Annotated in this window: 57 protein-coding genes (2 of these 57 running past the window's edge); 36 read left to right on the top strand and 21 right to left on the bottom strand. The window is 71.0% G+C overall.

The window, feature by feature from the left end; all coding sequences use genetic code 11:
- On the bottom strand, positions 1-143 hold the 5' end (the start) of the coding sequence (locus tag ACIHFD_RS31420) for a helix-turn-helix transcriptional regulator (protein WP_185073509.1). The gene continues 1,297 nt to the left of window position 1, outside the view; the window shows 143 of its 1,440 coding nt (coding positions 1-143); its start codon is at positions 141-143; the stop codon falls past the left edge of the window.
- Positions 144-422: 279 nt separating this feature from the next.
- Between ACIHFD_RS31420 and aceA the strand changes: the two genes are divergently transcribed.
- From aceA to ACIHFD_RS31395, 5 genes are all read left to right on the top strand, one after another.
- Positions 423-1,709: an isocitrate lyase gene (aceA, locus tag ACIHFD_RS31415; RefSeq protein ID WP_397369941.1), complete on the top strand. Its 1,287-nt coding sequence runs from the start codon at positions 423-425 to the stop codon at positions 1,707-1,709.
- 171 nt (positions 1,710-1,880) lie between these two features.
- Positions 1,881-2,390, top strand: a complete 510-nt coding sequence (locus ACIHFD_RS31410; protein ID WP_397369940.1) for a hypothetical protein — start codon at positions 1,881-1,883, stop codon at positions 2,388-2,390.
- Positions 2,391-2,454: 64 nt separating this feature from the next.
- Complete coding sequence (locus ACIHFD_RS31405) at positions 2,455-3,288, top strand: hypothetical protein (RefSeq protein ID WP_350740812.1); 834 nt, start codon at positions 2,455-2,457, stop codon at positions 3,286-3,288.
- A 224-nt stretch (positions 3,289-3,512) separates the two neighbouring features.
- Positions 3,513-3,746, top strand: coding sequence for an ATP synthase F0 subunit C (gene atpE, locus ACIHFD_RS31400; protein ID WP_350740810.1), 234 nt, complete (start codon positions 3,513-3,515; stop codon positions 3,744-3,746).
- Between the two features lie 34 nt (positions 3,747-3,780).
- Positions 3,781-4,275 carry a hypothetical protein gene (locus ACIHFD_RS31395; RefSeq protein WP_397369939.1) on the top strand — a complete coding sequence of 165 codons (495 nt, stop codon included), beginning with the start codon at positions 3,781-3,783 and terminating at the stop codon, positions 4,273-4,275.
- Here the strand turns inward: ACIHFD_RS31395 and ACIHFD_RS31390 are convergent.
- Positions 4,239-4,442: a hypothetical protein gene (locus ACIHFD_RS31390; protein ID WP_397369938.1), complete on the bottom strand. Its 204-nt coding sequence runs from the start codon at positions 4,440-4,442 to the stop codon at positions 4,239-4,241. The genes ACIHFD_RS31395 and ACIHFD_RS31390 overlap by 37 nt on opposite strands.
- Positions 4,443-4,577: 135 nt before the next feature.
- On the opposite strand from ACIHFD_RS31390, the gene ACIHFD_RS31385 reads away from it, so the two are divergent.
- Together ACIHFD_RS31385 and ACIHFD_RS31380 are read left to right on the top strand one after the other, a co-directional pair.
- A complete protein-coding gene (locus ACIHFD_RS31385) occupies positions 4,578-5,078 on the top strand; it encodes a SigE family RNA polymerase sigma factor (RefSeq protein ID WP_355192425.1) in 501 nt (166 codons plus the stop codon).
- A complete protein-coding gene (locus ACIHFD_RS31380; protein WP_397369937.1) occupies positions 5,075-6,271 on the top strand; it encodes a hypothetical protein in 1,197 nt (398 codons plus the stop codon). The genes ACIHFD_RS31385 and ACIHFD_RS31380 overlap by 4 nt, the downstream gene beginning before the upstream one ends.
- On the opposite strand, the gene ACIHFD_RS31375 is transcribed toward ACIHFD_RS31380, so the two are convergent.
- From ACIHFD_RS31375 to ACIHFD_RS31365, 3 genes are all read right to left on the bottom strand, one after another.
- A complete protein-coding gene (locus ACIHFD_RS31375) occupies positions 6,258-7,757 on the bottom strand; it encodes a protein kinase (protein WP_397369936.1) in 1,500 nt (499 codons plus the stop codon). The genes ACIHFD_RS31380 and ACIHFD_RS31375 overlap by 14 nt on opposite strands.
- A gap of 212 nt (positions 7,758-7,969) precedes the next feature.
- Positions 7,970-8,806, bottom strand: coding sequence for a siderophore-interacting protein (locus ACIHFD_RS31370; protein ID WP_397369935.1), 837 nt, complete (start codon positions 8,804-8,806; stop codon positions 7,970-7,972).
- A 112-nt stretch (positions 8,807-8,918) separates the two neighbouring features.
- Positions 8,919-9,896 carry an alpha/beta hydrolase gene (locus ACIHFD_RS31365; RefSeq protein WP_397369934.1) on the bottom strand — a complete coding sequence of 326 codons (978 nt, stop codon included), beginning with the start codon at positions 9,894-9,896 and terminating at the stop codon, positions 8,919-8,921.
- Between the two features lie 106 nt (positions 9,897-10,002).
- Here ACIHFD_RS31365 and ACIHFD_RS31360 point away from each other — a divergent pair, with 106 nt between their 5' ends.
- From ACIHFD_RS31360 to ACIHFD_RS31345, 4 genes are all read left to right on the top strand, one after another.
- Positions 10,003-10,398, top strand: a complete 396-nt coding sequence (locus ACIHFD_RS31360; protein ID WP_350740795.1) for a hypothetical protein — start codon at positions 10,003-10,005, stop codon at positions 10,396-10,398.
- 125 nt (positions 10,399-10,523) lie between these two features.
- Positions 10,524-11,309, top strand: a complete 786-nt coding sequence (locus ACIHFD_RS31355; RefSeq protein ID WP_397370002.1) for an ABC transporter permease — start codon at positions 10,524-10,526, stop codon at positions 11,307-11,309.
- Complete coding sequence (locus ACIHFD_RS31350; RefSeq protein WP_397369933.1) at positions 11,302-12,090, top strand: ABC transporter permease; 789 nt, start codon at positions 11,302-11,304, stop codon at positions 12,088-12,090. The genes ACIHFD_RS31355 and ACIHFD_RS31350 overlap by 8 nt, the downstream gene beginning before the upstream one ends.
- A gap of 2 nt (positions 12,091-12,092) precedes the next feature.
- The gene (locus tag ACIHFD_RS31345) at positions 12,093-12,839 is read left to right on the top strand and encodes an ATP-binding cassette domain-containing protein (RefSeq protein ID WP_397369932.1); all 747 of its coding nucleotides are present in this window, start codon (positions 12,093-12,095) and stop codon (positions 12,837-12,839) included.
- A 7-nt stretch (positions 12,840-12,846) separates the two neighbouring features.
- Here ACIHFD_RS31345 and ACIHFD_RS31340 read toward each other — a convergent pair whose 3' ends face one another.
- Complete coding sequence (locus tag ACIHFD_RS31340) at positions 12,847-13,329, bottom strand: hypothetical protein (protein WP_397369931.1); 483 nt, start codon at positions 13,327-13,329, stop codon at positions 12,847-12,849.
- 120 nt (positions 13,330-13,449) lie between these two features.
- Here ACIHFD_RS31340 and ACIHFD_RS31335 point away from each other — a divergent pair, with 120 nt between their 5' ends.
- A complete protein-coding gene (locus tag ACIHFD_RS31335) occupies positions 13,450-14,019 on the top strand; it encodes an MFS transporter (RefSeq protein ID WP_397369930.1) in 570 nt (189 codons plus the stop codon).
- A gap of 48 nt (positions 14,020-14,067) precedes the next feature.
- Positions 14,068-14,793 (top strand): YcnI family protein, encoded by a 726-nt coding sequence (locus ACIHFD_RS31330; RefSeq protein WP_350740783.1) that lies wholly within the window; start codon positions 14,068-14,070, stop codon positions 14,791-14,793.
- Between the two features lie 51 nt (positions 14,794-14,844).
- Here the strand turns inward: ACIHFD_RS31330 and ACIHFD_RS31325 are convergent, their stop codons facing one another.
- The 3 genes from ACIHFD_RS31325 to ACIHFD_RS31315 are packed head-to-tail and all read right to left on the bottom strand — an operon-like array spanning position 14,845 to position 18,018.
- Complete coding sequence (locus tag ACIHFD_RS31325; RefSeq protein WP_397369929.1) at positions 14,845-15,858, bottom strand: ABC transporter permease; 1,014 nt, start codon at positions 15,856-15,858, stop codon at positions 14,845-14,847.
- Positions 15,845-16,843, bottom strand: coding sequence for an ATP-binding cassette domain-containing protein (locus ACIHFD_RS31320; protein ID WP_397369928.1), 999 nt, complete (start codon positions 16,841-16,843; stop codon positions 15,845-15,847). Before ACIHFD_RS31320 ends, ACIHFD_RS31325 begins: the two co-directional genes overlap by 14 nt.
- Positions 16,840-18,018, bottom strand: coding sequence for an outer membrane lipoprotein carrier protein LolA (locus ACIHFD_RS31315; RefSeq protein ID WP_397369927.1), 1,179 nt, complete (start codon positions 18,016-18,018; stop codon positions 16,840-16,842). Before ACIHFD_RS31315 ends, ACIHFD_RS31320 begins: the two co-directional genes overlap by 4 nt.
- A 127-nt stretch (positions 18,019-18,145) precedes the next feature.
- Between ACIHFD_RS31315 and ACIHFD_RS31310 the strand changes: the two genes are divergently transcribed.
- Positions 18,146-18,820 (top strand): response regulator transcription factor, encoded by a 675-nt coding sequence (locus ACIHFD_RS31310; protein ID WP_397369926.1) that lies wholly within the window; start codon positions 18,146-18,148, stop codon positions 18,818-18,820.
- The gene (locus ACIHFD_RS31305; protein WP_350740773.1) at positions 18,813-20,159 is read left to right on the top strand and encodes an ATP-binding protein; all 1,347 of its coding nucleotides are present in this window, start codon (positions 18,813-18,815) and stop codon (positions 20,157-20,159) included. The genes ACIHFD_RS31310 and ACIHFD_RS31305 overlap by 8 nt, the downstream gene beginning before the upstream one ends.
- A 34-nt stretch (positions 20,160-20,193) precedes the next feature.
- On the opposite strand, the gene ACIHFD_RS31300 is transcribed toward ACIHFD_RS31305, so the two are convergent.
- The gene (locus tag ACIHFD_RS31300; protein WP_397369924.1) at positions 20,194-21,063 is read right to left on the bottom strand and encodes a LysR substrate-binding domain-containing protein; all 870 of its coding nucleotides are present in this window, start codon (positions 21,061-21,063) and stop codon (positions 20,194-20,196) included.
- A gap of 592 nt (positions 21,064-21,655) precedes the next feature.
- Here ACIHFD_RS31300 and ACIHFD_RS31295 point away from each other — a divergent pair.
- Positions 21,656-22,672, top strand: coding sequence for a neutral zinc metallopeptidase (locus ACIHFD_RS31295; protein ID WP_397369923.1), 1,017 nt, complete (start codon positions 21,656-21,658; stop codon positions 22,670-22,672).
- A gap of 312 nt (positions 22,673-22,984) precedes the next feature.
- A complete protein-coding gene (locus ACIHFD_RS31290; RefSeq protein ID WP_350740768.1) occupies positions 22,985-24,394 on the top strand; it encodes an LCP family protein in 1,410 nt (469 codons plus the stop codon).
- Positions 24,395-24,435: 41 nt separating this feature from the next.
- Here the strand turns inward: ACIHFD_RS31290 and ACIHFD_RS31285 are convergent, their stop codons facing one another.
- Entirely contained in the window at positions 24,436-26,472 is a 2,037-nt protein-coding gene (locus ACIHFD_RS31285; RefSeq protein ID WP_397369922.1) for a spermidine synthase, read from the bottom strand.
- A gap of 183 nt (positions 26,473-26,655) precedes the next feature.
- Between ACIHFD_RS31285 and ACIHFD_RS31280 the strand changes: the two genes are divergently transcribed.
- Positions 26,656-28,014: a S8 family peptidase gene (locus ACIHFD_RS31280; protein ID WP_397369921.1), complete on the top strand. Its 1,359-nt coding sequence runs from the start codon at positions 26,656-26,658 to the stop codon at positions 28,012-28,014.
- A gap of 9 nt (positions 28,015-28,023) precedes the next feature.
- Here the strand turns inward: ACIHFD_RS31280 and ACIHFD_RS31275 are convergent, their stop codons facing one another.
- The gene (locus ACIHFD_RS31275; RefSeq protein WP_397369920.1) at positions 28,024-28,749 is read right to left on the bottom strand and encodes an ABC transporter permease; all 726 of its coding nucleotides are present in this window, start codon (positions 28,747-28,749) and stop codon (positions 28,024-28,026) included.
- Complete coding sequence (locus tag ACIHFD_RS31270; RefSeq protein ID WP_397369919.1) at positions 28,749-29,489, bottom strand: ABC transporter ATP-binding protein; 741 nt, start codon at positions 29,487-29,489, stop codon at positions 28,749-28,751. Before ACIHFD_RS31270 ends, ACIHFD_RS31275 begins: the two co-directional genes overlap by 1 nt.
- Before the next feature lie 66 nt (positions 29,490-29,555).
- Between ACIHFD_RS31270 and ACIHFD_RS31265 the strand changes: the two genes are divergently transcribed.
- Positions 29,556-30,221: a TetR/AcrR family transcriptional regulator gene (locus ACIHFD_RS31265; protein ID WP_397369918.1), complete on the top strand. Its 666-nt coding sequence runs from the start codon at positions 29,556-29,558 to the stop codon at positions 30,219-30,221.
- Here ACIHFD_RS31265 and ACIHFD_RS31260 read toward each other — a convergent pair.
- Positions 30,177-30,485 carry a DUF4190 domain-containing protein gene (locus ACIHFD_RS31260; protein ID WP_363964346.1) on the bottom strand — a complete coding sequence of 103 codons (309 nt, stop codon included), beginning with the start codon at positions 30,483-30,485 and terminating at the stop codon, positions 30,177-30,179. The two genes, ACIHFD_RS31265 and ACIHFD_RS31260, sit on opposite strands and share 45 nt — an antisense overlap.
- A 119-nt stretch (positions 30,486-30,604) precedes the next feature.
- Between ACIHFD_RS31260 and ACIHFD_RS31255 the strand changes: the two genes are divergently transcribed.
- A complete protein-coding gene (locus ACIHFD_RS31255; protein ID WP_397369917.1) occupies positions 30,605-31,396 on the top strand; it encodes an ion transporter in 792 nt (263 codons plus the stop codon).
- On the opposite strand, the gene ACIHFD_RS31250 is transcribed toward ACIHFD_RS31255, so the two are convergent.
- Positions 31,379-32,608, bottom strand: coding sequence for a low temperature requirement protein A (locus ACIHFD_RS31250; RefSeq protein ID WP_397369916.1), 1,230 nt, complete (start codon positions 32,606-32,608; stop codon positions 31,379-31,381). The genes ACIHFD_RS31255 and ACIHFD_RS31250 overlap by 18 nt on opposite strands.
- A 2-nt stretch (positions 32,609-32,610) precedes the next feature.
- Complete coding sequence (gene rpsD, locus ACIHFD_RS31245; RefSeq protein WP_397369914.1) at positions 32,611-33,225, bottom strand: 30S ribosomal protein S4; 615 nt, start codon at positions 33,223-33,225, stop codon at positions 32,611-32,613.
- Positions 33,226-33,293: 68 nt separating this feature from the next.
- On the opposite strand from rpsD, the gene ACIHFD_RS31240 reads away from it, so the two are divergent.
- The 3 genes from ACIHFD_RS31240 to ACIHFD_RS31230 all read left to right on the top strand — a co-directional run bounded on the left by ACIHFD_RS31240 (position 33,294) and on the right by ACIHFD_RS31230 (position 36,269).
- Positions 33,294-33,995, top strand: a complete 702-nt coding sequence (locus tag ACIHFD_RS31240; RefSeq protein WP_350740752.1) for a DUF2470 domain-containing protein — start codon at positions 33,294-33,296, stop codon at positions 33,993-33,995.
- A 71-nt stretch (positions 33,996-34,066) separates the two neighbouring features.
- Positions 34,067-34,612, top strand: coding sequence for a hypothetical protein (locus tag ACIHFD_RS31235; protein WP_397369913.1), 546 nt, complete (start codon positions 34,067-34,069; stop codon positions 34,610-34,612).
- Between the two features lie 268 nt (positions 34,613-34,880).
- The gene (locus ACIHFD_RS31230) at positions 34,881-36,269 is read left to right on the top strand and encodes an MFS transporter (RefSeq protein WP_397369912.1); all 1,389 of its coding nucleotides are present in this window, start codon (positions 34,881-34,883) and stop codon (positions 36,267-36,269) included.
- A gap of 22 nt (positions 36,270-36,291) precedes the next feature.
- Here ACIHFD_RS31230 and ACIHFD_RS31225 read toward each other — a convergent pair whose 3' ends face one another.
- A complete protein-coding gene (locus ACIHFD_RS31225; RefSeq protein WP_397369911.1) occupies positions 36,292-36,942 on the bottom strand; it encodes a TetR/AcrR family transcriptional regulator C-terminal domain-containing protein in 651 nt (216 codons plus the stop codon).
- Positions 36,943-37,019: 77 nt separating this feature from the next.
- On the opposite strand from ACIHFD_RS31225, the gene ACIHFD_RS31220 reads away from it, so the two are divergent.
- Positions 37,020-38,594 (top strand): ABC-F family ATP-binding cassette domain-containing protein, encoded by a 1,575-nt coding sequence (locus tag ACIHFD_RS31220; protein WP_397369910.1) that lies wholly within the window; start codon positions 37,020-37,022, stop codon positions 38,592-38,594.
- On the opposite strand, the gene ACIHFD_RS31215 is transcribed toward ACIHFD_RS31220, so the two are convergent.
- Together ACIHFD_RS31215 and ACIHFD_RS31210 are read right to left on the bottom strand one after the other, a co-directional pair.
- Entirely contained in the window at positions 38,494-39,048 is a 555-nt protein-coding gene (locus ACIHFD_RS31215) for a hypothetical protein (protein WP_397369909.1), read from the bottom strand. The two genes, ACIHFD_RS31220 and ACIHFD_RS31215, sit on opposite strands and share 101 nt — an antisense overlap.
- A gap of 155 nt (positions 39,049-39,203) precedes the next feature.
- Entirely contained in the window at positions 39,204-40,061 is an 858-nt protein-coding gene (locus ACIHFD_RS31210) for a class I SAM-dependent methyltransferase (RefSeq protein WP_397369908.1), read from the bottom strand.
- Between the two features lie 80 nt (positions 40,062-40,141).
- Between ACIHFD_RS31210 and ACIHFD_RS31205 the strand changes: the two genes are divergently transcribed.
- A complete protein-coding gene (locus ACIHFD_RS31205) occupies positions 40,142-40,552 on the top strand; it encodes a MarR family transcriptional regulator (RefSeq protein WP_363969824.1) in 411 nt (136 codons plus the stop codon).
- Between the two features lie 102 nt (positions 40,553-40,654).
- Here ACIHFD_RS31205 and ACIHFD_RS31200 read toward each other — a convergent pair whose 3' ends face one another.
- The gene (locus ACIHFD_RS31200; RefSeq protein WP_357736598.1) at positions 40,655-41,860 is read right to left on the bottom strand and encodes an ROK family transcriptional regulator; all 1,206 of its coding nucleotides are present in this window, start codon (positions 41,858-41,860) and stop codon (positions 40,655-40,657) included.
- 151 nt (positions 41,861-42,011) lie between these two features.
- Between ACIHFD_RS31200 and zwf the strand changes: the two genes are divergently transcribed.
- The 4 genes from zwf (at position 42,012) to eda (ending at position 47,228) form a co-directional block, all read left to right on the top strand.
- On the top strand, positions 42,012-43,478 hold the full coding sequence (gene zwf / locus ACIHFD_RS31195; protein WP_397369907.1) for a glucose-6-phosphate dehydrogenase: 1,467 nt from the start codon (positions 42,012-42,014) through the stop codon (positions 43,476-43,478).
- A gap of 41 nt (positions 43,479-43,519) precedes the next feature.
- Positions 43,520-45,463 carry a phosphogluconate dehydratase gene (edd, locus tag ACIHFD_RS31190; RefSeq protein WP_397369906.1) on the top strand — a complete coding sequence of 648 codons (1,944 nt, stop codon included), beginning with the start codon at positions 43,520-43,522 and terminating at the stop codon, positions 45,461-45,463.
- Positions 45,464-45,575: 112 nt separating this feature from the next.
- The gene (glk, locus tag ACIHFD_RS31185; protein ID WP_397369904.1) at positions 45,576-46,541 is read left to right on the top strand and encodes a glucokinase; all 966 of its coding nucleotides are present in this window, start codon (positions 45,576-45,578) and stop codon (positions 46,539-46,541) included.
- 75 nt (positions 46,542-46,616) lie between these two features.
- Positions 46,617-47,228 (top strand): bifunctional 4-hydroxy-2-oxoglutarate aldolase/2-dehydro-3-deoxy-phosphogluconate aldolase, encoded by a 612-nt coding sequence (eda, locus tag ACIHFD_RS31180; RefSeq protein ID WP_364247313.1) that lies wholly within the window; start codon positions 46,617-46,619, stop codon positions 47,226-47,228.
- Between the two features lie 24 nt (positions 47,229-47,252).
- On the opposite strand, the gene ACIHFD_RS31175 is transcribed toward eda, so the two are convergent.
- Complete coding sequence (locus ACIHFD_RS31175) at positions 47,253-48,161, bottom strand: LysR family transcriptional regulator (protein WP_397369903.1); 909 nt, start codon at positions 48,159-48,161, stop codon at positions 47,253-47,255.
- An 85-nt stretch (positions 48,162-48,246) separates the two neighbouring features.
- Here ACIHFD_RS31175 and ACIHFD_RS31170 point away from each other — a divergent pair, with 85 nt between their 5' ends.
- The 7 genes from ACIHFD_RS31170 to ACIHFD_RS31140 form a co-directional block, all read left to right on the top strand.
- Complete coding sequence (locus ACIHFD_RS31170) at positions 48,247-49,107, top strand: FAD binding domain-containing protein (RefSeq protein WP_397369902.1); 861 nt, start codon at positions 48,247-48,249, stop codon at positions 49,105-49,107.
- Between the two features lies 1 nt (position 49,108).
- A complete protein-coding gene (locus tag ACIHFD_RS31165; protein ID WP_350726890.1) occupies positions 49,109-49,603 on the top strand; it encodes a (2Fe-2S)-binding protein in 495 nt (164 codons plus the stop codon).
- Entirely contained in the window at positions 49,600-51,948 is a 2,349-nt protein-coding gene (locus ACIHFD_RS31160; RefSeq protein ID WP_397369901.1) for an aerobic carbon-monoxide dehydrogenase large subunit, read from the top strand. Before ACIHFD_RS31165 ends, ACIHFD_RS31160 begins: the two co-directional genes overlap by 4 nt.
- A gap of 14 nt (positions 51,949-51,962) precedes the next feature.
- Positions 51,963-52,676, top strand: coding sequence for an XdhC family protein (locus ACIHFD_RS31155; RefSeq protein WP_397369900.1), 714 nt, complete (start codon positions 51,963-51,965; stop codon positions 52,674-52,676).
- Between the two features lie 85 nt (positions 52,677-52,761).
- Positions 52,762-53,553: an IclR family transcriptional regulator gene (locus tag ACIHFD_RS31150; protein WP_397369899.1), complete on the top strand. Its 792-nt coding sequence runs from the start codon at positions 52,762-52,764 to the stop codon at positions 53,551-53,553.
- A 212-nt stretch (positions 53,554-53,765) separates the two neighbouring features.
- Positions 53,766-54,920, top strand: a complete 1,155-nt coding sequence (locus ACIHFD_RS31145) for a cytochrome P450 (RefSeq protein ID WP_397369898.1) — start codon at positions 53,766-53,768, stop codon at positions 54,918-54,920.
- A 111-nt stretch (positions 54,921-55,031) separates the two neighbouring features.
- Positions 55,032-55,228 carry the 5' portion of a protein kinase gene (locus ACIHFD_RS31140; protein WP_397369897.1) on the top strand. It continues 1,594 nt past the right edge of the window, so 197 of the gene's 1,791 nt are visible here — the first part of the coding sequence; the start codon lies at positions 55,032-55,034; the stop codon falls past the right edge of the window.

The following is a 55,228-nucleotide window of genomic DNA, read 5'->3' as shown; positions in this document are numbered from 1 at the left end:
TCGCGCTTGCCGTTCTCCAGCAGCGACAGCTGGCTCGGCGCCCTGCCGACGCGCGAGCCCAGGTCGGACAGGGTGAGGCCGCGCTGTTTACGCAGGTGCCGGAGGCGCTGGCCGAACGCGATCAGGTCAAGCTCCTGCGTCAAAGACAGCGGTTCTTCGCCTAGCAAGGGCACCATGTCGGCATCTTAGACAGAAATTCGGCCCATTTTCTAGTCTCCTGAACAGGTCGGAGCCAGACTGCCGTGTCGCTCGGATTGGTCTAGGCCAACAGGAAAACTATCGATTTCTTCACTGTTGAATACCCGCCAGTAATGCATGGTATGGAAACTTTCGTCGTTCTTCTCTCGACTCATGACTATGGGCGGCCCCTCTCAGGGCACACACTCGGCTGTGAGCCCCAGGGGACGACAAGGGAGTGAACAATGATCGATCGCCTCAAGGGAGCTGCTGAGCAGCTGCAGGACGAATGGGACAACGACCCTCGCTGGGAGGGCGTCGAGCGCACGTACGGCGCCGAAGACGTGATCAGATTGCGCGGCAGTGTCCAGGAGGAGCACACGCTGGCCCGGCTCGGCGCCGGCCGGCTGTGGGACCTGCTGAACACCGACGACTACGTCAACGCCCTCGGCGCGCTGACCGGCAACCAGGCCGTCCAGCAGGTGAAGGCGGGACTGAAGGCGATCTACCTGTCCGGCTGGCAGGTCGCCGCGGACGCGAACCTGGGCGGGCAGACGTACCCGGACCAGAGCCTGTACCCGGCCAACTCCGTGCCCGCCGTCGTGCGCCGCCTCAACAACGCGCTGCTGCGCGCCGACCAGATCACCTGGTCGGAAGGCGACACCGACGCCCCGCACTGGCTCGCGCCGATCGTGGCGGACGCCGAGGCCGGGTTCGGCGGGGTGCTGAACGCGTTCGAGCTGATGAAGGGCATGATCGCGGCCGGCGCCGCGGGCGTGCACTGGGAGGACCAGCTCGCCTCCGAGAAGAAGTGCGGCCACCTGGGCGGCAAGGTGCTCATCCCGACCGGCCAGCACATCAAGACCCTGACCGCCGCCCGCCTCGCCGCGGACGTCGCCGGAGTCCCCTCGCTGATCATCGCGCGGACCGACGCACAGGCCGCGACGCTCCTGACCAGCGACGTGGACCCGCGCGACCAGGCGTTCACCACCGGCGAGCGCACCTCGGAGGGCTTCTACCGGGTCAGGAACGGGCTGGGGGCGTGCATCGCCCGCGGGCTGGCCTACGCGCCGTACTCGGACCTGCTCTGGATGGAGACCAGCACGCCCGACCTGGACGTGGCCCGCGAGTTCGCCGAGGCCATCAAGGCGGCGTACCCGGACAAGATGCTCGCCTACAACTGCTCACCGTCGTTCAACTGGAAGCAGCACCTGGACGACTCCACCATCGCCAAGTTCCAGCGGGAGCTGGGACACATGGGGTACAAGTTCCAGTTCATCACGCTCGCCGGGTTCCACTCGCTGAACTACGGCATGTTCGACCTGGCCCAGGGGTACGCCGCGGACGGCATGACGGCGTACGTGGAGCTGCAGGAGGCCGAGTTCGCCGCCGAGTCGCGCGGCTACACCGCGACCAGGCACCAGCGCGAGGTCGGCACCGGCTACTTCGACCTGATCAGCACGGCCGTGGCACCTGACTCCTCGACGACCGCGCTCCGGGGGTCGACGGAAGAGGAGCAGTTCACCCACTGATCTCGCCGGACCGCCCTCCGGGCATGCGGCGGTTCCCCGGCGAAACGGGCCGCGCCAGTCTCCCCCAGCACTGGCGCGGCCCACTTTCATGCGATGCCGCACGGCAAAGCCCTTTTCATGGGGTGGTGTGCTGTCATTGGAGAAGTGGGCTGACCTTCAACGGAGGGTTTGGTGGGCAAGACGATCTCCTCTGTCCGGACCGCGATCGCTCAGTGGATCCCTGGCCGCCGCGTCGCCCCGATTCCGCCGCCACCCGGGCCAAATGATCACGAGTCGCTCGTGGCCGCCCTCGAACATGCCACACGCTGGTATGAGTACCGCATCAGCCAAGGGCTCCAGGTCCTCAACTTCTACCTCGTATCGACCGCTGTGAATTCCGCCGCCTACGTCGCCGCTCTCCAGGCGAAGCTTGACGCCGTAGCCGGCGCTGTCGGGCTCGTAGCGGCTCTGGTCTCTGTCGCAGCGGCACTTGCGGGCTGGCGCAGCCGCGGTCTTGCCCGATTGGCCTTGCAGCCGATAGCGGAGATTCAGGATCGGCTGGCTGCGACCCTGAACATGGATTCGCTCCGTCTCGTGCAACGCAATCCTCACCGCACGTTCACCACGCCGATTTCCCTGGTCATGTTCGTCCTTGCCTGCGCCATCTCGGTAGCAGGAGCCTTATACGCATGGCTTCGCTGATCCAGCCCCTCTCTGATCCAAGAGCTGTGGACACTTATACCGACTGGTCGGTATCTTTCCCACCATGACGCTGGAACGCCGGACCTGGCGCACCCTGGAGCCGTTGCACGGCATGATCTACTTCTCTCCCGAGGCGAGCGCCGCCTACGAGAAGCTCGGGCTGAGCGGCCGGATGGGATACTTCGCCTCCCGAGCCGCCGCTCTCGGTCCGGTGCCCGCCGCGACGGTGATCGCGACCTTCTACAACTTCAACCCCGATCTCGTACGGCAGGCGATCCCGGCCGCCTGGCAGATCGCCTCGCCGTCCGACATCCTGGCCGCCCGGCTCGCATCGGCCGACGCCACGCTGCGCCGCGTGCTGGGCGATGCCGTGGACTCCCCGGAGATGGCTCGGGCGGCAGCGCTGGCCCGCCGGGCGGCGGAGACCGTCGCGGGAGAGCTCAGCGGGCGGCCCCTGTACGCCGCGCACGCGGCACTGCCCTGGCCCGAGGCTCCCCACCTGGTGCTCTGGCACGCCCAGACCCTGCTGCGCGAGTACCGCGGCGACGGCCATCTCGCCGCCCTCCTGGCCGCCGGCCTGAGCGGCATCGAAGCCCTGGTCACCCACGCGGCCACCGGCGCCGTCACGTCCGAGGTGCTCCGAAGCACGCGAGGGTGGCCCGAGGCCGACTGGGCTGCCGCCGTACAGGGGCTGGAGGAGCGTGGCTGGCTCTTCGAGGGATCTCTCACCGAGGAAGGGCGCGGATGGCGTGAGGAGATCGAAGAGGCGACCGACCGGATGGGGATGGCACCGTACACCGCGCTCGGCGCCGAGCCCTGCGAGGAGTTGCGCTCTCTCGTCCGGCCCTGGAGCAAGAGCATCGTCGCCGAGCTGATGCCCTGGGCCGCAGGTCGTTAGCTCGGAGCCGAAGTCCGGCTGTGCCGTCACCCACCGACTGCGGGCTCCGGTAATACAGAAGCGCGCACAGGATCGAACTCTTCCCGCTTGATGCCCGATTTGTCTAGTGTGTAGATTGACGAGCAATTTGCGGGCAAATTGGAGCAAACAAATATTTCTTCTCCCGGCATCCATGCGCTGAAATACCAGTAAGTCAGCGATTCTTACGCCAGAAAGGCAGCGTAATGGATGTACTCGCTCAGGTCTCCGGCAACGTCACTGCCATTGGCTACGGCCTTGCTGCCATAGGCCCCGGAGTCGGGGTCGGCATCATCTTCGGTCAAGGTGTGCAGGCCATCGCACGGCAGCCCGAAGCCTACGGATTGATCCGCCAGAACATGCTCCTCGGCTTCGTCCTCACCGAGGCATTGGCTCTCCTCGGCCTGGTCGCGCCGTTCATCTTCCAGGTCGTCAAGTAACGGGGCAATCGCGTAACTGTGTTTGACTTGGCGCATGGATCAGCGCCGGTACTTGCAACTTATCGAGCAGGACTACGCACGAATGCGCGAGACGGCCACCCGGGACCTCACCGCCGCCGTGCCCCACTGTCCCGGGTGGACCACCGCCGACCTGGCCGTGGACGGCATCGACGAGATCCTCGTGACCTTCCTCGCCTTCGCCTCCCGTCAGTGGCCGGAGGACTTCGGCGACGGACTCGCCGGCGCGGACGGCCGCGCGGTGACGGCCAGGACGGAACCGGCCGTTCCGGTGTCGCGTGGAGGTGATCAGTTCAGGCCGCTGCCCTGGATGCCGGCGGCCGCGGCCGATGCCGCCGCGACCACGGTGAACATCGCTACGGTCAGGGTGAGCACGAACCGGCGCCAACGTGTCATCGCACGCCTCCTGTCATCGACTGGCAATCACCGTATATTCGCCGCACGCACGCCGCCGGATCACGAGCCCCCGGTTCGTCAGGCGACCTTCCGGAAGAGCACGGTGGCGCGGTAGCGGCCCTCCGCCTCCGCGTCGGGCTCGGCCTCGGCGCTGATGACGTCCAGCTCGGCGTCGAGACCGAAGAAGGTGAGCGCCCGGGCCACGGCCTTCTCCCTGATCTCGTCCGGCGTCGCTCCGCTCACCGTGACGCGCAGCGTGAGCGGGAACGCTCTCGTACTCATGATGATCCTCTTTCACAGAAGAGTTGATCCACCTCCGAGCGTAGCCCGCCGTGCACGTCGCCCCAGGCGTGGCGTGCAACAGTTTTCGCACCTTGTTCCTCTCGGAGGTGAAGGAACGACGAAGGGCGAGGACTGTTGGAAGGTGATCCCCGTTTCGCGGAGTTCGTCGCCGAACGCGGTGACGCGCTGCTGCGCTACGGCTATGTGCTGGCCGGCAATCCGCACGACGCGGCCGACCTGGTCCAGGAGGCGCTGCTGAAGCTGCGCGGCGCCTGGTCCCGGCTGCGGCTGAAGGAGAACCCGGAGAGTTACGCGCGCACCACCATGGCCAGGCTGCACATCGCCACCTGGCGGTTGCGCAGGCGTGAGCTGCTCGCCTGGGACCTGCCGGAAGGCGAGCACCACGACCTGCTGCCCAGCGGCGACGAGCGCAGGATGTGGCAGGCGCTGGCCGGGCTGCCGCGCAAGCAGCGCGCGGTGCTGGTGCTGCGCTACTACGAGCAGCTCGACGACGCCGAGATCGCCACCGTGCTCGGGATCTCCCGCGGCACGGTGCGCAGCCAGGCCTCCCGCGCGCTCGACAAACTGCGCGCGGGCCTCCCGAGTAAGCCGATGACCAGGGGGAACGTACGATGACCGAGGTTGAGGAGACGCTGCGCAGGACGCTCGGCCACGCCGCCGAGCAGGCACCGGGGCTGCCTGCCCTGCTGCCCCAGCGGCTCGAGCGGATCCACCGGCGCAGGAGGCAGCGCGCCCGGATCGCGCTGGCCGCCGCGGCGGTCGTGCTGGTCGGGGCCGGGGCCACGGCCGTGCTGCGCGGCGGCGACACCATCACGGCCGTCCCCGCCAGCGGGCAGTACACCGAGGCGCCGGCCGAACAGGTGGAGAAGGTCTGGCCAGAGGCGGTGCGGAAGGTCTCGGCGAAGTCCCCCGACGGGGTGCCGTGGCGACCGCAGACGTTCGTCGACGACCGTACGCTGCTCATGGAGGCCCAGGGAGGCGGATCCGGATCGACGGACGCCATCTACGCCTACGACCTCGACTCCGGCACGCCACGCAAGATCGCCGACATCCCGGCTTCCAAGGACACGGTGGGCTTCGGCAACGGCTTCGCCGTGGGCGGCGGCCAGGTGGCCTGGTGGAGCGGGACGAAGGACTCCGTCGCGCACCTCTGGACGGTGCCGCTGGACGGCGGCACCCCGAAGATCGTCGCCGACCAGCGCCTCGACACGGCCGACGACGGCAGCGGGATCGACAAGCTGGCCGTGGTCAACGACAAGATCGTTTTCTCGCTGTACACCGGGGGGGTCTTCACCGTTCCCCTCGGGGGCGGGACGGTGGAGCCGGTCCAGGGTGGCGCCGGGATGCATCTGCTGGCCTGGCCGTGGATCGGCGCGCCGGGGAGCGGAGGCGAGCCCCGCGGCATGCCGTACTCCCGGATCCAGAACGTGGAGACCGGCGAGACCCGGACGGCCGTCACCCAGCCGGGCGAGGAGCTGCGTCTCTGCGGCGTGACCATCTGCCTGGGCACGGCCGCCGACGGCACGACCTTCTTCCGGCACCGGGACGGCTCGTCGCAGAAGAACGTGCCCGGCTCCGTGCACTCGGCGTACCAGCCGGTCCAGGACCGCTTCTACGTCTCGGTCTACGGCGTGGGGAGGCCGGAGGGCGTGGGGCTCTACGACCTGGACACCGGCAGGTCGGGCGATCTGCGCATCCCCGGGGAAGGCAGCACCATCAGGCTGCCGTCCATGGATTCGACCGGCAGGATGCTCAGCTACTCCCTCAAGGACGACCTCTACCTGATCGACCTGTCTAAGATCCGGTAGCCGTCGGCGTCTCCGGGACGGACACGGACGGGTCCGGCGACTCGCCGGGCCCGTCCTGCGGGATCGTGCTGATCGACTGCGACGGCTGCGGGCAGTCCCTCCTGACCGCGTTGCCGCGCTTGCGCACCGGGCTCGCGCAGTCGGCGGGGTCCTCACCGCCCGGCCCGCTGCTGTTGGCCGGTCCGAACGTGTCCTGCCGGCCGGGCGAGGGGCTGCGCACCGTCAGCGGCGCCTTGGTACGGGCGTGCGGGACGGACGTCGTGGGCGTGCTCGCCGGGGTGGGCGGGGCGGCGGACTTCGTCGGCGGGAGGGTGGCGGCGGGCGTGGACGAGGGGCGGACGGTCGAGTCCGCGCTGCCGTAAGAGCGCACGATCGGCGGGTCGCCCGGCAGCAGCGAGCCACCCCCGACGCTCGTGCCGTCGCCGCCCGCCGCGATCACCGTGAGGGCCGCGATGGACACCGTGGCCAGGGCGGCGAAGCTGGCGTGCGACAGATGCGCCCCGGCCTTGGCCCGGCGCCTGCGCGTACGGGAACGCTCCACACCCCCCTCCGGCGTCCCGGACTCGCCGGTCGAAGAGGCGAGACGTACCCGCCCGCCGCCGGGCGGATAGGGCACGGGCGTCCAGATCTCCTCCAGCACCCCGTCCACCGCCTGCCGCAGATCCCACGGCTCGCCGACGCCTCCGGCGGCCAGCAGCGCCCGGAGCAGGTCGGCGGACGTGGGCCGGTCGGCGGGATCCTTGGCCAGCGCCGCCTCGATGGCGGGCCGCAGCATGGCGGGCACGCCCGCGACGCGCGGCGGGTCGAACAGGATGCGCCGGGTCAGCACATCCGCCTCCCCGCTCCCGAACGGATGATGCCCGGTGGCCGCGAACGCCACCACGCACCCCCACGCGAACACGTCCGACGCGGGCAGCGCCGGGCCACCCGTCAGCCGCTCGGGAGCCACCCACCCGGGGCTCCCCATGACCTGTCCGGCCTGCGTGTGCGCGGCCAGCGTGTCGACGTCGCGGGCGATGCCGAAGTCGATGACGCGCGGCCCCCGCGTGGACAGCAGCACGTTGCCGGGCTTGAGGTCCCGGTGCACCAGCCCCGCCTCGTGCACCGCCACCAGCGCTGCGGCCACGCCGAGCGCCGCGCCGTACGCGAGATCGGGCGTGAGCGGCCCCTTGGCCGCGACGACCTGGGAGAGCGCCGGACCCGGGATGTACTCGGTGACCAGGTACGGGCGGTCCTTGTCGGCGCCGTCCTCCAGGACCGCCGCCGTGCAGAACGGCACCAGTCTTCGCGAGAAAGTCACTTCCTCGGCGAAGCGCGCGCGTAAGGTGGCATCGTTGAGATGCACCGCATGCGGCGTCTTGAGCGCGACCAGGCCACCCCGAGGGTGCTCGGCCAGATACACCACTCCCATCCCGCCCGTGCCGAGGCGGCCGAGGAGCAGGTATCGGCCGATGATGACCGGGTCGCCCACCGTAAGCGGCCGCACGCCAGGAGGCATGTCGCCAGCACCACGCGCCATACGGGTTTCGCCTCTCTGATCCGGGACTCGGCAAAGCACACTGTGGCCGGATCCGCGGAGGCTTTCCGCATGTCTGTCATAAGGGGTATTGCAGGTAAGGCGTTCGTTCCTCTGGGGACAGTAAGTGCTGGGGTTCAGTGGTCTGAAGTGGTGTTTCGGCCCTGGCGTGCCTGGCGAGCCTAGGAGGCGATCGCGGACTCCTCCTCGGCCTCGACCTGACGGTTCCAGTCGCGCTTCATCTCGCGCCACGCCTCGTCGTCGGCCCCCGTGCGCCAGTATCCGGAGATGGACAGCCGGTCCAGCCCGATGCCCCGTTCGACGCGCAGGTGACGGCGGAGCTCCTTCACGAAGCCGGCCTCGCCGTGCACGAACGCGTGCACGTTTCCTTCGGGGAACTCCAGCGTCCGCACTGCCGCCACGAGCTTCTCGCCCACGGGACGACCGCTCCGGTAGAGCCACGCGACGCGGGCGTCGGCGGCCGTCTCGAGCTTCTGCTCGTCCTCGGGCGCGTCCACCTCGACCAGTACGTGCGCCCGCACGCCCTCCGGCAGGCCCTCCAGCGCGGCCCCGATGGCCGGCAGCGCGCTCTCGTCGCCGATCAGGAGGTGCCAGTCGGCCCCGGGGTCGGGCGCGTAGCCGCCGCCGGGGCCGAGCATGAGCACGACGTCCCCGGGAGCGGCCTGGGCGGCCCACGGGCCGGCCAGGCCCTCGTCGCCGTGCACCACGAAGTCGAGGGTCAGCTCGCGGCTGTCGGGTTCCCAGGCGCGTACGGTGTAGGTCCGCAGCCGCGGCCAGAGCTCGCGCGGCATCGTCTCGCGGCAGGTCTTCACGCTGAACGGGGTGGGGTATTCGACGCCTTCGTAGGGGAAGACCAGCTTGACGTAGTGGTCCGTCAGGCCGGTGGTGGCGAAGTCGGCCAGCCCGTCGCCCCCGACCACGACGCGGACCATGTGCCGCGAGATCCACTCGGTCCGCAGGACGACGCCACGATGGTGATCCGTGGGCTTCTCGGTCATGCACAGCCCCCTGACTTCAGGTTAGGTATACCTAACCTTACACGTTCTCCAAGCTGACAGCGTACGCCGGGAACCTCGAAAAGGGCAGTGCCAAAACTGCAGGGCCGAAAACTCACGCCGCCGCGATGTCGCCTCTGGACGCCCGGCGGGCGGCCACGGCTCGCAGGAAGTGCGCCATGTGCCGGAAGACCAGCCGCGCCTCGGGCAGCACGTCCGCCAGGATCGGGAAGACGTGCGGCATCCGGTTCCATTCTTCGTACCGTACCGGCACCCGGGCCTGGCGCGCCCGCTCGGCCACCCTCCTGGCCTCGTCCCGCAGCACCTCGGTCGAGCCGGTCACGATCATGAGCGGCGGCAGCCCCGTGAAGTCCCCGAGCACCGGGGAGACCAGCGGGTCGCTCGGGTCGAGGCCCGAGGTCCACCGGCGGGCCAGCCAGCGCACCCGCCCGGCCGGGAGCATGGGGTCCTGCCAGCGGTTCGCGTGCCGCGGGATGTCGGTCAGGTCGGCCCACGGCGACAGGCAGATCGCCGCGCCGGGCATCGGCAGCTCCCGGTCCCGCAGCGCCAGCAGCGTCGCCAGCGTGAGGTGGCCCCCGGCGGAGTCCCCCGCCAGGATGACGTCCCCGGGCGCGTGGCCGCGCCGCAGCAGGCAGTCGTACGCGTCCAGCGCGTCGGTCAGCGAGTCCGCCAGCGTGTAAACGGGCCCCTGCCGGTAGTCGAGCGCCAGCACGGGCCGCCGGGCCGCCACCGACAGCCGCCAGGTGATGGACCGATGGGTACGCGGCGAGCCCGAGAAGTAGCCGCCGCCGTGGAAGTAGAGCACCGCCTTGCCCTCGTCGAGCCCCGGCCCGCCGTGCACCCACTCGCCCCCGCACGCCGAGAACTCCGCGGGCTCGATGATGACGTGTTCGGGCTGGGGTACACGTACCAGGCGGCCGAGCTCCCCGAGCCGGGCCGCGAAGAGTAGGGCCAGCGGATGGCGCATCAGCACGGTGGACGCCGGCTTCAGGGTGCCCCACATCAGACTGGTCAGGGCGCGGGCTTGCCAGCTCAAGGGATAGTCGGGGACCACGTCCCGGTCGATGTGCATATCGGCCCTCCGATGAATCTCCTTCCCCGAATGAAGATCCTTCTACCGGCCAGTAAGTATCTCATCTCTTACCTGGATATTTCGGCGCTGTGACACGCTGTCCTCCATGGCTGGATACTCGGGCACACCGCTGCCGCGCAAGCTCGGCGTCAAGCCTGGGCACCAGGTCCTCGCCATCGATGCCCCCGACGGCCTCGACCTGGGCGAGCCCGACGCCGAGGTGCATCGGACCCCGGCCGGCGGGCCGTACGACGTCATACTGGTCTTCTGCCCCGACTCGGCCGCCCTTCACGGGGCGTTCCCCTCCGCCCTGGCCCTGCTGGCGAAGAGCGGCGGCCTGTGGGTCTGCTGGCCGAAACGCGCGAGCAAGGTGCCCACGGACCTCTCGGAGAACCCCGTCCGCGACTACGGCCTGTCCATGGGCCTGGTGGACAACAAGGTGGCCGCGATCGACGACACCTGGTCGGGCCTGCGCTTCGTCTACCGTCTCGCCGACCGTTGAACGATTAATTGCGTTGCGGGGCCCACGGCCCGCAACGGATAATTCCATGCTTTCCATCGGCAGACCCGTGCGCGGGTCCGTACACGGTTGGTCACCGTGTCCTCACCCTCCGGAGGTGCAAAACCATACCCCTATATGCCCGGCTCGTCCGGTACGGCTTCCGCAAGCACGCCACCTACGTCTGGGGCGCGATCGCCGGCGCTTTCACCAACAGCGTCTTCGGCATCCTTCGCGCCTACATCCTCATCGCGCTCTGGCAGGCCCGCCCCGGGCTGGGCGGCTACGACGTGACCGACGCCGTCACGTTCTGCTTCATCACCCAGGCGTTCATCGGCCCGTTGCAGCTGTTCGGGGGCGGGCTCGGCATCCCCGAGCGCATCCGCAGCGGCGACATCGCCCTCGACCTGGTCCGGCCCGCCTCGCTCCAGCTCTGGACGCTGGCCGAGGACCTGGGCAGGGCCGCGTACCTGTTCCTGGTCCGCGGCATCCCGCCCATGCTGATCGGCGCGGTGGTGTTCGGCATCACGGTCCCCGCCGGGCCGGGGCAGTGGCTGGCGTTCCTGGCCGGCTTCGCCGTCGCGGTGGTGGTCGGCTTCGGCTGGCGCTACCTGGTGGCGCTGTCGGTCTGCTGGCTCCTCGACGACCGCGGCGTCGCGGTCGTGTCGATGCTCCTGACGACGTTCTTCTCCGGGATGCTCGTGCCGCTGCACCTGTTCCCCGGCTGGTTCGGCGACCTGGTCATGGCGATGCCCTGGGCGGCCATGGTCCAGCTCCCGACCGATCTCTACCTCGGCAAGGCCCCGGTCCTGGAAACGCTCGCGTTCCAGGCGCTCTGGGCCGCGATCCTGCTCGGGCTGGGCGCGCTCGCCACCATGGCGATCCGCCGCAAGGTGGTGATCCAGGGTGGTTAGGACCTACTTCCTGCTGCTGTGGACCTGGACCCGCGCCGCGGCGGCGTACCCGGTGTCGTTCGCGCTGATGACCCTGTTCGGCGCCCTCACCGCCGCGGTGGACGTCGCCGTGATCCTGATCGTCTTCGCCAACACGACCACGCTCGCGGGCTTCTCCCGCGACGAGGTCCTCTTCCTGTACGGCGCCGCCGGCGTGTCGTTCGCCATCTGCGACACGTTCGTCAGCAACATCGACCGGATCAGCCAGCACATCAAGGCGGGCACCCTCGACACGTTCCTGATCAGGCCGGTCAGCCCGTGGATCCAGCTCGCCACCGACCGGTTCGTGCCCGCCAGGGTGGGCCGGATCCTGCAGGCGTGCGTCGTGCTCGGCTACGGCGTCGCCGCGCTCGACCTCGACTGGCGGCGGGCCTGGATGATCCCCGTCATGCTGGTCAGCGGGATCATCATCTTCGGGGCGATCTGGACGCTCGGCGGCGCGGTCCAGTTCGTCCTGACCGACGCCCCCGAGGTGTCCAACGCCTTCACCTACGGCAGCGCCCAGCTCAACCAGTACCCGCTCAGCATCTACGGCCGCGACCTGGTCAGGGGCGTGACGTACGTGCTCCCGCTGGCCTTCGTCAACTGGCAGCCCGGCCTGTACGTGCTGGGCAGGGACGACCCGTTCGGCACGCCGGAGTTCCTGCGGTTCTCCGCGCCGGTCGCCGCGCTGGTCCTCGCCCTGCTGGCCGGGGTGGCCTGGCAGCAGGGCATCAGGCACTACCGATCCACGGGGAGTTGAGGATGATCGAACTGGACCGGGCCGGACGGTCGTTCAAGATCAAGAGAAATGTCGTCCACGCCGTGAGCGACCTGTCGTTCACCGTGTCGGCGGGAGAGTTCGTCGGCTACCTCGGGCCCAACGGGGCCGGCAAGTCCACCACCATCAAGATGCTCTGCGGCATCCTGACGCCGACGTCCGGCCGGGTCCGGGTGGCCGGGCTCGACCCCTCGCGCCGGCGCACGTCGCTGGCGCGGCGGATCGGGGTGGTGTTCGGGCAGCGGACGACACTGTGGTGGGACCTGCCGCTCGTCGACAGCTTCGAGCTGATCCGCCACCTGTACCGGGTGGACCGGGCCACGTTCAGGTCGCGGCTCGACGAGCTGACCGAGACGCTCGACCTGGGCGAGTTCATGCGCACGCCGGTGCGCCAGCTCAGCCTGGGCCAGCGCATGCGGGGCGACCTCGCGGCGGCGCTGCTGCACGCGCCCGACGTGCTGGTGCTCGACGAGCCGACGATCGGGCTGGACGTGGTCAGCAAGGCCGGCATCAGGGAGTTCCTGCAGCGGGTCAACGCCGAGCGCGGCACGACCGTGCTGCTGACCACGCACGACCTCGGCGACATCGAGCGCCTGTGCCGCCGGGTCATGGTGATCGACCACGGGCGGCTGGCGTTCGACGGCACGCTCGACGACCTGATGGCCACGTCTCCCGGCCAGTCGAGCATCGAGGACGTGGTGACCCGCCTCTACACGGGGACGGCCCAGTAGGGACAACTCAGTAGTAGCTGCCCTCCGGCGTGGCCTCGTAGTCCTCGTCGACGTCGTCGTACTGGCGCGACCAGCGTGACGGCATCAGGACGGGGATGAACAGCGCCACGCCGAGCAGGGCGAACACGCCCGACGTGAGCAGGGTCTTGGCGCCGAGACCGGCGTCCAGGATGATCTGGTTGACCGACGGGGCGCTCGGAATGAGGGAGATCGCCCTGTTCACGTCGAGTGCGTACACGACCGTCCAGGCCAGCAGGACCAGCGACGGCACGAACGTCGCCAAGGGCGAGATCCGGCCCGCCACCACCAGCCCGACGACCAGCCCGACGGCGGCCATCGCGCCCAGCGCGATCCACATCTTCTGGTTGTCCGGTGGTGTCGCCGCGGCATTGCCGACGGCCTGCTGGACGGCCCAGCCACCGCCCGCCAGCACGGCCGCCGTCACCACCAGCCCGATGAGGAAACCACCCAAGTGCCGCAACGTTCTCACCTCAATGTCAACGCGGTCGGCACGACCCTAGCCCTAAATGCCCGTTTTGGACCAGCCACTGTGCGGCTTCGGACTTCGGGTCTCATGACTCACTGCCCCGTGAGAGCATGGGGCACACCCATGCGTGCGCACCTTCCCCTCAGACTCGCGCGGACGGCCGCCTTCGCCGCCGTCTGCGTGGCTCTCGCCGCCTTCGCGCACGTGCTGGGCGGCGGTTCGGCGCCCGCGCCGTGGGTCGCCGGACTGGGGCTCGCGGGCGTGTCCGCGCTGGGGCTGGCGCTGTGCGGCAAGGAGCGCTCCGCGGCGACGATCAACGTCGTGCTGGTGGGGGCGCAGCTGGCGCTGCACGAGCTGTTCGCGGGCGACGGCGCCGCCTACTTCTCCGTGCGCGGCCTGTTCGAGCCGGGGGCCGCGGCGCACGGCCACGGCCAGGGTGGCCTGGCGGTCAACACCGGCATGCTGCTCACGCACGTGACGGCCACGCTGATCACGGGCCTGTGGCTGGCGCGCGGCGAGGTCGTGCTCTGGTCGCTGCTGCGCCTCGTCGGCCGCCGTCTCCTGCTGCTCCCGGCGGTCGCCGTGCCACCGTTCGCGCGGCCCGCCGCGCCGATCGTCCGGGCGAGGGTCGTCCCGCTCCAGCCGGAGTTCCGGCACAGCGTGGCCAGGCGTGGTCCTCCACTTCCCGCCTGACCGTCTGACACCCCTTGTTCATCCCCGTACACCAAGTGGAGTTCCCGCATGTCCTTCGCACGCCGTGCGGCGACCGTGCTCGCCGCCGCCACCGCCCTCACCGTCGGCCTCGCCATCCCGGCCCTGGCCCACGTCACCATCCAGCCGGGCACCGCCGAGCAGGGCGGATTCACCAAGGTCGCGTTCCGGGTGCCGAACGAGCGCGACGACGCCTCGACCACCAAGATCGAGGTCTCCTTCCCCGTCGACCATCCGCTGGCCTTCGTGTCGGTCAAGCCCCTGCCGGGCTGGGACGTCAAGGTCACCCAGGGCAAGCTGCCCAAGCCGGTCAAGACCGAGTACGGCGACCTCGAAGAGGCCGTGACCAAGGTCGTGTGGTCCGGCGGCAAGATCAACCCGGGCGAGTTCCAGGAGTTCGAGGTGTCCATGGGGCAGTTGCCCAAGGACACGGACTCGCTGGTGTTCCCGACGAAGCAGACCTACTCCAAGGGTGAAGTCGTGGACTGGTCGGACGCGCCCAAGACGGACGGGACCGAGGCGGAGCACCCCGCCCCGACGCTCAAGCTGGTCCCCGCGAGCGGGGGCGACGAACACGGCATGGCCTCGGCGCCGGCCTCGGCCGCTCCGGCCGCCGCCGCTCCCTCGGTGACGCCGGTGGCGGCCACGTCGGCCTCCGACGGCACCGCCCGCCTGCTCGGCGGCGCCGGCCTCGTGGTGGGCGTCATCGGCGTCGTGATCGGCGCGCTCGGCCTGCGCCGCCGTCCCGCCGCCTGACGTTCCCGGCGTCCCGCGCCCCGGCCGTCCGCGGTCGGGGCGCTGCCGCTGTCAGGAGGTGATGTCCTTGCCGGAGAAGCGCGCCCAGGCGATCGAGCCGAACAGCACGATGTACGCCCCGAACGCCAGCAGCCCGTCCCGCAGGCTCCCGAAGTCGATCGGGCTGCGCAGCACGGCGTCGAAGTTCGTGAACTTGGACGGCAGCAGATAGGGCGTGATCGAGCCCAGCTCGGGGATCGCCCGGAGCACCTGGCAGACGATGACCAGCACCATGGTGGCCGCGATGGCCCCGATGGACACCTCGGTGAACGTCGACAGCGCCACCGCGACCGCGGCCAGGGCGGCCATCCCGGCGCCGACGTACCCGACGGCGATGAGGATGCGCAGCAGCCCGTCGGCCATCGAGATCGTGCTGCCGGACAGCAGCGTCACGTCCCCGGCCGGGAAGAGGATCAGGCCCGTCACCAGCGCCGTCAGGGCCACCACAGCGGTGACCGCGTACGCGAAGACGACCGCGTTGAGGTATTTGACCAGCAGCAGCCGGGTACGCCCCGCAGGGGCGGCCAGCAGGTAGCGCAGGGTCCCCGCGCCGGCCTCGCCCGCGATCGAGTCGCCGGCCACGACGCTGACGGCGACCGGCATCAGCAGCAGCACCAGGAACGAGAACGACACGAACGTCAGCATCAGGCTGTTGCCCACGACGTCCTGGACGAGCCCGCCCATCCCCTCCTCGGAGGCCACGAGCCGCAGCGCCACGCCGATGACGATCGGCACGACGCCGAGCACGGCCAGCATCATCAGGTTGCGCGGCCTGCGGAACGTCAGGCCCAGCTCGGAGCCGAGCAGCCGCCAGAACGCCCACGCCCTCCCCGCCGCGGGGGCGGGAGCGGAAGCGGACGGCTCCGGCGGGCGGCGTTCGGTGGTGCGCATGGACTCCGCGACGGGCACCAGCCCGGGCGTGCGGCGCTCCTCCTGGGTCTCTGCCCCCGTGGTCCCGACGGCGGACCCCAGGGTCCCCGCCGTCCCAGCGGTCGCCGTCCCAGCCGTCGACTCAGCCGTCGACATCGAAGCCCTCCCCTGTCAGTCCCACGAACACGTCCTCCAGGCTCGGCCGCACCACGGCCAGCCCGCGAACGGCCACGCCCTCCCCCACCAGCGCGGCGTTGACACGCTCCGGCGCGTGGCCGCCGAGCTCCGCCGTGACCTCCCCGCCCGAGGTCAGCACGTCGGCGAGGCCGAGCGTGCCGAGCACCCGCGCGGCGTCCGCCACGTCCGGCGTCTCCACCCGGACGCGCGTCACGAGCCCGCCGTTCAGCGAGGCGATCGTGCCCTGCGCCACGAGCTTGCCGGTACGCATGATCGCGGCGTGCGTGCACATCTGCTCCACCTCCGCCAGCAGGTGGGAGGAGACGAAGACCGTGGTGCCGTCGGCGGCGATCTCCTTGACCAGCGCGCGGACCTCGCGCGTGCCCTGCGGGTCGAGCCCGTTGGTGGGCTCGTCCAGGATGAGCAGCTCGCGCGGCCCCAGCAGGGCGGCGGCGATGGCCAGGCGCTGGCGCATGCCGAGCGAGTAGTTGCGGAAGCGCTTGGCGGCCGCGGCCGACAGGCCCACGCGGTCGAGCGCCTCGGCGATGCGCCGCTTCGCGCTCGCGCGGGGCGCGGTCGGGTCGGCGGAGTCGAAGCGCATCAGATTGGCCGCACCCGACAGGTACGGGTAGAAGGCCGGCCCCTCGACCAGCGCCCCCACCTTGGGCAGGGCCTGGGCCTGGGGCAGTCCGAGCACGGAGTACCCGCCCGACGTCGGCGCGACCAGGCCGAGCAGCATGCGGATCGTGGTGGTCTTGCCCGAGCCGTTCGGCCCCAGGAAGCCGAACACCGAGCCGCGCGGCACGGCCAGGTCCAGCGTGTCCACGGCGACCTGGCCGCCGCGGAAGCGCTTGGTCAGGCCCTCCGTGACGATCGCGAACTCCCCCGCGTTCATCCCCTGGGGCACCCCCGGGGGCAGGGCCGCCCCGGAGGGCGCCCCTGCTTCCTGCGTGACGGTGGTCACTTGGTGCCCGCCGCCTTGGTGATCTCCTCCGGGGTGACCGCGCCGACCAGGAGACGGCCGTCGTCGGTCAGCAGGGCGGTGACGAGCTTGGTCTTGATCAGCTTGCCGGAGCCCCACGTGCCGCTCACCGGGGTGGCGGACTTCAGCACGCTGTCGATCAGCGCGCTCGGATCGGCACCCGCGCCCCCGCCGGGGCCCTGACCGTGGCTGCGTCCCTCGCCACCGTCCGACGGCGTCGCGGTCTTCAGGTCCGACAGCGAGAACGGCACGACCGCCACGGTCGTCCAGCCCTGCCCCACGACCTTCGCCCGCTCCGCGACGTCCTTGGCGTGCTCGGCGCGATCCGCCGCCACGTCCTGGTCCATGCCGGCCCCGAGGGTCTTCTCCTCCACCTTGGCGCCCGCGGGCGGGGTGAAGGTGAAGTTCTCGGCCGCCGGCGGCGTGAACGTCACCTGCGTGAACCCGACCTGGAACGCCGGCTCCGCCGAGCCCTTGGCGTAGACCTGCACCTGCAGCGGGACGTACGTCTCGCCGTCGAGCGCGATGCGGATCTCCTGGACCAGCGAGCCCGCGTCCTTGGGCGCCAGCACGAGCTGGTAGACCGGCCGGCCCGCCACCTGGGCGGTGTTGATCACGCGGACCGCCGTGTGCTGGTCGACGTTGGCCAGCAGGTGCTCGGCCACCTGCTGCGGCGTCACGTCGGTCGGCCGCGGCGTGGGCAGAGCGCGCTTGTCCTGCCCGGTCTCCGCCTTGATGGTCAGCTTGGTGGCCGTGTTGGTGGCGCTCTCCCAGTACCAGCCCGTGTCGCCGTTCACGATCAGGTTGGTCTCGTTCAGCTGGGTCGGCAGGGCCACCCGCATCTTGCCCTCGCCGCCGTACCAGACCTTCACCTCGTGCGAGCCGGACAACAGGCTCAGCGGCGACGCCTCACCGGTCTGCGGCAGCGCCGGCAGGCCGAGCGAGGCCGTCTGCTGCACCGTGCCGGACATCGGCGCGATGCCGCCTTCCTTGCTGGTCGCCGCCGCGGCGTCGGCCAGCAGCTGCTGTGCCGACCGCTCCGGCAGCACCGGGGCGCCGCTCACCGCGGCTATGACGGGGCCGGCGCCGATCGCGGCTCCGATCACGGCCGCCGCCGCGATCGGCACTCCCCACCTCACGAACGTGCCTCTGCGCATCTCACTCCTTAACGGTATGTCGATGTTCAGAGCCTGCGTGATGCATCCTTAGGCGGACCTGAGACTGTCTGAGACGGCTCTCAGCCTTCTCAGCGTTGTCTCAGGGCGGGAACAGGAGAATTGCCACATGAGAGTACTTGTCGTCGAGGACGAGCGGCGGATGGCCGCCGCGCTCCAGCGGGGGCTCCAGGCTGAGGGGTTCGCCGTGGACCTCGCCCACGACGGCGAGGAGGGCCTGCACGCGGCCAGGCAGGGTGACTACGACATCGTGGTGCTCGACATCATGCTGCCCCGGCTCTCGGGCTACAACGTGTGCAAGCAGCTGCGCGCGGAGGAGAACTGGGTGCCGATCCTCATGCTGTCGGCCAAGGACGGCGAATACGACATGGCCGACGGGCTCGACCTGGGCGCCGACGACTACCTGACCAAGCCGTTCTCGTACGTGGTGCTGGTGGCCAGGCTCCGGGCGCTGCTGCGGCGCGACGCGGGGCGGCGGCCGTCGGTGCTGGTGGCCGGCGACCTGTCGCTCGACCCGGCCCGGCGCAGGGTCGAGCGGGACGGGAGCTCGATCGAGCTGACGCCGAGGGAGTTCGCGCTGCTGGAGTACCTGATCCGGCGGCGGGACGAGGTCGTGTCGAAGGCGGAGATCCTGGAGCACGTCTGGGACACCTTCGACACCGACCCGAACGTGGTCGAGGTGTACGTCGGCTACCTGCGGCGCAAGATCGACGTCCCGTTCGGCAGGAACGCGCTCCAGACCGTGCGCGGCGCGGGCTACCGGCTGGCGGGCGACGGTGGCTGACTCCCCGCTCGTCTGGTGGCGGCGGCAGGGGCTGCGGTTCAGGCTCACGGTGGCGGCCGCCGCGGTGCTCGCGCTGGCGCTGGCCGTGTCGGCGTCGGTGCTGGTCAGCGTGCTCGAACGGGCGCTGATGGACACGGTGGACGAGTCCACCAGGCAGACGGCGCAGGCCGTGCGCGTGGCGGCCGACGCCGGGACGCTGACCAGCCCGATCACCACGCACGACGGCACGATCGTGCAGGTCATCGACGCCGGCGGGCGCATCACGCACGTGACGTACGGCACCGACCGGCTGGTCCCGCTGCTGGACGCCAAGGCCCGGGACAAGGTGCTCAAGCGGGGGCAGGCCACGCTCCTGGACGGGCGGCCGTACGCGGTCCCGGGGTTCCTGCGGGTGATCGTGCTCAGCGCGGACCGCGGGCAGACCGTCATCGCGGCCCGGCCCATCAGCGAGATCCAGACCAGCCTGGTCACGGCCGGACGGGTGCTGCTGGTGGGCACGCCCGCGCTGATCGTGCTGCTCGCGGTGGCGAGCTGGCTCATGATCGGCCGTACGCTGCGCCCGATCGCGGCCCTGCGCAGGGGCGCGGCGGACATCACGCACACGGCCAGGTCGCGCCGGCTGCCGGTGCCGCAGTCGCGTGACGAGGTGTACTCGCTGGCCACCACGCTCAACGGCATGCTGGCCAGGCTGGAGGAGGCCGAGCAGCGCCAGCGGGCGCTGGTCTCCGACGCGGCACACGAGCTGCGCAGCCCGCTGGCCAGCATCAGGCTGCAGCTCGAGGTCGCGCTGGGACATCCGGAGGGCCAGGACTGGCGGGAGACCGCCGAGGGCGTCCTGGAGGACACGATGCGGCTGTCCAGGCTGGCCGAGGACCTGCTGGCGCTGGCCAGGCTGGACGAGCGCGGCGGCGTGCCCGCCAGGCGGGAACCCGTCGAGCTGGACGAGGTGGTCCGCCAGACCGTCGACAGGTACGCCGAGGCGCGCCTGACGGTGTGCGACCCGGTCGTGGTGCGCGGAGACGCCCTCGACCTGAGCCGGGTGCTGACGAACCTGATGGACAACGCGGTACGCCACACCTCTTCCAAGGTCGAGGTGGCCTTGACCGCGGACGGAGTGCTGACGGTGACCGACGACGGGCCCGGCATCCCTGAGCAGGATCGCGAGCGCGTCTTCAATCGGTTCACCAGGCTGGACTCCGGGCGCAGCCGTGATGAGGGCGGCGCCGGGCTGGGGCTGGCGATCGTACGCGAGACCGTGCGTGCGCACGGCGGCACGGTCGTCCTGGAGGACGCCGCGCCTGGACTGCGGGCCGTGGTGCGGTTGCCGGTCTCCCGGTAGGGGGTTGGTTAACTCTGGATCGTTCCTAATCGGGTCAGGCCGCTGTCCCCTTTTCCGCGGTGGACAGGAAGTCCTGGGCGATCAGCGGCAGGCGGCGGCGGGCGTGCACGACGGCGATGACGCGCCGTACGGCGGGTTCGAGCGAGCGCACGATCAGGCCCGCGCGACTGGCCTGTTCCGCCAGGCCGCGGTACCAGAGCAACGACGCCTGGCCCGTGCGTACCGCGTTGAGCCAGCCGTTGCGCTCGTCGGTTTCGAGCACGACCACGGGACTCACCGAGTACTTGCCGAACATCGCGTCCAGCTCCCTGCGCCGCACGCTGCCGCGGGCCGGCAGCGCCAGGCGCATGCCGTGCAGCTTGCCCATCGGCACCGGGTTGGGCAGGTCGAGCCCGGGCGGGGAGATCAGCACGATCTCCTGGCGCTCGAGCGGATGGGTGATCAGGTCCGTGGGGACCGGGAGATCGGTGAGCCCGAGGTCGGCCCGCTGATCTCTGATGGCGCTGACGACGCCGTCTCTGCCGTCGCAGCGAACGATGTGCACGCGTACTCCCGGATGCTCGGCCGCATAAGCCGGGAGCAGCCGCCCGGCCAGGCCGGGTTCGAGGCTGGGCGTGGACGCGATGCGGAGCTCCGCTTCCGTGACGCCGCTGTGGTTGGCCAGGCCCTCGATCTCGTGAACGGCATCGAGTGCCTCCCTCGCCAGCTTGACCACGCGACGGCCCTGCGCGGTGACGACCACGCCACGGCCTGAACGAGCGAAGAGCGTCATACCGAGCTCCCGCTCCAGATCGCGGATCGCGCGGGACAGCGCAGGCTGCGCGATGTAAAGCGATCTTGCCGCGTCGGTCATGGTGCGGTGCTCCGCAGTCGCGACCACATAGCGGAGCTGCTGGAGATTCATGCCAAAGAAGCTAGGGCAACGCCCGCCGCGCGGACCGGGAGATAACCGAGATCACCTCGAATGATTTCGGACCGTAACCGATCACTGCTACATCCGTGACGGGTGAGAAATGAGTATGCTTTTGCCCCAAATTTGGCAAGGGTCCGGCAAGTCGCGGCGCAAAGCCATCGATTCCAGACAACCGGGCGAACGGGGAGACACGGTGACAGGGAACGGGCATTATCCACCCCCGCCACAGGGGCCAGGGCAGCCACAGAGGCCTCCCTCATTGCCGTGGCCGCCGCCGAACTACCGCCAGCCGCAGCCGCCGAGCCGGCAGCCGTACCCGACGCCTCCGCCGCCTCCCCCACCGCCTCCCCCGCCCCCGGGACCGCCTCCGCAGGGGAACCCGTACCAGCAGGCGCCGCCCCACCCTCAGGGGCCCGCTTACCCGCAGCAGGCCTATCCCCAGGGCGGCCCGCAGTACCCGCCACCGCCGCCACCCTACGGGCAGCAGCAGCAATACCGGCAACCGCCGCCCCCGCCTCCGCCACCCCCGCCGCCCCCTTTGCCGCCGGCGCAGTGGGGGCCGCCGCAGCGCAGGAAGTCCGGCATGGGCGTCTTCGGCGTGATCGGCGGCGTGCTCGGGGGGATCGCCGCGCTGTTCGTGCTGATCGTCATCGCGTCGGCGCTGTTCAAGAGCGCGTCGAGGTCGGAGACGACGACACCGGTCGCGATCCCGACGTACGAGCCGTCCGAGCGCGACACCAGCGACCCGTTCCCGACCCGCACGCGGCAGCCGACCCCGACGGAGTCCGACTCGCCGACGCAGCAGCCCACCCAGGAGGAGACCCAGGAGCCGGAGACGACCCCGACGCAGCCTCCCCAGGTGACGCTGAACACGAGCCTGAAGAGCAACACCATGTACCGGGCGGGCTCGCTGCCCAGGCTGAGCTGCTCCGGCGGGAGCGCCGACATCTTCAACCACAGTCAGCTCAAGGCGCTGATCCTGAAGACCGGCAAGTGCATGGACCGGGCGTGGGGGCCGATCCTGGAGAAGCAGGGCATCCAGTTCAGCGCGCCCAACTACGCCATCGCCGCCAAGCGGGGCCGGGGCGCGTGCGGCGACTATCCGTCGGCCGGGAGCATGGTGCCGTACTACTGCCCGCGCAACAACACGATCTACGCCTCCACCTCGGCCATGTCCCGGGGCAACGGCAACGCCCGCGGGTACGGCCAGATCATCCAGTGGCACGGCGGCATCATCAGCATGATGGCCCACGAGTACGGCCACCACATCCAGAACATCACCGGCCTGATGGACTCCTGGTGGCGCGCCACCCTCGACTCCTCCGGCCAGAGCGGCAAGCTGGCGCTCAGCAGGCGGCTCGAGCTGCAGGCGACCTGCTTCGGCGCCATGTGGATGCGGTCGGTGGCGGCGACGTACCCGGTGAACACGTCCCTGCGCAGCCGCCTGTTCTCGTTCTACGCCCAGGTGGGCGACTATCCGGGGTGGCCGCGCGACCACGGCACACCCGCCAACAACAACCGGTGGTTCCGGCAGGGCTGGGAGCGGGACAAGACGTACCAGTGCAACACCTGGATGGCGCCGTCCTCGACCGTCTCCTGAAAAAAGTTACGACCTACCCAAAACCCCATAAACGCGGCCCATCGTGCACGTAGTGTTCATCTCAGCTTGGGCACATGTCTCTGATGTCCAGATATGGGGACTAGAATCCTGGCAATCTTGTGCCCAACGGGGGGCAACGACAGTTTTGCCTGGTAGGCGTGTAAGGAGCCGGGTGTGAGCAATCGCGATGGGGCAGAAACCGTGCCAGGGGGCAACAAGAAACGGCGGCCCGTTCGCCGTCCGCGCCCTGGCTCCTCCTCCCCTCGCTTCGCCAAGCCCCTGACGACCGGATCCGTACTCGGGTGGACCGCTTTGTCCGCCATCGCGCCCGGCGCCGCACATCTGCGCGCCGGGCGCCGCCGTACCGGGCTGATCCTCCTCAGCGTGTACGCGGTACTGCTCCTTGCGGCCCTGGCCTTCGGGCTGACCCGGAACATGCAGAACCTCACCGCGTTCGCCGGCGACGGGATGATGATGACCGTGGTCGTCGTGGCCTCGGTCCTCGCGCTGCTGTGGTTCGCGGTGCTGGTGACCTCGTACGTCGCGCTCGGGCCCAACCGCCTCAACCAGCAGGGCCAGGTGCTGACCGGCATCGTCGTCGGGGTGCTGTGCGTGGCGGTGATGTCGCCGTTCGCCCTGACCGCCAACTACGTGCTCACCGCGCGGGAAGCGATCAAGCAGATCTTCCCCTCGACACCCGACCCCGAGGCCCCCGCCCCGGTCAAGGAAGGCGAGGACCCGTGGGGCGGCAAGGACCGCGTGAACTTCCTGCTGATCGGCGGCGACGCGGCCGGCAACCGCACCGGCGTGCGCACCGACAGCATGAACGTGGCCAGCATCGACCTCAAGACGGGCAACACCGTCCTGTTCAGCCTGCCGCGCAACCTGCAGCACGTGCGATTCCCGCCGACCTCGCCGCTGCACAAGCAGTTCCCGAACGGCTACATGGCCGAGCTCCCCAACGGGGGCCTGCTCAACGAGGTCTGGCAGTACGCCAACGACAACCCGCAGCTCATGGGCGGCAAGAACAAGGGCCCCCGGGCGCTGATGGACGCCATCGGCTACACGCTGAACCTCAAGATCGACTACTACATGCTGATGAACATGTACGGCTTCGCGGACCTCGTCGACGCCATCGGCGGCCTCAAGATCCGGGTCGAGCAGGACGTCAAGTGGGGCGGCCACTTCGGCACGGCGGGCACCATCAAGGCGGGCTACCGGAAGCTGTCGGGCGAGCAGGCTCTCTGGTACGGCCGCTCCCGGGTCAACAGCGACGACTTCTCCCGCATGGCCCGCCAGCGCTGCGTCATCGGCGCCTTCGCCCAGCAGGCCACCCCCACCGTGATCCTCACCAACTTCACCAGGATCGCCGGCGCGGCCAAGCGGCTGGCCCAGACGAACATCCCGCAGCACCTGGTGCAGCCGCTGGTGGAGCTGGCCGTCAAGGTCAAGGACGCCCGGATCACGAGCCTGCAGTTCGTGCCGCCGGAGTTCTACTCGGGCCGGCCTGACTGGGCGAAGATCCGCGTGGCCTCCAGGAAGGCGATCGCCGACTCCGGCCGGCCCGCCCGCCAGGCCCAGACGGCCAACGTGAGCGCGTCCCCGAGCGTCACGTCCTCGGCCACGCCGACCCGTACGCGCCAGGCGGCGGCGCCCACGCAGACACCGACCAGGAACACCCAGAAGGGCGCCAAGTCCCTCGACGAGCTCTGCGGCCTGTAACCACGGCACCGGCGGCGGGGAATCCCCCGCCGCCCCGGCCGTCAGGCGGTGACCGACTTCCGGGGCAGCAGCACCATCGCCCCGATGTAGAGCACCGCCGCCACGATCAGCAGCCCCTTGTACCCGATCACCAGCGCCGCGTACTCCAGGCAGCCGCCCACCATGGCCCCCAGCAGGTTCGCGCCGAAGGAGGTGGTCGCGTCGGCCGTCTCGGCGAAGCGCTTGGCGAAGACGACGTTCGCGGCGAAGATCGGCAGGAACGCCACCACCACGGCCGCCACCGCGCGCAGGGGCACCGGCAGGGACAGCAGCCACGAGTTCGGCACCAGCCAGGACAGCAGCAGGCCCGCGAGCAGCACGCCGTACATGACGGGCAGCGGTGGGGTGCGGAAGTGGCGGGTGACCTCGACGGCGGCGAGGACCGCGACCAGGACGCCGGCGAAGACGATCGCGTTGACCACCCACGTGGTGCCGAACAGCAGCGCGAACCCGGTCACGCTCTTCGTCTCCAGCAGCATGAACGCCACGCCGAGCAGGAACAGGTCCGCGTACGGCCGCATCCGCTCGTAGGGTCCGGCGACGACGCGGACGGCGAAGAGGCTGACGATGAGGATCAGGCCGAGCGTGATGATGTAGATCGGCGGGATCGTGGCGTCCTTGAGGTAGAGGAACGGCCGGTCGTCGTTGGCGGGCTGCGGGGTGCCGGGGGCGGCGCCGGGCCACTCCGACGCGCAGCGCTGCGCGTCGGCCGTCACGCCCGCCGTGATGACGGCCTGCTGGCCGGCGGTGCTGACGACGTCGACGCACGGCTTGTGGCCGAAGGCGCTCTGCATGGTGGAGGCGAGGCGGTCGACCAGCCAGCTCTCCCGGTAGTAGTTGTACATCGAGAAGGTGCCGCCCGGCTTGAGGTGGGCGCGGGCGGCCTTCATGGCCTCCTCGGTGAACAGGTAGCTCTCCAGACGCAGCGAGCTCGCCCCGGAGACGAGGGTGAGCGAGTCGGGCAGGGCGAAGAGGATCAGGTCGTACTTGCCGCCCGTGCGCTCGAGGAAGGCCCGCCCGTCGGTGATGTGGGTGGTGACGCGCGGGTCGTCGTACGGCTTGTCGGGGTGGACCGAGCCGCCCAGCTCGCGCAGCTTGGGGTCGATCTCCACGGCGTCCACCCGGTTGGCGCCCTTGGACAGCGCGATGGCCACGTCGGTGCCGCTGCCCGCGCCGACGATGAGCACGTCCTTGGGCGGCTTGCTGGTCCGCTCGTACGGCAGGCCGTACTGGGCCTCCCACTGCAGCCGGGCGGCGGCGGGCACGGCCTGCTGGTGCGGGATGCCGTTCACGGAGATGTCGGTGACGGGCACGCCGAGCTGGGTGAGCTGGCGCGCGGTCACCTTGTAGTACGGCGACCAGATGGCCCCGGCGGTCAGCGTCTCCATCAGCAGCAGCCCCACCACGGCCAGCGAGGGCACGGTCACCAGGCCGAGGTAGAGCGAGCGCGGCCGGGGCATGAGCAGCAGCCCGTAGCAGATGGCCGCGACCAGCCCCCAGAACACCGGCGGCGCGCTCAGGAACGACAGCGCCGTGAACGCGGCGATCCCGCTGAGGCTGCCGATCAGGTCGTAGCGGTAGGCCTCCAGGCGCGGCAGCTCGGGGAAACAGCGCCCGACGAGCTCGGCGGGGCCCATGACCACCAGCGCGGCGGCGGCGAAGATCACCGGCAGGATCAGCCACGCGGGCGGGCCGCTGGTGGACAGGCTCGTCCAGTACAGGACGCCCTCGGTGTTCCTGTCGACGGTCACGGGGAACGTCAGGACGACGGCGACCAGGACGGCCAGCACCACGGGCGAGTAGTACGGCTGCCGCCGCGACCGCCCCACGCGCAGGAAGCCGAGCCCGATGCCCAGGAACGAGCCGAGTAGCACGAAGTTGGTGAAATAGCTGAGGTGGACGATGTTGGACCCGGTCCACCGGATCAGCGCCAGCTCGAGGAACAGCATGAAGGCGCTGGCGAGGACGAGCCTCGGCCGCACCGCCAGCCAGTGAGCTTTTTCTCCGTCGTCGACCGGCATCTGCGCCTGGAGCGTCATGATTCGACACCGTAGTGAACAGACCGGGAACACGGAAGCCTGACGCCCCGGAAGAAATGTCATCCGGTTCGCACTAATTAGGGTATTTGCGCAGGTCAAACCCGTGAAAGGCGCTGGACGCCGGGGCGATGAATGGAGGAATCTTGGGGAGTTCATTCCCTCCACGAGATTCGGTGGTGACACATGCGGGTCCTGATCCAGCTCCGCCCCTCCCCCGATCTGGTCGCGGCCGTCGCCGACCCGGATCAGAGCGCCACCACGGCCGACGTGGCCGACGGGCTGCCCGGGGTCGAGCTCGACACCGCGTACGTCCCCGTGGCGGTCGCGCGGCCCGTCCCGATCGCCGGGGGCGACCCCCTCTCGCTCAATCAGCCGCTCGACTTCTCGCTGGCCGCCGAGGACGCCTCCGTGCTGGTGCGCGGCACCATCTCGGACGACGAGCTGGCCTCCAGGGTCACGCTGCTGCCCGCGCTGCGGCCCGACGTGGTCGGCGTCTACGCCGACCCGGTGATCGCGACCACGCGCACGTGCGGGGGCGACCCGCCGGTCGGCACCTGGCACGACGTGGAGCGGCTGCTGAACGTGCCGGGGCTGAGCGCCGAGGGCCTCGACGGCAGCGGCGTGGCGCTGGCCGTGCTCGACACCGGGATCAACGCGGCCCACACCGCCAGGCAGCTCGGCAGGGGCGTCACGCTGGACGCCGAGCGGTCCTGGAGCCCGCAGGGCGTGTCGGGCAAGGCGGGCGAGTTCGAGGTCGATCACGGGACGATGTGCGCGTTCGACACGCTCATCGCCGCTCCTCAGGCGTCGCTGATCGACATCCCGGTCCTGCTGTCCACCCGGCCCGGCGGCTCGGCGCTGGACGGGCTGCTGTCGGACGCGGTGTCGGCGTTCGCGCACCTGCGCAGCGTGCTCGCCGCCCAGCCCGCCGAGACCAGGGCGCTGGTGGTGAGCAACTCGTGGGGCTCCTTCTCCCCCGAGTGGGACTTCCCCGTCGGGCATCCGGGCAACTACTCCGACAACGCCGCCCACCCGTTCAACCTGATGGTGGCCGAGCTCGACCGGGCGGGCGCCGACGTGCTGTTCGCGGCGGGCAACTGCGGCACCCAGTGCCCCGACGGCCGGTGCGTCTACCCCAACCGGCCCATCGTCGGCGCCAACTCCCACCCGAAGGCCCTGTCCGTCGGCGGCGTCGACATCAACGGGGAGCGCGTGGGCTACTCCTCGCAGGGCCCCGGGCGGCTGACCGCCCGCAAGCCCGACTTCTGCGCCTACACCCACTTCTCCGGGTCCAAGGCGTTCGGCGACGACGAGCCCGACTCGGGCACCTCCGCGGCGACGCCGGTGGCCGCCGGGCTCGTCGCCGCCGTCCGCACCCTGTGGCCGTCGACCCGGCTGTCGCCCACCCAGCTGCGGGCGCTGCTGCGGCGCACCGCCGAGGACCGCAGCGAGGTGGGCTTCGACTACGACTATGGCTACGGGAACGTGGACCCGGCGGGGATCATCGCCGCGCTGCGGCGGCGCGCCAGGAACGCGGCCTGAACGGCGCTCTCAGGCGTTCTCCCGGTTGAAGACCCGGGTCCCGACCGTGAGGCTGACCGCGGCGAACACCACCGTCACGGCCACTCCCAGGCCCACGGTGCCCGTCAGGTAGTGCCCCTCGAACAGGTCGCGCAGCGCCTCCAGCGTGTACCTGAACGGGCTGATGTGCGAGATGGCGTCGAGCCAGCCCGGCGCCATCGACATCGGCAGGAACGAGCCGGACAGCAGGACCAGCGGGATCACCGCCGTGGACATCACGGGCGCGAACAGGTGCTCGTTCATCGTCAGCGCGATGGCGTACGACAGCGCGGCCAGGCTGCTCCCGAGCACGATCACCAGCACGAACCCGGCCGCCAGCCCCTGCACGGGAGCCCGCAGACCGAAGGCGAAGGCGACCACCAGGAGCAGCAGCGTCTGGATCGTCAGGGTGAGCGCGTTGTTGAGCACGCGCCCGAGCAGCAGCGCCAGCCGGCTGGCCGGGGTGACGCGCATGCGCTCCAGCACGCCGGAGCGCTTCTCGAACACCACCCCGAACCCGGCGAGCCCCATGCTCATGAGCCCGAGCTGGATGATGAGGCCGGGGACGAGCGTCTCCCACGTGCCGAACGTGGTGAAGATGGGCCCGAACAGCACCAGGAAGAGCAGCGGCTGGATCGCGCCGAAGACCATGCCGACCTTCTGCTGGAGCGTGACGCGCACGCCGTGGCGGAACAGCACCCAGGTGTCACGCAGCATCAGACGCCCGCCTCCTCGCGTAGGGACCTGCCGGTGATGTCCAGGAACACCTCGTCGAGCGTGCGCCCGCCGGTCTTCAGCTCGGCCGGGGCGCCTTCGGCCACGATCCGGCCGTGGTCGATGATCACTATCCGGTCGCAGAGCGCGTCGGCCTCGTCCAGGTAGTGGGTGGTGAGGAAGACCGTCATGCCCCGCTCGCCGCGCAGCGAGCGGATGTGGTCCCACAGGTTGGCCCGGCTCTGCGGGTCGAGGCCCGTCGTGGGCTCGTCGAGGAAGAGCAGGACCGGGTCGTGCAGCAGGGCGAACGCGATGTCGAAGCGGCGGCGCTGCCCGCCGGACAGCGCCGCGCCGGGCTTCGACTCCAGGCCCGTGAGTTCGAGCCGCTCCAGCGCCTCCCGCGTCTTGGTCTCGGCCGCCGCCCTGCTCAGGCCGTACAGCATGCCCTGGAGCACGAGCTCGCCCATCAGCGGCGAGGTCGGCGACGTCCCGCCGGTCTGGGAGACGTAGCCGATGCGCCTGCGCACCTCCTTCGCGTCGCCGAGCAGGTCGTGGCCGGCCACCGTGGCGGTGCCGGACGTGGGGCGCAGCAGCGTGGTCAGCATGCGCATGGTCGTGGTCTTGCCGGCGCCGTTCGGACCGAGGAACCCGACGATCTCGCCGGGCCCGACCGATAGGTCGACGCCTTTGACGGCCTCTGTGCCGCCGTCGAAGGTCTTGCTCAGACCTGAAGTCCTGATCATTTCATCGCCTCCAAAATTAGAGTAACCACAATTTTGGTGCCACTGCAAACTTGGTACGATGGGGGCATGCAAGAGGGGCTGCGGGAGCGGAAGAAGCGCGAGACCAGGCAGCGCATCGCGGACGTCGCGATGGGGCTGTTCATGGCCAAGGGGTTCGACAACGTGACCGTGGCCGAGGTGGCGCGGGCCGCCGACGTGTCGGTCAACACGGTGTTCAACTACTTCAGCACCAAGGAGGACCTCTTCGCCGACCGGCAGGAGGTGGCCGTCGACCTGGCCCCGCGCGTGCTGCGCGAGCGCGAGCCCGGGGAGAGCGTGGTGCGGGCGTTCCGCCGCGACTTCCTCGACGCGCTCGACACCCGCCACTGGCGTTACGGGCTCAACGCGGGAGTCGACCTGTTCGCCAGGATCGTCGACGAGGCCCCCTCGCTGGGCGCCAAGCTACGCGAGATCGGCGAGGAGCGGGAGCGCGTGCTGGCGCAGGCGCTGGCCGACGAGCTCGAGGCCGACCCCGACGACCTGACGCCGCGGCTGGTGGCCTCCCACCTGCTCAACACGACGCGGCTGCTCGGCGACTACTCGATCCGCCGGCTCCTCGCGGGCGAGGAGTGGGAGAGCATCGAGCCCGGCCTGCGGGCTCAGGCGGAGCAGGCCTTCGACCTGCTGGAGTCGGGCCTCGGCGACCTGCTAGCTGGAAAGGGCCCCGGTGACCAGCATGAGCCCGAACATTAGGACGACGAAGCCGAGGGTGATCATCATCAGGACCGAGCTGACGATGCCGCAGATGCGCCCGGCCTGCACCATGCCGCGGTTCTCGTAGTAATAGCCGCTCTCGTCGATCTCGCGCAGCGCCCTGTTGCCCATCGACCAGGCGAAGGGGCCGATGAACGTGCAGACCACCAGGCTCAGGATGCCCAGCACCAGGATGGCGGTGCCCTGGGGGTGGGTCTGGGGTGGCGGCCCGTAGTAGGAGGGACCGTAGTTCGGATAGGACATGCTCGCTCGGCGCCCTCACCATTCGTCGCTCAGGTGCGTTTTTATACCACAGACATCGGCTTGATCATGTTGCGCCATCATGGTGGGGCACATGACCAAGCCCTTAGGAGCCTGCCCCCGTGCGTGAACGCACCGCCGCCTTCCTCGCCCGCGAAAGCTTCCAGCGGTTCATCGTCGGCGTCATCCTGCTCAACGCGGCCACGCTGGGTCTCGAGACCTTCCCCGCGGCGGTCGCGCGGTTCGGCCACCTGCTCACCGTGGTCGACCACATCGCGCTGTACGTCTTCGCCGTCGAGCTGATCGCCAAGATCTACGTCGAGCGCTCCAGGTTCCTCCGCGACCCGTGGAACGTCTTTGACGCCGCGATCGTCCTCATCGCCTTCATGCCCGCCACGGGCGGCCTGTCCGTGCTGCGCTCGCTGCGCATCCTGCGTGCCCTGCGGCTGCTGTCGGTCGTGCCGAGCCTGCGCCGCGTCGTCTCGGCGCTGCTGCGCGCCATGCCGGGGATGAGCTCGATCGTGGTGCTGCTCGGCCTGGTGCTCTACGTGGCCGCCGTCATGGCCACCAAGCTCTACGGGAGCACCTCCCCCGAGCGCTTCGGCAGCCTGCCGACCTCGCTGTTCACCCTCTACCAGACGATGACCGGCGACGACTGGGGCAACATCGCCAGGGAGGTGATGACCCGCCATCCGTCGGCCTGGGTCTTCTTCACCATCTTCATCCTGATCTGCACGTTCGTGATCCTGAACCTCTTCATGGCCGTGGTCGTCAGCGCCATGGACGAGGAGAGCGCCGAGGAACGCGCCGAGGAGCGCGCGGCGCTGGAGGACACCAGCGAGCACACCCAGCGGATCCTCGACGAGCTGGCCGAGCTGCGCAAGGAGGTCGCCGAGCTACGCCGGCTGGACTGAGCCCTCCTGGGCCGTGCCGCCGCGGTGCCGGTAGGCGACCCGCCACAGGGCGACGACCAGCAGCAGCGCGACCACGGCCCAGCCCTCGACGAGCCCGGACACCGCGCCCACCGCCAGGGGCGCGGCCACGGACGGCAGGGCCCATCCCCAGATCCACCGCCGCTCGGCGCCGCTCGCCACGCCGAGCACGGCGGAGGCGGCGAAGTAGACGGCCAGACCGGCGGCCAGCACCCAGCCGATGCCGCCGTGCGGGTGCGCGGCCGGGTCCGCGGCGACCGCGCCGAGCCCGGCCGCGGTCGCGGTGATGCCCGCGGTCATCGCGAAGTGCGCGGGCAGCGCCACATACGCGCGCAGCCCCCGCTCGGCCGCGCCCGGCACGGCGCTCACGCCGTACTGCAGGGTCAGCCACCACAGCGAGACGATCAGCCCGAACCCGGCCACCGCCGCCAGACCGAGCTGCAGGTCCCAGGAATGCCCGGAGGAGGCCATCACGACCTGCATGACGGCCTCGCCGAGCACGATGATCACGAACAGGCCGAGCCGCTCCCCGAGATGGGCGGGGTCGAGCACGGCGGCCTTGACCCGCGCCGCCGGGCGCACCACCGGCCCGTCGCCCCTCCGCCGGTCACGCTGCTCCAGCCGCTGCGCCTGCCGCAGGGCCTGGTGCTGCATCTCCTTGATCAGGCGCTCCGGCCTGCGGCTCTGGAGCACGGAGAAGATCAGGTCGAGTACGGCGCCCAGCCCCCACAGGAAGTAGCGCGCCGGGCCTTGGACGCCGATGGAGGCGAACCACGGGATCAGGCCCGCGCCGAGCTGGGCCGCCGGCCACGCCGTCAGGATCGTGCCGGCGCGCTGCAGGGTCTGCGAGGCGCCGACCCTGCAGGTGATGTAGGCGGCGATGAACCAGCCGTCATGCGTGTCACCGGTCTCCTTCAGCACGTGCGCCACGTCGGGCGCGGCCGCGGCCATCACCGCGATGCCGAACATGCCGATCAGCATGCCGCGGGTGCGGGTGCGATCGGCCTCGGCGTTCGAATAGAGCGTCAGTGTCGTCCACACGCTCCACACGGCGTAGTAGAGCACCGCGAACAACGCGACGTTCTCCCACGTGGGGTGCTCCAGTCGGTGGGCCAGCTGCGCCACCGCCACGACGACCACCAGGTCGAAGAACAGCTCTAACCAACTCGCATGACGCTCTACCGGTTCGCTCACGGCTAACGAGAATAGAACTCCACGACGAGTTGCTCCTCCACGGGGACCACGACCTGTTCGCGTTCGGGGCGGTTCACCAGCGTGAACGTCAAATTGGCGTGATCCACGGAGAGGTAGGCCGCGGTGCGCTCGTCGGCGTACACGCCTTCGGCGGCGGCCACGAACGGCTGCATCCTGCGGGAGCGCTCCCGCACCGTGACCACCTGCCCGGGCTTGACCAGGTAGCTGGGGATGTCCACCTTGCGGCCGTCCACGGCGATGTGGCCGTGGTTGACGTACTGCCGTGCCGCGTAGATGGACGGCGCCAGCCCGGCGCGCAACACGAGCGATGCCAGGCGACTCTCCAGCAGCGTGACCAACTCGGCGCCGGACGCGCCCGACTTGCGGACGGCGAGGTCCCAGTAGCGGCGCAGCTGCCGCTCCGACACGTCGTAGTACCAGCGCAGCTTCTGCTTCTCCATCAGCCGCAGCCCGTAGTCGCCGGTGCTGCGGCGGTTGGTCTTGCGGCCGTGCTCGCCCGGCGGATAGGGGCGCTGCTCGAAGTAGCGGACGGCTTTCCTGGTCAGCGGGACGCCCGCGCGACGCGACAGTCGCACCTTGGGACCGGTGTAGCGCACGTTCACCTCAATGTGATTAGGTAATCCTTACTTAGGGAAGCCTAACCTATCATTGAAATGGAGGGCCCATGCTGCCGATCCCCGAGCGGGTCCGCACCCTCGCCGCGACCGCGAACGTCGCCAAGCTGTCCGTCGACGGAGCGCCCTCGCCGGCCCGGGGAGGCGTGGACGAGCGCGGCCGGCCCGTGCTCTTGGTACTGCCCGGCGAGCCGCTGCACCCCCTGCGCGAGGACGCCGTCGTGGCGGTGAACCTGACGGCGATGCGGCAACTGGGTGAGGCCACCCATCCGCGCGGGCTGCTCGAGGTGCAGGGGTGGGCGGAGGCCGTGCCGGAGAGCGAGGCACGGGGCGCGGCGGTCGCGGTGGCCGCCCACAGCGCCGACGAGAGCCTGTTCGACGCGCTCGAGCGGTTCGGGGAGCGCTCCGCGCCCCGGCTGCTGCGGCTGGACGTGGGGCAGGTCGTGTACCTGACCGGGCAGGAGTCGGGGCTGCTGGACGCCGACGACTACCTGGGCGCGGCGCCGGACCCGCTGGCGGAGACGGCCGAGCGGGTGCTCTCGCACGTCAACGCCTCGCACCGGGCGCAGCTCACCGCGGGCGTGTCCCGACAGCTCGGCGAGGAGGCCGGCGAGGTGTGGCTGTGGGAGCTGGACCGGTTCGGGGCGACCGTACGGGTGGACGAGGCGCTGATCCGCTTCCCGTGGCCGACCCCGGCCCGCTCCGGCCTGTGCCTGGAGACGGCGCTGCGCGGGCTGCTGTGCTCCTGTTGATGATCACAATTAACTCTCCGATTTGTCCGGATCGGCCCTGGCATCGGCGGCACCTCTCTAGCATTTGAGGCGTGACCGGCACGGAGCGATCATCGGAGCCCGACCCGTTCGCCGACGAGGGCGGGCGGCGAGGGCGGATACTGATGATCGCCGGCGCGCTGGTCGGCACGCTCATGCTGGCCTCGGCGGGGATTCTGGTGGGCGGGGCGTCCACCGCCAGGCGGCTGGACGCGGTCGACTGGCACCGCACCGGCCCCGGCGCCCGTGACGGCTCCATCCCGGTCGCCACCGAATCCCGCCTCCGCACCGCCCCCACCGCCCTCGGCCCCGCGCCCACCACCCTCGGCCCTTCCGCGTCCCCGGCGCACCCCTCCTCCGCCGTGCATCGCCACCCCACTCCGAAGCGGGCGCTCTCGGCGCGCCCGACCCCACGGCGGACGAACTCCACGCGGCCGACCCTCGCCTCGATTTCCCGTACGCCCACGCCCGAGCCGGCCACGGCCTCCCCAGCGGTGCAGCCGACCCGCTCGTCCGCCGCGCCGCCTCCCACCGCCGCCACGACGCCCGGCCGCACGCATGTTCCGCCCGGCCAGACGCGCTACCCCAGAAAGCACTGAACCCCCTCTTACGGCCGTGCACGCCGCACGACGGTCTTCAAGCCCGTCCTTTACGGCTCCGCACGGTGGGCCGCACGCGCCGACGTCCGTTTCCGCCCGTCATGGCCGGTCGTGAAGGCTCACGGGTTGCTCGCCGTGACGACGCGCACTCTTGACCGGCTCCGTGGCAACCCCCTCCCCCGCAAGAATCTTGGCTTCGTTTTGGAATGAAGCATTCCGTTCTGCTATTCTGGAACAGAACAAGCCGTTCCGATTCAGGAGGCCGTGGATGACCATCCTCGACACCCGCCCCGCGCAGACGCCCGCCACCCCCGCCCCCTACAAGTGGCGCTGGCCCGCGCTCGCGGTGGTCCTCGCCGGTTCGGTGATGGAGCTGCTCGACGCGACCGTCACCAACGTCGCGGGCCCGACGATGCGGGCCGACCTCGGCGGCGGCGACTCCCTGATCCAGTGGCTCGGCGCGGCCTACACCCTCGCCATGACCGCGGGCCTGCTGACCGGCGGGCGGCTCGGGGACATCGTGGGGCGCAAGCGCATGTTCCTCATCGGCGTCGTCGGGTTCACCGTCGGGTCGCTGCTGTGCGCCCTGGCCTCCTCCCCCGAGACGATCATCGCGGCCAGGGTCGTGCAGGGGCTGTTCGGGGCGGCGATGATCCCCCAGGGCATGGGGCTGATGAAGGAGATGTTCCCGCCCAAGGAGCTGGCGGTCGCGATGGGGATGTTCGGGCCGGTCATGGGGCTCTCCGCGGTGGGCGGGCCGATCCTGGCGGGCGCGCTGACCGGCGTCGACTGGCGGCTGATCTTCCTGATCAACCTGCCGATCGGGGCCGCCGCCGCGCTGGCCGCCCTGCGCTTCCTGCCCGCCTCCCGCCCGGTCAAGGGCGTGCGGCTCGATCTGCCGGGCGCCGTGCTCGCCTCCGCGGGCACCGTTCTCATGGTCTTCCCGCTGGTCCAGGGGCGCGAGAGCGGCTGGCCGGCGTGGGCGTTCGCGATGATGGCGGCCTCCGCGGCGGTGTTCGCGGTCTTCGCGGCCTACGAGAAGCGCAGGGCCCGGCGCGGCGGCGACCCGCTGGTGGCGCCCAGCCTGTTCGGCAAGCGGGCGTTCGTCTCGGGCATGGCGACCGGCACGATCTACTTCGCCGCCTTCACCGGGTTCTTCCTCGTGATCGGCCTCTACACCCAGCTCGGCCTGGGCTACTCCCCGCTCAAGGCGGCGCTGACCAGCGTGCCCTCGTCGCTGGGCATGATCGTGGGCATGGGTGTCGCGCAGGCCGCCCGCAGGCACGGCCGCAAGGTGCTGCTGGCCGGCGCGATCGTCATGGGGCTCGGCGTGACCGGTGTGATCGCCGTCGCCTCCCCCGGGGTCTCGCCGTGGCAGCTCGCCCCGGCGCTGGCGGTGGCCGGGTTGGGCAGCGGGCTGATCATGAGCCCGTACTTCAGCATCGTGATGGCCGCCGTCGAGCCCCAGGAGACCGGCTCCGCCTCCGGCGCGCTGACCGCGCTCCAGCAGGTGGGCGGGGCGCTGGGCCTGGCCCTGCTGGGCACCCTCTACTTCGGCAGCGGGAGCGTCACGATCACGCTGTGGGTGGCGGCCGGGATGATCGCCGCGACGTTCGCGGTCGGCCTGATGCTCCCGAAGCAGGCCCGCGAGGACTGACGATCCCCCGAAGGCGGCCGGCTCACCCGAGCCGGCCGTCTTCGCGTCTGCGGGACTGCTCCATGCCGTCCAGCAGGTAGCCGAGGCCCTCGTCGAACGTGGCGTCCCACGCGTGGTCGAGGCCGTGCTCGGCGAGCGCCGGGTAGCGCTCGGCGCGCTCCCTGAGGAACTCGCCGGTGTCGTCCCGGTCGCGGTCCTGCCAGGTCACCTGCATGACGACCGAGCCCATGACGTAGTTGGACAGGCTGTACGCGGCGGGTTTGGGGGCGGCGAAGCCGGCGGCGGCCAGGGTCGCGTAGAGGAACTCGGTGCGCTCCAGCGCGTTCGGCCCCATGAGCGGGCGGTCGAGGATGGTGGCCGACCACGGGTGCCGCAGTAGGGCCGCGCGCCAGCCGCCGATGAGCTCGCGTACGGCCCCCTGCCACCCGGAGCCGCCCGCCGGCAGCCGCACCTCCCCGAAGACGGCGTCCAGGGCCAGGTCGAGGACATCGTCCTTGGTCTTGACGTGCCAGTAGAGCGTGGTCGAGCCGGTGTCGAGCCGCTCGGCCAGGCGGCGCATGGTCAGCCGGACCACGCCTTCCTCGTCGAGCAGCGCGACCGCCTCGGCCACGATCCGGCCGAGCGTCAGCGTCTGCCTCGGCGCCTTCTGGGGGCGCGACCACACGGTTCCCACCCGGAGATAATACGTTGTTCTAGTGACCGGATCGATGGTCTAGTTGGTCGAACGACGATCGAGTGGAGGTGGCCGTCATGGGGCACATCGAGGTGAGCGGGCTGACGTACCTGCTGCCGGACGGGCGGCCGCTGCTGCTCGAGACGTCCTTCAAAGTGGGCGCCGGCGCCAAGGCGGCGCTCGTCGGGCCGAACGGCGCGGGCAAGACCACGCTGCTGCGGCTGATCGCGGGCGAGCTGGCCCCGTCGGACGGCCGCGTCGCGAGCAGCGGCGGGATCGGCGTGATGCGGCAGTTCCTCGGCGCCGGCACCGTGCACGACCTGCTGCTCAATGTCGCCCCGCGGCGCGTCCGCGACGCCGCCGCCGCGCTGGAGGCGGCCGGGGCGGCGATCGCCCGGAGCGACGACGAACCCGCCCAGCTCGCCTACGCCCAGGCCATCGCCGACTATGCCGACGCGGGCGGCTACGAGCTGGAGGTGGTGTGGGACGTGTGCGCCACCGAGGCTCTGGGGCTGCCGTACGAGCGGGTGAAGGACAGGGAGCTGGGCACGCTGTCGGGCGGGGAGCAGAAGCGGCTCATGCTGGAGGCGCTGCTGCGCGGGCCGGACGAGGTGCTGCTGCTGGACGAGCCCGACAACTACCTGGACGTGCGGGCCAAGCAGTGGCTGGAGCGGGCGATCAGGGACTCGGCCAAGACGGTGCTGCTCGTCTCGCACGACCGGCAGTTGCTGGCCGAGGCCGCCGACCGGATCGTCACGGTGGAGGGACGCGGGGTGTGGGTGCACGGCGGCGGGTTCGCGACGTACGCCGAGGCCCGCAGGCGGCGCAAGGAGCGTCTCGAAGAGCTACGCCGGCGCTGGGAGGACGAACGGGCCAGGCTGCGCCGGCTGGTCCACACGCTGCGCCAGCGCTCGGCGAACAACGACGCGCTGGCGGGGGCGTACCAGTCGGCGGTCACGAGGCTGGAGCGGTTCGAGCGGGCAGGGCCGCCGCAGCGCGCGCCGAAGGAGCAGAACGTCCGGATGCGGCTGCGCGGCGGACGCACCGGGAAGCGGGCGGTGACCTGCGAGGACCTGGAGCTCACCGGGCTGCTGCGGCCGTTCTCCACCGAGGTCTGGTACGGCGAGCGGGTCGGCGTGCTGGGACAGAACGGCACCGGCAAGTCCCACTTCCTGCGCCTGCTGGCGGGCGAGCCGATCGCGCACACCGGTGTGGCCCGCCTGGGCGCCAGGGTGTCAGCCGGACATTTCACCCAGACCCACGCGCGGCCCGACCTGGCCGGGCGGGCCGCCGCCGACGTGGTGATGCGGGAGTACGCGCTGACCCGCAACGAGGCGATGGCGGCGCTGGCCCGCTACGAGCTGGCGCCGGCGGGCGGGCAGCCGTTCGAGACGCTGTCGGGCGGGCAGCAGGCCCGGCTGCAGATCCTGCTGCTGGAGCTGTCGGGGGCGACGCTGCTGCTGCTCGACGAGCCGACGGACAACCTCGACCTGGCCAGCGCGGAGGCGCTCCAGCAGGGGCTCGCGGGGTTCGAGGGGACGGTGCTGGCGGTCACGCACGACCGCTGGTTCGCCGCCGACCTCGATCGCCATCTGGTGTTCGGCGCGGACGGGCTCGTACGGGAGAGCGACGTCCCCCGTTGGGACCTCTGACCTTAGTGGTCGACGCCGGAAGTCCTTCAGGTTCCTGGGCCATGACCTGGGCGACCAGGTTCATGAACGGGCCGATGCCGGTGCGCGGTTCGGTGAGGCCGAACACCCTCGCGCGGTGGACGTCGTAGGCGGCCAGGTAGGCCGGCGCGCCGCCGCGGCCGTAAGTGTGGTTCACACGCATCGCGCGGGCCCGGCCGGGGGCGAGGGTGGGGTGGCAGCGGCAGCGGGCCTGGATGGAGGTCGTCTCGTCCGCGCTGATCACGTACTCGTCCTCGCCCAGCGCCTGGCCCTGCCAGGTACGGGCGTACAGGTCCAGCACGCGCTCGGCCTTGGTGCGGAAGCCGGGGTCGGTGATGAAGATCCAGGAGCGGTGCTGCCAGGGCTTGAGCGCGTCCTCGGCGAGCCGGCGGCGCACGGTGGAGGCCGACACGAACGCGGCGATGCCGCGCTGCATGGCCTCGCGGGCCAGTTCCGGGCATGACCAGCGCGCGCCAGTGGCACCCCGGTCTCGGCGGGCAGCCGGCAGGCCAGGGCCTTGACCTGGGCGGTCTGTAGCGGCGTGAAGGCGGTGGCGGGCACGGGACGAAGCGGCCGATCCTCCCGGAACGGTCAGCGGCCGGTGCGAACGGCGGTGAGGAACCCTCCGCTCGAAGGACCGGGGACGGGACGGCCGTAGGAGGCGGCGAGTTCGGCAAGATCGTGAGGCTGAGGTTGCCAACCGTGTCGGCTGAGCCAGCCGGGGGCATCTTCGCCCAGTCCGCCCTTCCACAATGATGTGTACTGGTCCATCGTCGGCATGCCACGAGTCTGCGCGAGGAAGGCCGAACCAGCGATGTCGCCGTGTTCAAAGGCTAGTCGGCTGCCCGGCGCGGAGAGTTCACCGACTGCGGTCAGCAGACGCGCGGCCTCATCGGCCGTCAGGTAGAGCAGCAGTCCTTCCGCGAGCCATGCTGTTGGCGCGGTGGGATCGAACCCGGCCGCGACCAGCTCGCCCGTCCAGCTCTCGCGCAGGTCGACCGGAACGATGCCGCGCTCGCACGTCGGCACCGCGTCGCATGCGGCCAGCACCGCCTCCTTGAACGCGAACAGCTCGGGAAGGTCGAGTTCGAACACGCTCACACCGCCCGGCCACGGCAGCCGCAGAGAACGTGTGTCGAGCCCGGCGGCGAGCAGAACCACCTGTGCGCAACCGGCGGCCGTGGCAGTGAGCAGATAGTCATCGAAGAACCGCGTGCGCAGTACTCCATGGAAGGCGAACACGGCGCCCAAGGAGGCCAGCGGTCCTATTGCGGCAAGGTCTTCGGCGGACGTGGGCTCCTCGGGAAACGCCCCGGGCGCAGCGTCCAGGAATCTCTGGGCGTACGGGTCGTTGAACAGCCGGTCGTCCCTGAGGCTCTCGCGGGCCCTCACCATCGCCACCCCCAGCGCCGTCTTCGCCACGCCCTTCAGTGAGCCGTCTGGCTCCATCGCCGCCTCCTCGATCGAAACTTATTCATCGCCAACGATACATCTCTGGCGATGCTTCTGTGGCGATGTAGTCTTCGCACATGGATGGCGGACAGTTGCACCGGCTTGGCAAGCGCCTCATCGAGCTGTCCTCGCAGGTCACCGGAGAGGCCGGCGACCTGTCACTCACTCCCGGAGAGGCCGCTGTCCTGGAAGACGTGATCAAGCACCCCGCCAGCTCGATCAGCGAGATCCACCAACGGACAGGCTTTGTGCAGAGCCACGTGTCCGCGTCGGTCTCGCGCCTCAAAGCGCGTGGGCTGGTGAAAACCGAACCCGACGCGAGCGACGGGCGGCGCACCCGGGTCCGAGTCGCGGACGGAGCTATGCAGGCGATCGGCCGCCGCGCAGCCCGCAGCATCGACCAGGCGATCGGCCGTACCATCGGCGACCCCGGTCGGGCTCGCCGGACGACCGAGCTATTGCAGGAGCTGGCCGACATCCTGTTGTGACCCGCGCCGGCAAACCTTAAGGGCCGCCCCTACCTCGCCGACGCCCGGCCATCACAACAGTCGCCTGACGCCAACCACCGAAGGATTTCCGGAGCCGACCACTTAGGGGGCGGCGACGCGCTCGCGGCGCAGGGCGGAGATCGTCATCGTCTCGTCCACGGCGTCCGGCGAGAGCACGTGGTCGAGCACCATCACCGCGCACCCGCTGATGCCCGCGCCCGCCCCCAGCCGGCTCGGCTCGATGCGCAGCCGCCGGGTGGCCAGGGCCGTGGAACGGCGGTAGACGACCTCGCGGATGCTCGACACCAGCGGACCGAACGCCTCGGCCACGTCGCCGCCCAGCACCACCACCGACGGGTTGAGGATGTTGACCGCCCCGGCCAGCACCTCGCCGATCCGGCGGCCGGCCTCGCGCACCGTGGCCATCGTCTCGGCGTCGCCCGCGCGCACCAGCGCGGTCACGTCGGCGATCGTCTTGACGTCCTTGCCCTGGGCCCGCAGGTCGCGCAGCAGCGCGGTGCCGCTGGCCACGGAGTCGACGCAACCGGTGTTGCCGCAGCGGCACAGCACGTCGCCGCCGTCGAGCACGGGGATGTGCCCGATCTCGCCCGCCGCGCCCAGCGCGCCGCGCAGGATGCCGCCCCCGGCGATCACGCCCGCGCCGATCCGCGTCGAGATCTTCACGAACATCAGGTCGTCCAGGTCGGGGTAGGCGCCGCGGTGCTCGCCGATGGCCAGCACGTTGACGTCGTTGTCCACGAGCACGGGGACGGGGAAGCGCTCGCGGATGATCGGCGGGATCACCACGCCGGTCCACGAGGCCATCACGCGGGCGCTCTCGGCGCGTCCCTGCGCGAACTCGACCGTGGCCGGCACGCCCATCCCGACGCCTCTGAGCATCGAGCGGGGTCGGTCGCCGAGCAGCTCGTCCCAGGAATCCATGATCACCGGGAGTACGACGTCGGGCCCCTGCTCCACGTCCATCGCGAACTCGCGCCCGGCCAGCTCCCGCCCGGCCAGGTCGCAGACGGCCACCCGGGTGCGGCTGGCGCCCAGCGCCGCCACCAGCACCACGCCGCCCGTGGCGTTGAACTCCAGCCGGACCGGCGGCCGCCCGCCCGTGGACGGGGCGTCGTCGCGCTCCACGACCAGGCCGCGTTCCAGCAGCTCACCCACGCGCAGTTGCACGGCGGGGCGCGACAGACCGGTCACCCGGCCCAGGTCGGCCCGCGTCGCGGCCTCTCCGGTGCGGATGAGGCGGAGCACCTCACCACTGGTGGCGAGGGTCGCGGCGGTACGTCGAGGCATCGGCTAAGTGAATCACATGGGGTTAGGTCATGAAAAGTCCAGACTTTTTTATCTCAAATGCCAAAACTCCGCTTGTGTGGGACCCAAACTCTCGTTAGTGTCCGTTCTGTCCCTGCTTGGTAGATCATCGGAGCCCGCAACCGTGTCCCCCGTGTCGACAACCAGCCCCGCCCACACCGCCGACCTCGTCGTCTTCGGCGGCACCGGCGACCTGTCCATGCGCAAACTGCTCCCGGCGCTCTACCACAGCGACAGGGACGGCCGGCTCTCCCCGGAGACCCGCGTCATCGCCATGTCCAGGGGCGGCCTGACCGACGCCGACTTCCGCGGCAAGGTGGACGCCGAGGTACGCGACCAGGTCCCGATCGACGACCCGGCCATGTGGCAGCGCTTCCTCGGCCGCCTGCACCACGTGTCGGTCGACGTCGGGGGCGCCGACAAGTCGGGCTGGGGGGCGCTGAGCCGGCTGCTGGCCGGGCACGAGCAGCGCGACCGGGTCTTCTACCTCGCCAGCCCGCCCCGCACCTTCGGCCCCTTCTGCCGCGAGCTGGAGGAGGCCGGGCTGGTCACGCCGCTCTCGCGCGTGGTGCTGGAGAAGCCGCTGGGCCACGACCTGCCGAGCGCGCAGCGGATCAACGACGAGGTCGGCGTCATCTTCGACGAGCGCCAGATCTTCCGCATCGACCACTACCTGGGCAAGGAGACCGTCCAGAACCTGCTGGTCCTGCGCTTCGCCAACGCCTTCCTCGAGCCGATCTGGAACTCCCTGTGGATCGACCACGTCCAGATCACCGCCGCCGAGACCGTCGGCACGCCGGGCCGGCGCGGCTACTACGACCACGCGGGCGCGCTGCGCGACATGGTGCAGAACCACCTGCTCCAGCTCCTCACGCTGACCGCGATGGAGCCACCGGCCCGCAACGACCGTGAGGCCATCCGCGACGAGAAGGTCAAGGTCCTGCAGGCGCTGCGCCCGATCACGGGCACGGAGGTCGACCGCTTCACCGTGCGGGGCCAGTACACCGAGGCCGACGGGATGCCGGGCTACCTCGACGAGCCCGCCTCCACGCCGCCGACGGACGCCTCGCGGCGGGTGGAGACGTTCACCGCGATCCGGGCCGAGATCAAGAACTGGCGATGGGCGGGGGTGCCGTTCTACCTGCGGACCGGCAAGCGGATGCCGTACCGCAGGTCGGAGATCGTGGTGCAGTTCAAGGACGTGCCGCACTCCATCTTCCCCGGTGGCACGCCGAACCGCCTGGTGCTGCGCCTGCACCCGGAAGAGGGCATCGAGCTGCACATCATGGCCAAGGAGCCGGGCGCGGGCGAGGTGACACTGAAGCCGGTGCCGATGTCCCTGAGCTTCGGCAAGACGTTCACGGCGCGGGTGCCGGAGGCGTACGAGCGGCTGCTGACGGACGTGCTGGCCGGGAACCCGACGCTGTTCATGCGGCGTGACGAGGTGGAGGCGGCCTGGCGCTGGATCGACCCGATCCTGTCGACCTGGGAGTCGTCCGGAGACCTGCCCGAGCCCTACCCCGCCGGGACCACCGGTCCCGCCGGAGCCCACGAACTGCTCGGCCGCAGCGGTCGCGAGTGGCACGAGGAGGACGTGTGAACAATCGATTCCGGGTTCATGGACCCGACGAAGGAGGCACCGTGAACCCCGTCATCCAGGACGTCACCGACCGCATCGCCGAGCGGAGCGCCACCAGCCGGGCCGCGTACCTGGCGCGCATCCGGCGCGACGGCGAGGCCGCCAGGGCGAAGGGCCCGGCCCGCGCCCACCTCGGCTGCGCGAACCTGGCGCACGGCTTCGCCGGTGCGCCTGCCGACGACAAGCTCGCGCTACGCGGTGCCGCCAAGCCGGGCGTGGCCATCGTGACGAGCTACAACGACATGCTCTCGGCGCACCAGCCGTACGAGACGTACCCGCCGGAGCTGAAGGCCGCGGTGCGCAAGGCCGGCGGCGTGGCGCAGGTGGCGGGCGGCGTGCCCGCGATGTGCGACGGCATCACGCAGGGGCGGCCCGGCATGGAGCTGTCCCTCTACAGCCGCGACGTGATCGCGATGGCCGCGGCGATCGCGCTGTCGCACGACATGTTCGACGCGTCGCTGCTGCTGGGCGTGTGCGACAAGATCGTGCCCGGCCTGTTCATCGGGGCGCTGCACTTCGGGCACCTGCCCGCGATCTTCGTTCCGGCCGGGCCGATGACCTCGGGCCTGCCGAACAAGGTCAAGGCGCGCACCCGCCAGCTCTTCGCCGAGGGCAAGGTGGGCCGCGACGAGCTGCTCGACGCCGAGGCGAAGTCGTACCACTCCCCCGGCACCTGCACCTTCTACGGCACCGCCAACTCCAACCAGGCGCTGATGGAGGTCATGGGCCTGCACCTGCCCGGCTCGACCTTCGTCAACCCGCACACCGAGCTGCGCCATGCCCTCACCGAGGCGGCCGGGCGCCGCGCGGTGGAGATCACCGCGCACGGCTCGGAGTACACGCCGATCGGCGAGCTGGTCGACGAGAAGGCCATCGTGAACGCCTGCGTCGCCCTGCTGGCCACCGGCGGGTCCACGAACCACACGATCCACCTGGTCGCCATGGCCGCCGCCGCGGGCATCGTGCTGACCTGGGACGACTTCGCCCGCCTGTCGCGGGTCGTGCCGTCCCTCACCAAGATCTACCCGAACGGCCAGGCGGACGTGAACCACTTCCGCGACGCCGGCGGCATGCAGGTCCTCATCGGTGACCTGCTGGACGAGGGCCTGCTGCACGGGGACGTCATGACCGTGGCCGGGCCCGGCCTCGACCGCTACCGCGAGGCTCCCGAGCTGGTGGACGGCGAGCTGGTGTGGGCGCCGGTCACCGGCGGCAGCTCCGACCTGGACGTGCTGCGGCCGGTCGCGGCGCCGTTCTCGGCGGACGGCGGGATCCACATGCTGTCGGGCAACCTGGGCCGGGCCGTCTCCAAGGTCTCGGCGGTCAAGCAGGAGCACCTGGTGATCGAGGCGCCGGCGAAGGTGTTCGACGACCAGCTGGAGCTGCTGCGGGCGTTCGAGGCGGGCGAGCTGGACGGGCAGGACTTCGTGGCGGTCATCCGCTACCAGGGTCCGAGCGCGAACGGCATGCCCGAGCTGCACAAGCTCACGCCGCCGCTGGCCGTCCTGCTCGACAGGGGTCAGCGGGTCGCGATCGTCACGGACGGCCGCATGTCCGGCGCGTCCGGGAAGGTGCCCGCGGCCATCCACCTGTCGCCCGAGGCCGCCGACGGCGGGCCGATCGCCCTGGTGCGGGACGGCGACATGATCAGGCTGGACTCGACGGCGGGGACGCTGGAGCTGCAGGTGCCCGCCGAGGAGCTGTCCCGCCGCCTGCCGGAGGGCCGCCCGCTGAGCGACGCGCAGTGGGTGGGGACCGGGCGCGAGCTGTTCGCGGCCTTCCGCCGGATGGCGGGCCACGCGGAGCAGGGCGCCGGGATCTTCGGCATCAGCGGCGCCGAGTCGCCCGACCACGGCCCCGGCCTGGGCTTCCTCGCCGAGGCCGGCGCCTCGCACCTGGAGACGGGCGCCCCGGTGGGCGCCCAGCACGCCGGGCTGGCGAGGTGACGGTTCAGAGGTCGATGGCTCGCCGTCCCGTCTGGGACGGCGAGAGCGTTCGTGGGATCCTTCGGTTCATGGCGAGCGATCTTGACGCCGCCCTGGACGCCGGAGGTATGTGGTGAGTGCCTTTGACCTTCCGTGGCTGGTCGCCGACATCGGCGGGACCAACGCCCGGTTCGGCCTGGTCACCTCGTCGGGAGCGCGGCCGGCCAACGTCGCGGTCCTGGCGGGGTCCGACTACCCGACCCTCCCCGAAGCCGTAGCCGCCTATCTCGCGGAACACGCGGGCGGAGTGCGACCGGGGGCGGCGTGCCTGGCCCTGGCCGGGCCGATCGACGGCGACCGCTACCGGCTCACGAACTCCGCGTGGGCCGGGTCCGTACAGGATCTCGGCGTGCCGTACGCGGCGCTGCTCAACGACTTCGAGGCGCTGGCGGTGTCGCTGCCGCACCTGGAGGGCGACGACCTGGTCTCGCTGGGCGGCCCCGAGCCGGGTCATGGGGTCAAGGCCGTGCTGGGGCCGGGGACCGGCCTCGGCGTGGGCGGGCTGGTGCCCGCGGAGCACGGCTGGACGCCGATCCCGGGCGAGGGCGGGCACGTCACGGTGCCCGTGGTGGACCGGCGGGAGCTGGAGATCGTCCAGGTCCTGCAGTCGCAGGGGTTGCCGCACGTGGTGGCCGAGCACGTGCTGTCCGGGCCTGGGCTGGTCCGGCTGCACCGGGCGCTCGCCCAGGTGAACGACGTCGCCGCCCCCGACCTGACCGCCTCGGACATCGTGACCCGGCTGGACGACTCGCTGTGCGCGGAGACGGTGGAGGTGTTCTGCGGGATGCTGGGCAGCTTCGCCGGGAACGTGGCCCTGACCCTCGGCGCGCGGGGCGGGGTGTATCTGGGCGGCGGAGTGCTCCCCCGTATCGTGGAACGCGTGCGCACCAGCAGCTTCCGGACCCGCTTCGCCGAAAATCCGGACATGGCCCACTACCTGGAGGCCATCGGCACCGCGCTGATCGTCGCTCCGCAGCCGGCGCTGACGGGCGCGGCGGCCTGGCTGGCCCAGCGCGCCCGCCGGGAACTGGTGGGATGACCGCGTGGACCTGTCCGGGCGGACCTGTACGTGACTAGACGGCCGTCAACGGGCCGACGAGGAGAAGAAGAACCCATGAGCCTGCTCGATCTCGCCCCGGTGATCCCCGTCGTGGTGATCGACGACGTGGAGAGCGCCGTGCCGATGGCCAGGGCGCTGGTCGCCGGCGGCCTGCCGGTCATCGAGGTGACCCTGCGGACCCCGGCCGCGCGCGAGGCCATCGCCCGGATCGCGGCCGAGGTGCCCGAGGCGACCGTGGGCGCGGGGACCATTCGTAGTTCGGAGGACATCGCGGCGTCGGTGGCCGCCGGGGCGCGGTTCCTGGTCTCGCCGGGCACGACCCTGTCGCTGGTCGAGGCGATGGATTCGAGCGGCGTCCCGTACCTGCCGGGGGCGGCCACCGTGTCCGAGGTGATGGCGCTGGTCGAGCGGGGGGTCAAGGAGCTGAAGTTCTTCCCCGCCGAGGCCGCGGGCGGCATCCCCTACCTCAAGGCGCTGGCCGGGCCGCTGCCGGACGTGCGCTTCTGCCCGACGGGCGGGATCCGGGTGAACACGGCGGCCGACTATCTCGCGCTGCCCAACGTGGGCTGTGTCGGCGGCACCTGGCTGACCCCGGCCGACGCGCTGGCCACCGGCGACTGGGGCCGCGTTGAGAAGCTCGCCTCGGAGGCCGCGGCCCTGCGCTGAGCGCGGCGGAGGCTGCGGTAGGCCTCAGCTCCAGATCGACACGTGGATCGGGGGACGGAAGCGGCTGCGGGGGATGCCGTCGTCCGGGGTGCGCATGACCTGGGTGGCGGCCGGGGTGGTGAGGAAGTCCAGGAACGTGCCCGCGGCCACCGACCGGTTCGGCGGTTCCAGGGTCGTGGCGTACCAGTACGCGGCCAGCGGGGTGGCGGCGGTCTCGACGGCCACCAGTTCGCCCCTGCGTAACTGGGACGCCACCAGGTGGGCCGTGGCGGGCGCCATGCCGGAGCCCTCGGCGGCGGCCTTCCAGGCGGCCGTCTGGTTCGCGAAGACCCGCACCTGGGACTCCGGGACCCGCAGCAGCCGCAGCAACCGGCTCGTGTCGCTCAGGGGGTCCGTCCCGGAGGGGCCCACCAGCCACTGGTCGCGGCGGCCGCGCGGCGAGCCGACCACGATGAGGCGGCAGCGCAGGACCGGGCGGCTCACCAGACCCTCGCCGCTCACCTGGGCCCCGAGCGCGACGTCGGCCAGGCGGCTGGACAGCAGGAGCGGGATCTCGGCCGTGGCGGCCACGCCGGTGGTGGCGTCCACCGACTTGCGCTGCGTGAAGAGGCAGACGAGCGGCCCGGCCACGTACTCGGCGAGCCCGGCGTCCATGACCACGTGCAGCCCGGCGACGCGGCCCGGCTGGACCGCGGCGACCGCCTCCGCGCCGAGCGCGACGATCTGGGCGGCGATCCCGAGCAGCCGCCGCCCGCCCTCGGTCAGCACCATCCGGTCGCCGCTACGGGTCAGCAGCGGGTCGCCGAGGTGCCTGCGGAGCTGGGCCAGCGACTGGGAGACGGCGGGCTCGCTCACGCCCAGCGCCCGTGCCGCCGCCTTGACAGATCCCAGACGCGCGACGAAAACGAACGCCCCGAGCTGGCTGAGTGTCATTCCCCCTTCATAGTTCTCCGGCGCGCATTAAGGAATCCCTTATTTGCGGATTGTCGGGACAAATCGGTGCCAGCAATGTGCAGTCATGCAGGTTCCCGCGAGATTCGAATACGAGAGAGCGGACAGCGTGCCGCACGCGCTCGAACTGCTGGCGCGCTACGGCCCCGAGGCCAGGATCGTCGCAGGTGGGCACAGCCTCATCCCGATGATGAAGCTGCGCCTGGCCCAGCCGGAGGCGTTGATCGACATCAACGGGCTGGCCGAGCTGGGGCGGATCGCCGTCGAGGGTGACGAGCTGGCCATTGGCGCGCTCGTACGGCACACAGAGCTGCTGGACAGCACCACCGCCACCGACCTTTTCCCGATATTTCGGGATGCGGAGCGAGTTATTGCCGACCCGATAGTGAGAAATCGGGGGACCGTTGGCGGGTCGCTGTGCCAGGGCGACCCTTCCGAGGATTTGTCCGCCGTGTTCTCGGCGCTGCGGGCGCGGGCGGTCATCCAGGGCGCGGGCGGTCAGCGTACGGTGCCGATCAGGGACTTCCACCACGGCCCGTACGAGACCGCCGTCGGGCCGGGCGAGCTGCTGGTGCAGCTGCGCGTGCCGGTCACGGCGGGCACGGGCAGCGCGTACGAGAAGGTCGAGCGGCGCGTGGGCGACTGGCCGGTGGCCGCGGCCGGAGCGGTCGTCACCGTCCGGGACGGCGTGATCGCGCGGGCGGGCATCGGGCTGACCGCGGTCGGCGCCGAGCACTTCTGCGCCCCCGAGGCCGAGAGCTACCTCGAAGGCAGGCCGCCCGGCGGGGAGGCGTTCGCGGAGGCGGGCAGGATCGCCGCCGAGCACTGCGACCCCCACGCCGACCAGCGCGGCCCCGCCGACTACAAGCGCCACCTGGCCGCCGAGCTGACCCGGCGCGCGCTGGTCAGAGCCGCAGGGAGGATCTGACATGCGCATCACGGTCTCGGTGAACGGGCAGCCGTACACCAGAGAGGTCGAGCCCAGGCTGCTCCTCGTGCACTTCCTGCGCGACGAGCTGGGCCTGACCGGCACCCACTGGGGCTGCGACACCTCCAACTGCGGCGTCTGCACGGTGCGGCTCGACGGCGTGCCGGTCAAGTCGTGCACGGTGCTGGCGGTGATGGCCGACGGCCACGAGGTCACCACCGTGGAGGGCCTGGAACGGGACGGGGAGCTGGACGCGGTGCAGAAGGGGTTCGTGGAGTGCCACGGGCTGCAGTGCGGGTTCTGCACGCCCGGCATGCTGCTCACCGCACGCGCGCTGCTCGACCGCGTGCCCGACCCCGACGAGGGCCAGATCCGCGAGGCGATCTCGGGCCAGCTGTGCCGCTGCACCGGCTACGAGAACATCGTCCGATCCATCAGGTGGGCGGCCCAGGCGAGTCTGAATGTCGCCGAGTCCGCGACGGAGGCGAAATCATGAGCTACGGACGCATGCACCGCAAGGAGGACGCCCGCTTCATCAGGGGCCGCGGCAACTACACCGACGACGTCCGGCTGCCCGGCATGCTGTACGGCGCCGTGCTGCGCAGCCCGCACGCCCACGCCAGGATCGTCTCCATCGACACGAGCGCCGCCGAGGCCCACCCGAAGGTCAAGGCCGTCATCACCGGGCAGACCCTGGCCGGGCTCGGCCTCGCCTGGATGCCGACGCTCTCGCAGGACACCCAGGCGGTGCTGGCCACGGACAAGGTGCGCTTCCAGGGCCAGGAGGTCGCGTTCGTGGTGGCCGAGGACGCCTACTCGGCCCGCGACGCGCTGGAGCTCATCGACGTCGAGTACGACCCCCTCGACGCGGTCATCGACGCCAGGAGGGCCCTCGACCCGGACGCGCCGGTCATCCGGGACGACCTCGAAGGGCGTACCGGCAACCACATCTTCGACTGGGAGGCCGGCGACCGGGCCCGCACCGACGCCCTCTTCGAGCAGGCGGAGGTGACGGTCGCCCAGGACCTGCTCTACCCGCGCGTGCACCCGGCGCCGCTGGAGACGTGCGGCGCGCTCGCGGACTTCGACAGGGTCACCGGCAAGCTGACCGTCTGGTGCCCCACGCAGGCGCCGCACGCCCACCGGACGCTGTACGCGATGGTGGCCGGGCTGCCCGAGCACAAGATCCGGGTGATCTCTCCGGACATCGGCGGCGGTTTTGGCGGAAAAGTCGGGATATATCCCGGCTACGTGTGCGCGATCGTCGGCTCGATCGTCACCGGCAAGCCGGTCAAATGGATGGAGGACCGCTCCGAGAACCTCATGAGCACCGCCTTCGCCCGCGACTACCACATGCGCGGCGAAGTGGCGGCGACGCGTGACGGCAGGATCCAGGCGATCAGGGTCAAGGTGCTGGCCGACCACGGCGCGTTCAACGGCACGGCCCAGCCGACCAAGTTCCCGGCCGGGTTCTTCCACGTCTTCTCCGGCTCGTACGATATCGAGGCCGCCCACTGCGAGGTCACCGGCGTCTACACGAACAAGGCCCCCGGCGGCGTCGCCTACGCCTGCTCCTTCCGCGTCACCGAGGCCGTCTACCTGGTCGAGCGCATGATCGACGTACTGGCCGCCGAGCTGGACCTCGACCCGGCCGAGCTGCGGATGCGCAACCTGCTCAGACCCGAGCAGTTCCCCTACCACTCCCCCACCGGCTGGGAGTACGACTCCGGCGACTACCCCAGGGCGCTGCGCCTGGCCATGGACATGGCCGGCTACGACAAGCTCCGCGCCGAGCAGGCCGACAAGCGGGCCAGGGGCGAGCTGATGGGCATCGGTGTCAGCTTCTTCACCGAGGCCGTCGGTGCGGGCCCGCGCAAGCACATGGACATCCTCGGCCTGGGCATGGCCGACGGCGCCGAGCTGCGCGTGCACCCGACGGGCAAGGCCGTGCTGCGGGTCTCGTGCCAGTCGCAGGGCCAGGGGCACGAGACCACGTTCGCCCAGATCGTCGGGCAGGAGCTGGGCATCCCGGCCGACGACGTGGAGGTGGTGCACGGCGACACCGACCAGACGCCGTTCGGGCTGGGCACGTACGGCTCGCGCTCCACCCCCGTCTCCGGCGCGGCCACCGCCATCGTGGCCAGGAAGGTGCGCGACCGCGCCAAGATCGTGGCGGCGGCCATGCTGGAGGCCGCGCCGGACGACCTGGAGTGGGCCGACGGCAGGTGGTCGGTGGTGGGCGACCCGTCCGCCGGCAAGTCGATGGCCGAGATCGCGCTGGCCGCGCACTCCAACCTGGAGCTGCCGGAAGGGGTCGAGGGCCACCTGGACGCGGCCACCGTCTACAACCCGCCCAACCTCACCTACCCGTTCGGCGCCTACATCTGCGTCGTCGACGTCGATCCGGGGACGGGGCAGGTGAAGGTGCGCAGGTTCGTGGCGGTGGACGACTGCGGCGTGCGGATCAACCCCATGATCGTCGAAGGGCAGATCCACGGCGGGCTGGCCGACGGGGTGGGGATGGCGCTCATGCAGGTGATGGCGTTCGACGAGGACGGCAACCACCTGGGGGCGTCGTTCATGGACTACCTGCTGCCGACCTCGATGGAGTGCCCGTCGTGGGAGCTGGGCGAGACCGTGACGCCCTCGCCGACGCACCCGATCGGGGCCAAGGGCGTGGGCGAGTCGGCCACCGTCGGCTCTCCCGCGGCCGTGGTCAACGCCGTGGTGGACGCGCTCAAGCCGTACGGTGTGCGGCACGCCGACATGCCGCTCACCCCGGCGAACGTCTGGCGCGTCGTCAACGGCGACCCGTTCCGCACGGACCTGGCCATCCCGTGAGCGAGTTTCTCGGTATGCCGACGTCCCGGCCGCGGCCGGCCGCCGACCTGGACGCCCGGGTCGCGCGGCTGCGGTCGGGGCGGGAGCCGTACGTGCTGGCCACGGTCGTGCGGGCGCAGCGGCCGACCAGCGCGAAGGCGGGCGACCGCGCGCTGGTGCTGCCGGACGGGACGATCGAGGGGTTCGTCGGCGGGGTCTGCGCCACCGACACCGTCCGGGCGCAGGGCCTGCGGCTGCTCGAACTCCGGCGCGCGGCCCGGACCACGCTGCTGCGGATCACGCCGGAGGCGGGCGAGCCGCACGAGGAGGAGGGCCTGATCGCCGTGGGCCAGCCGTGCCTGTCCGGCGGCACGCTGGAGATCTTCCTGGAGGCCGTGCTGCCTCCCGTGCTGATCCACGTGTACGGCGACAGCCCCATCGCCCGAGCCTTCGCCGCCGTCGGCCAGGCGCTGGGGTACCAGATCGAGACCGGCCCCGGGGTCGCCGCCGACGCCGACGCGGTCCTGGTGGCCTCGCACGGGGTCGGCGAGGAGCCGATCCTGCGTGACGCGCTGGCCAAGGGCGTCCCGTACGTCGGGCTGATCGCCAGCCGCAGGCGCGGCACGGCGGTGCTGGCGCGCGTGGAGGGAGGCGAGCGCGTACGGGTTCCGGCGGGTCTGGACATAGGTGCCAGAACGCCCGGTGAAGTGGCCGTTTCCGTGTACGCCGAGATCATCAGCCTGCGTTAACGGGCGGTAGCCGGGTACGCCAAGGACAGGACAACCGCAGCCCCCGGGAAGCCCCTTTCGCTCTCCGGAGAGCGAAAGGACATCAATGCCGACGGAACTGGTCCGCCAAGTGCAGAGGATGGCGGACGACCGCCCCGTGGCCCAGCCGGGCAGCCTGGAGCGGGGCATCGACATCCTGCTGGCGCTCGGCGCCGCCTCCCACCCGGTCAGCCTCTCGCAGCTGTGCCGCAGCACGGGCCTGCCCAAGTCGACCGCCCACCGCATCCTGGGCGTGCTGTGCTCGCGCGAGCTGGCCAGGCGGGTGGGCAACGGCTACCTGCCGGGCGAGCTGCTGGAGACGATGGCCGGCATCACGCGGGCCCGCGTGCCCGGCACCCGCAAGGTCGTGCTTCCTTACCTGCTCTACCTGTACGAGGCCACCAGGCAGACGGTCAACCTGGCGGTCCCCTCCGGCTTGGAGGCCCGTTACGTCGAGCGCCTCTACGGCCACAACCGCGTCGACTCCCACTCCGACGGCATGGACCGCGCGCCGCTCCACTGCACGGCGACCGGCAAGGCGCTGCTGGCCTTCGACCCGAGGCTGCGCCAGGAGCTGCTGGCGCGCGGCTCGTTCGAGCGGATGACGCGCCGCACCATCACCACGCTGGGCGGGCTCGAACGCGAGCTGGCCCAGGTCCGACGGCACGGCGTGGCGTACTCGCAGGAGGAGTTCACCGAGGGCGTGGCGTGCGTGGCGGCGCCGGTGTTCGGCCCGGGCGGCCGGATCTGCATGTCCCTCGGCGTGGCCGCCCCCGTGGGCGCGGTGCCGCTCGCCAAGCTCGGCATCTCCGTGCGCGGCGCCGCCCAGGCCATCTCGGCGGCCCTCCTCGGCGCGTAGGCGTTCCGGCCATCGGAACATCTCCGCGGCCTCAGCCCGGAAGTGTTCCGGTGGCCGAGACCCCTGATTGCGAACGCGGCGCCACGGGAGATCACATCGGCATATGGACTTCCTTCCTGCTCCGGCCACCCAGGAGGCGCCCGCGGGCCGAAAGGTCAGTGCCCGCATGGCCACGGACCCGCGGGCGCCGGTCGGAGCACGGAAGGCCGCGCGTGCCTAGGGACCTCCCCCGGGCCACCGTGCTGGAGAGCCTGCGCCTGGCCGCCACGATCGTCCCGCCGGGCTTGCCGCATCTGACGGGCGGGCGCGACCCGCTGCGCTCCCGCGCGCTGCTGGCCGAGCTCGAGGCCAGGTACGGCGGCCGCCCCGTCCTCGTGCGCGGCCTGCGCGGCCCCGCGCTGCTGATCATCTCCAAGCGGGACGCCCTGCGCGTGCTGTCGGAGGAGGGCGAATTCGCGCAGGGCGTCGAGCAACGCCCCTTCGGCCTGCCGACGGACGTGCTGCGCCCGACGTTCATCGACATCGCCAGGGAGGAGGCCGGGGAACTCACCTCCGGCGTGGTCGACCACGACCGGCTGAACGCCCGGTGGCAGCGGGTGGCCAGGCGCTGCGTCTACGGCGACGGCGCGGCCGACGATCTGGAGCTCACCCGCCTGCTGACGGACCTCACGCGGGCCGGCAGGTGGCGCGACAGGCGGCGCCAGGACCTGCTCTCGGGCCGGTACGACGCCCGCATCCTCGACCACCTGCGCCGCGCCGAACCCGGCAGCCTGGCCGGCCTGATCGCGGAGAGGCCGGGGGTGGGCCGCTCGCGCGGGCTCATGCAGGCGGCGTTCTGGCTGATGGGCCTCGGCGTGATGTCGGCGGGGCTGATGCAGACGCTGGCGCTGCTGGCCGCCCACCCGGCCCAGCGCAAGTCGGCCCGCCGCGACGCCGACTACCTGCGGGCCTGCCTGCGCGAAGGGCTGCGCCTGTGGCCGCCGGTGCCGGCGCTGTCGCGGGTCACCGCCACCAGGACCGACTGGTACGGCACCACCCTGCCCGCCGGCACCACCGTGCTCGTGCCGATCGCCGCGCACCAGCGCAGCTCGCGCCTGCCCTACGCGAACACCTTCGCCCCCGAGATCTGGCTGGACGGCACCGCGGCGAACGAGTGGTGGGCCAGACCGGGCTGCGACGGCGTGCACCTCACGCTCGCGGTCGGCACCGCCTTCCTGGCCGGCATCGTCCGCGCCGCCCGCCCCAAGCCGGTCGGGCGGCTGCTGTCCCCGCACCGCCCGCTCCCCCACACTCTCAACCTCTCGCGCCTGCGGGTGACGATGCGCCCCTTGCGCATCCACGGCGCTCCTTCTCCTGCTCAGAACTAGTCGCCACCGGGCAGGCACTTCCTCCGTTAGAGTCTTGGGTACAAAATGACGTGCCGGGCGGAGGAACGGTTCGGATTGAGACGGGATGACGACGGCGAGAGGACGGCTACGTTGGGGCGCTCCGCAGGCACTCCGCTGGAGCCGGAAGATCCGCCGGCGATCGGCCCCTATGAGCTGGTCAGCCGTCTCGGCTCCGGTGGCATGGGCGTGGTCTACCTCGCCAAGGCGGCCGACGGGCAGCGGGTGGCACTCAAGGCGATCCGGCGCGACTACACGGCCGACCCGGTCTACCGGGCGCGTTTCCACGA

The sequence above is a fragment of the Nonomuraea sp. NPDC051941 genome (assembly GCF_044593615.1).
This window is presented reverse-complemented; position numbering and strand designations above follow the sequence as displayed.

Excerpts from the sequence above, each read along its gene's own strand:
- aceA (WP_397369941.1), top strand. The coding sequence starts at position 423 with ATGATCGATCGCCTCAAGGGAGCTGCTGAGCAGCTGCAGGACGAATGG.
- ACIHFD_RS31405 (WP_350740812.1), top strand. The coding sequence starts at position 2,455 with ATGACGCTGGAACGCCGGACCTGGCGCACCCTGGAGCCGTTGCACGGC.
- atpE (WP_350740810.1), top strand. The coding sequence starts at position 3,513 with ATGGATGTACTCGCTCAGGTCTCCGGCAACGTCACTGCCATTGGCTAC.
- ACIHFD_RS31395 (WP_397369939.1), top strand. The coding sequence starts at position 3,781 with ATGGATCAGCGCCGGTACTTGCAACTTATCGAGCAGGACTACGCACGA.
- ACIHFD_RS31390 (WP_397369938.1), bottom strand. The coding sequence starts at position 4,442 with ATGAGTACGAGAGCGTTCCCGCTCACGCTGCGCGTCACGGTGAGCGGA.
- ACIHFD_RS31380 (WP_397369937.1), top strand. The coding sequence starts at position 5,075 with ATGACCGAGGTTGAGGAGACGCTGCGCAGGACGCTCGGCCACGCCGCC.
- ACIHFD_RS31370 (WP_397369935.1), bottom strand. The coding sequence starts at position 8,806 with ATGACCGAGAAGCCCACGGATCACCATCGTGGCGTCGTCCTGCGGACC.
- ACIHFD_RS31365 (WP_397369934.1), bottom strand. The coding sequence starts at position 9,896 with ATGCACATCGACCGGGACGTGGTCCCCGACTATCCCTTGAGCTGGCAA.
- ACIHFD_RS31360 (WP_350740795.1), top strand. The coding sequence starts at position 10,003 with ATGGCTGGATACTCGGGCACACCGCTGCCGCGCAAGCTCGGCGTCAAG.
- ACIHFD_RS31345 (WP_397369932.1), top strand. The coding sequence starts at position 12,093 with ATGATCGAACTGGACCGGGCCGGACGGTCGTTCAAGATCAAGAGAAAT.
- ACIHFD_RS31335 (WP_397369930.1), top strand. The coding sequence starts at position 13,450 with ATGCGTGCGCACCTTCCCCTCAGACTCGCGCGGACGGCCGCCTTCGCC.
- ACIHFD_RS31330 (WP_350740783.1), top strand. The coding sequence starts at position 14,068 with ATGTCCTTCGCACGCCGTGCGGCGACCGTGCTCGCCGCCGCCACCGCC.
- ACIHFD_RS31325 (WP_397369929.1), bottom strand. The coding sequence starts at position 15,858 with ATGTCGACGGCTGAGTCGACGGCTGGGACGGCGACCGCTGGGACGGCG.
- ACIHFD_RS31315 (WP_397369927.1), bottom strand. The coding sequence starts at position 18,018 with ATGCGCAGAGGCACGTTCGTGAGGTGGGGAGTGCCGATCGCGGCGGCG.
- ACIHFD_RS31310 (WP_397369926.1), top strand. The coding sequence starts at position 18,146 with ATGAGAGTACTTGTCGTCGAGGACGAGCGGCGGATGGCCGCCGCGCTC.
- ACIHFD_RS31300 (WP_397369924.1), bottom strand. The coding sequence starts at position 21,063 with ATGAATCTCCAGCAGCTCCGCTATGTGGTCGCGACTGCGGAGCACCGC.
- ACIHFD_RS31295 (WP_397369923.1), top strand. The coding sequence starts at position 21,656 with ATGGGCGTCTTCGGCGTGATCGGCGGCGTGCTCGGGGGGATCGCCGCG.
- ACIHFD_RS31285 (WP_397369922.1), bottom strand. The coding sequence starts at position 26,472 with ATGACGCTCCAGGCGCAGATGCCGGTCGACGACGGAGAAAAAGCTCAC.
- ACIHFD_RS31280 (WP_397369921.1), top strand. The coding sequence starts at position 26,656 with ATGCGGGTCCTGATCCAGCTCCGCCCCTCCCCCGATCTGGTCGCGGCC.
- ACIHFD_RS31275 (WP_397369920.1), bottom strand. The coding sequence starts at position 28,749 with ATGCTGCGTGACACCTGGGTGCTGTTCCGCCACGGCGTGCGCGTCACG.
- ACIHFD_RS31270 (WP_397369919.1), bottom strand. The coding sequence starts at position 29,489 with ATGATCAGGACTTCAGGTCTGAGCAAGACCTTCGACGGCGGCACAGAG.
- ACIHFD_RS31265 (WP_397369918.1), top strand. The coding sequence starts at position 29,556 with ATGCAAGAGGGGCTGCGGGAGCGGAAGAAGCGCGAGACCAGGCAGCGC.
- ACIHFD_RS31260 (WP_363964346.1), bottom strand. The coding sequence starts at position 30,485 with ATGTCCTATCCGAACTACGGTCCCTCCTACTACGGGCCGCCACCCCAG.
- ACIHFD_RS31240 (WP_350740752.1), top strand. The coding sequence starts at position 33,294 with ATGCTGCCGATCCCCGAGCGGGTCCGCACCCTCGCCGCGACCGCGAAC.
- ACIHFD_RS31230 (WP_397369912.1), top strand. The coding sequence starts at position 34,881 with ATGACCATCCTCGACACCCGCCCCGCGCAGACGCCCGCCACCCCCGCC.
- ACIHFD_RS31220 (WP_397369910.1), top strand. The coding sequence starts at position 37,020 with ATGGGGCACATCGAGGTGAGCGGGCTGACGTACCTGCTGCCGGACGGG.
- ACIHFD_RS31215 (WP_397369909.1), bottom strand. The coding sequence starts at position 39,048 with ATGCAGCGCGGCATCGCCGCGTTCGTGTCGGCCTCCACCGTGCGCCGC.
- ACIHFD_RS31210 (WP_397369908.1), bottom strand. The coding sequence starts at position 40,061 with ATGGAGCCAGACGGCTCACTGAAGGGCGTGGCGAAGACGGCGCTGGGG.
- ACIHFD_RS31205 (WP_363969824.1), top strand. The coding sequence starts at position 40,142 with ATGGATGGCGGACAGTTGCACCGGCTTGGCAAGCGCCTCATCGAGCTG.
- ACIHFD_RS31200 (WP_357736598.1), bottom strand. The coding sequence starts at position 41,860 with ATGCCTCGACGTACCGCCGCGACCCTCGCCACCAGTGGTGAGGTGCTC.
- eda (WP_364247313.1), top strand. The coding sequence starts at position 46,617 with ATGAGCCTGCTCGATCTCGCCCCGGTGATCCCCGTCGTGGTGATCGAC.
- ACIHFD_RS31175 (WP_397369903.1), bottom strand. The coding sequence starts at position 48,161 with ATGACACTCAGCCAGCTCGGGGCGTTCGTTTTCGTCGCGCGTCTGGGA.
- ACIHFD_RS31170 (WP_397369902.1), top strand. The coding sequence starts at position 48,247 with ATGCAGGTTCCCGCGAGATTCGAATACGAGAGAGCGGACAGCGTGCCG.
- ACIHFD_RS31165 (WP_350726890.1), top strand. The coding sequence starts at position 49,109 with ATGCGCATCACGGTCTCGGTGAACGGGCAGCCGTACACCAGAGAGGTC.
- ACIHFD_RS31160 (WP_397369901.1), top strand. The coding sequence starts at position 49,600 with ATGAGCTACGGACGCATGCACCGCAAGGAGGACGCCCGCTTCATCAGG.
- ACIHFD_RS31155 (WP_397369900.1), top strand. The coding sequence starts at position 51,963 with ATGCCGACGTCCCGGCCGCGGCCGGCCGCCGACCTGGACGCCCGGGTC.
- ACIHFD_RS31150 (WP_397369899.1), top strand. The coding sequence starts at position 52,762 with ATGCCGACGGAACTGGTCCGCCAAGTGCAGAGGATGGCGGACGACCGC.